This window comes from Spirosoma flavus (assembly GCF_054778555.1).
The window spans coordinates 57,672-115,342 of the sequence record NZ_BAAGZL010000005.1 but is presented as its reverse complement, the minus strand read 5'-3'; the positions used below and the strand labels follow the sequence as shown (position 1 = coordinate 115,342).

Below are 57,671 nucleotides of genomic sequence, written 5' to 3'. Positions count from 1 at the left end.
GCGCAGTTTGTAGACTGTCGACGAAGTACATACTCATGTTGGCTTTATTTTTCGTGGCTATCTCGCCCCGGTGCCGACACGAGAACTGAGTACGTACCCGTTCGTAGGTAGCTCCAGAAATATTGATCTGTCCTGGTTCGCTGGCCGATTCGAGCCGGGCGGCCGTGTTAACGGTATCGCCCCAGATATCATAGGCGAATTTGGTGGCTCCAACCACCCCGGCTATGACCGGTCCGGTATGAATACCAATCCTGATCTGAAAGGCAACCTTGCCTTCGCGGGCGCGTTGTTTTTCAAGTTCGCCAATAAAGTCCCGAATTTCGAGGGCAGCCGCCACAATCTCGTGGGCGTGGTTAGGATGCGCGGCTGGTAGTCCACCCGCACACAGATAGGCATCTCCAATGGTTTTGATTTTTTCGAGGCTTGGGTATTTCCCAATGATGTGATCGAAGTGCCGGAAACAGTAGTCTATTTCCTGAACCAGATCGACGGGGGAAAGCTGCTCACTGATTTTGGTGAAGTCGCGGAAGTCAGTGAACATGATTGTTACCTCGTCGTGGTGGCGCGTCCGGGTGATGCCTTTCACTTTCAGTTCGTCCACCAGTTCGCCCGGCAGTATGTTCAACAGCAGTTCGTCGGAGCGTTGGCGGGCCAGATCGAGTTGGGTGTTTTTCTGGGCCAGTTCCCGGTTGGTACGTTGCTTATTGGCAATAAGCCGCCAGAGTAGTCCGGCCAGTAGCAGAAGTAAAACTGCGCCCACCAGCAAGGCATTCCGAACCGTCCGTTCCTGTTCAACTTCAGCGGCTTTCAGTGCTTTATCCTGCTCAAGAATTTTGATCTGATCCACCTGAAATCGTAGTAAGAGTTCCCGTTTCGTTAGCATCGAATCTTTTTGCCCGATCAATTGATTCTTCTGCCCGATCACCTGATCTTTCTGCCCAATCAGCTGATTTTTTTCCCCAATCAATTGCCCCTGCGAACGGATCTGCTTGCCTTGCCGGGTCAGGATTTCCTGTTTTTGCTGCGCTTCGGTGCTGAGTTGGTTCACGGCTTGCTGCGATTCAGCAGCTGCGTTGGCGTTGGCCTGTGCCGTTTCTTCGGCCTGCGATTTTTGCGTTTCAAGCCGATTCAATTCAGCCATCATGTCTACCGAACGAAGCATTTCTTCGGACCGTTTTCGAAAACGCCGGGCTTTGGCTTTATTACCTAGTATGGTATGAATTTTCGAGAGTTGCAGGGCTGCCAGTCCGGTTACTTTAGATGCCTTGAGCCGCTCACCGAGATCGAATGCCTGTTGTGCATAGATGAGTGCCTCGGCTGGAGCGCCTGCCTCCATGTCTTTAGCCATAAACAGCAGTATTTCTGCTTTACGCGTGCTGTCGGTTTGGCGAGCCAGTTCATTGGCCCAGCGTGATGACGGACGAGGAGTCTCCTGCGCCCATAGCGAAGCGGGTAGGCCAATCAGTAACACAACCACTATAACGAATTGAATTAGCCGGATCCGAGCGCCGGGCGTTTGCTGACTTCGGCTGGGAAAGTAGCCTGCTCTCGCTACGTGATGACCGGGATAATCGATTATTTTTTTGCATGAATCAATGCAGTAAAGAAGAGCGTCTGGCATAACCGTTTTTGTTTACTCAAAGCTCCGTACGGTTTCATCGAGTTACTAACACTCACGTTGCATTCTTTACCACTGGTGTTACATCAGGGCCAAAAACCCTGAATTTTTACGGATTTAGGTGTTCTTTGACGGTTGATGATGTGTAATTATGATCGAGAAGAATGGCTGTTTAAACATCCAGCTTCATTGGGAAAACGTAGCGAAGCAGAGACAAGATTAATGTGGTCAATACTTCATCAACTCCGAAGATGCTACGTATATACGTCCGGATATCAGCGTTGTCGTCGATAATCAGCAATACGTTGGCCGATGTTACGTCCGCTGACGCTACGTTTGGTTGACGACGTACACTAAAGCTTATTGTCAACATACCACTATTGAAGTCGAATACGTAAAAAATAATAAAATCAGGAAACTTAGACGAAATCGCCGTGTCTTGCTGAAGACCGTCAGTGGCACACTAATTTTCCCCATTAAAGATGGAAGATTTACTATGCCTGATACCGTCAAAGGAAACAATAAATCCTTTTTCATAACAATCAATGGAAAGTCACTACCCATTGATAATGTATCTCTCACTTGGAAGTTAGAGTTGCCTAAATGGCTAATTATCTACGATACTTTCCAATCGCTGAAGAATGGCAGTATCCGCTGAGAAATCAAAGTGAAAGAAACGGAGTATAAGCACTATTATATTTTAAATCCAGATACTGGAGGTTTACATGTGCTACGTGTGTAGACCCGTCTCTGAAAAATTAATAGTCTTACTTGTAAGGTGATATAGAACTATCTCGCCGATGGTTTGCAGGTTAGGATCGACGATAGGTCAATTGAACGACGCCCGGAATTCCAATGGGGAAAGATCTGTCTTTTTTTTGAACAATGTACTGAACGACTGTGGATGCTCGAAGCCCAAAGCATAAGCGATCTCGCTAATAGAGAAACTGGTCGTAGAAAGCCTTTCTTTGGCCTTCACGATCAGTTTCTCGTGTATATGTTGCTGGGTATTCTGACCGGTGTGAACGCGGAGCAGGTCACTCAGGTAATTGGGTGACAGATTCATACGCTCGGCTACTTTCTGTACCGTTAGCAGTTCGCTGATGGTGGACTGCTTAAAGTGCTCATCCAGCAACTGCTCAAATCGGGTTAATAACTGGTGATTGTTGTTTTTACGGGTAATGAACTGCCTTTCATAAAAGCGCACCGAATAATTCAGGAAAAGCTCGATCTGGTTGAGGATGATCTCCTGCGTATGCTTATCAATATGTACACACTCTTTATTGATCTTTTGCAGGATCGAGATCAGGTCATTTTCTTCATCAGCAGAAAGATGCAGCGCTTCATTGACCGCATAATCAAAAAAGCCGTAGTTACCTATTGTACCGCTCAAACGATGGCCTAACAATAAATCAGGATGAAAGGTCAGTAGGTAACCTGAGCCGCATTCCATTTGCTCTAGGTCGAGATGCTGCACCTGGTTGGGTGCGGTGAAACTCAGTACGCCTTTATCGTAATCATAGTGTTGCTGCCCGTAGCGGATCTTGCCTTTGGCCTCCCGTTTCAAAGCCATGCAATAAAAACGGTTGACAAACCCCTTCCAGATATCATCTTCCAGGAACACGCTTTCCGAGAGGTTGATCACACTTACCAGTGGGTGCTTAGGTTCCGGTAAGGATAGCAGTCTATGAAATTCTGATAGTGATGGAATGGCATTCATGCTATAAAATTAATCAATTAAGCCCATACTGAATTCATCATAAGGCGCGCCGGTATCCGTACCCAAGGGCACGATGCTTTCCAGTTGGGCCATATCGGCATCACTCATCTCAATCTGTATAGCGGCCATATTTTGTTCCAGGTATTTACGGCGCTTAGTGCCGGGTATAGGCAAAATATCCTTCGCGATGATCCAGGCTAGCGCAAGCTGAGAAGGGGTGACGTGTTTGGCCTTGGCCATCGCTTCGATCGCTTCGACTAACCTGATGTTTTTCTGGAACTGTTCGCCCTGGAATCTTGGGATGGCCCTGCGGAAATCATTTTCAGGCAGGTCGTCGATGCTTTTGATCTTACCGGATAGAAAACCCCTCCCTAAAGGAGAATAGGCCACCAAGCCGATACCCAATTCCCGCAACGTTCTTAGCACGCCCCGTTCTTCGACCGTCCGTTCAAATAAAGAATACTCACTTTGGACGGCAGTAATTGGATGTACTGCATGCGCACGTTTTACTGTTTCTGAGGATACCTCCGACAGACCGATATAGCTGATCTTGCCTTCTTTGACCAATTCGCTCATCGCACTCACCGTCTCTTCGATCGGCGTATTTTTGTCCAGTCGGTGCATATAATACAGTTCGATATGGTCGGTATTGAGATTTTTTAGTGAGCGCTCTATCGATCTCTTGACATAGTCTTTCTGGCCGTTGATCTTCCAGGTCACCTCATCCTGATCATTAATCTCCCAGCCGAACTTAGAGGCAATAGTAAACTGATTCCGTTTGCCGGCGATAGCCTTAGCGATCAAGCGTTCATTCTCAAAAGGCCCGTAAAGATCGGCTGTATCCAAAAAATTACCGCCTAGTTCAAGGGAACGGTGTATCGTGGCGATTGCTTCCTGTTCATCGGCAGGGCCATACATATGGCCATCCTGAAAACCAGTCATGCCCATACAACCTAAACCGATATTGGGTACTAGTAAACCCTGGCTTCCCAATGCTATTTGTTTGTTTTCCATAGCACAAAGATCGGAAGCGATCACGACCGAGATGTTTGCAAATCCCCGAATAAGTTCAGCAAATCAAGAATCAGCGTATGCTACTGATTAAGTTGGACAAATATAAAAAAACCAGTGTCTTCCCAAATTGCTCCCAAGTGAGACGGAGAGCGATTTGAATATCTATAATTCGGGCGTGGCTGTTGCACAACCTCAAGCGCTTTCATAGCCCTAGATTAAATGACACAAAAAGGACGCCTGTGCGATCAAAGACCTCGTCAGGTAAGCGGTGGCGAGTGCGTAAGAGGGTGCAGTGCAAAGGTAGGGGCTGATCCAGTGCGTGATCCAGAAAAAACAGGATGTCTAGCCGCAGCTGGCAGTGGCGAATAAGGGCCCGATCCCTCAATCCGAGGACAGATTTTGCAGATGCTCGACCAGCATGAGCTTGAACCGGGTCGCCGGAGCGAAACAGCACGGAATCAATCGACTGGTGACTGCATTTGCCATAATAGGGAGCAATGAGCTCATAGAGCAATGACAGATCAAGGTCGTGCTTCAATCTGTGGTAAAAATTAGTGGATGGTACCACCTTACCGAGCAGGGAAAGCGTAGCTGATACAGGGGAGAGTTGCTGTTTGCCTGCTATAGTTAAACATAAACAACTGACTCAATGCTTACAAGTTGCGTTGTGCAATGGACACGCCCCATTTTTGGAGCATATACATGAGCAAACATTTATCGCACGTAGGAGGGTTTGCTGAGAATAAATAACGCTTGATTTGATTGGAGTCTCAGGGGAATCAGCAATTACCGTTGAAATACGGACAAAACCACTCATGTAGTATGTATTACATAATACCTTGTATTATAATATAATTATCCAAAAAAAGACAATATGATGTCCCAGATTAAGTCTCTCGAATCAACGACATTTTGGTTCCCTGGCCGTTGGATGGGAGGAGTTGCCATGATACTTGCACCACTCCTTCTAGTGCTTTCCCAACTGCTACTCCTCCAATTTGAGTTCTTCTTTCCCCAACAACTCAAAGCCTTTAACCGACTCCCAACTCAAGTCACCACGGCTTATAATCTTTTTCTGGCTGGCAATATCCTCTTGTGGCCAGCCATTGTCACCTTAGTCAAATTGGTTGGGCAGAGACAACCCGCTTGGGCACTCTGGGGAGGGACGTTGGTGATGTTGGGCTTATTCGCTCGTACCTTCCACTATGGCATCAATCATCTAGCCTTTCAATTAGTGAAGGTGCAAAACCTGCAACTGGCTACTAAGGCCGTCGCCGACTCGTATGGTGCTTTCCACATCATTTCCAGCTTGTCGGCTGCCATCATGTTTGGCTGGATAATCCTCGCGATTGGAACGTATCGATCAGGCGTGCTAAGTTTAGTTGGCTCAATTGGCTTAGGTCTGATGTCGGCTTTAATGCTAGGGGTACTTAAAGGGGCTTCATTCGTATCGGTCTTAGCCACAGCTAGTCTTTGCGTAGCCCTGTTACCCCTTGGCAAAAGCGTGTTGATGAGTGGCCCCATACCTCAGGTTCGGACGATTGCAAGTTGGGTATTATTGATTTTGGGCATTGGTACGCTAATGTACTTTTTCGGACAAGCAGGCTAATGTTAAATGGGGCGATATAAGAAATGAACAATCTCTTATATCGCCCCATTTATAGAGCATACACATGAACGCTGCTTCGTCTCACATAAGAGCGTTAATAGAAGACAGTTGTATAGACCACACTGCACACGGACAAAAAAGACTTAGAGTAAGTAAAGGTTGCCTTTATCTTTCTTTAGCACTCATTCACAGCCCCTTAACTAAAAGGCATTACAAAATCAACAAGGCTTGTCAACTTCATTGGGCCATTAAACGAAATACGGATGAAGTACGTACCCCTATATGCATTAGTCTTGTTGGTGGCTGGTTACTCGTCCAGTAAAGCACTCACCAAAACTGACCTGCCAAAAGACACAATCAGGGCCCAATCCAAACCCGTAAGTTCACCCTATGGACCTAGCCATATCACCCGTACCATCAAGCAAGATCGAAAGGGAAATATTTGGATCGCAACATTTGGTGGGGTGTATCGATACGATAGAAAATCGTTTACCAATGTGACCAGTCAAGTGAGTTCAGCCCATTTTTTTTCGGTGTTAGAAGATCGAAAAGGAAATTTTTGGTTTAGTACCGTTGGCGAAGGGGTCTATTATTATGATGGGAAATCCTTTCAGCATTTTACCACCAAACAAGGGCTTGCCAGTGATCAGGTTTTGGATATTTACGAAGATAAAGCCGGTACTATTTGGTTCGGTACGGGAGAAGGAGCCAGCCGGTACGATGGGAAATCCTTTCGAACTTATAAGCTGAATGAAGGGCTACATTTAACACCGGACGAAAGGTACTTCCTGAAGGCTGATAATGATGTTAATTCGATTATTGAAGATAAAACCGGCAAATTCTGGTTTGCCACCAGGGGCCATGCCTACCTGTATGATGGAAAAACCTTTACCGTTCTCACTCATGAGGGCATCCCGTTTATCAATGTTCGTATGATCCTCGAAGATAAAAAAGGGGCTATCTGGCTGGGTGGGGTGTATGGTCTTTGGCGCTATGACGGCAGTGGCTTTACCAATTTCAGTGAGCGTGGTGTTGCGTGTGTTTACGAAGATAAAAAAGGAGTCATCTGGACGAGTTCACAATCGAACTGGGGCTGGTCACTTTTTCGGTATGATGGCGAAACTTTATCCAATAGAAATCCCAGGGAAACCGAAGTAGAATTAGACTCTGAGGATACGAAAACCATGCTATTTGGGATTTTAGAGGCTACTGATGGTAGTATTTGGTTTGGTTCAGGTGGGGCGTATCGGTATGATGGAAAGAGCATTACCGACTTTAAGAAGAAAGAGATTAACTAAAGGATGTCTCGCTGTTTCCTAATACGCCCCAATTTATGAAGCAGATACATGAACGCTCGTTCGTCTCACGTAGGAGGGTTTTTGTGAAACAACAACACTTATCGCCTAACCTTCCCTCAGATTTGAAATTGATAACTTCAGTACATTTCATACTCAAATGTGGTGGTTGGACTCCCTACTATTTTGATTAAGTGCCCCTTTGAATCGTATTCATACCGCAGTCCAGGTTCAAGGAAATTGTTTTTATTGAAGGTGTTGCTTTGTGTGAAAGTATAGTATTTAAATGTGTAATAATCACTAAAGATACGAGGATCGGGTGCCCCAATGAATAAACCATAAAAGGGATTAGGCTTATCATCAAAGTTGTACGTATAAGTATTCGAGCTTGTAATCTTGCCCGAGTAGTCGAAAGTACTCCTTTTTATGTTGACTACGTTTCCATTTTCATAGGTGTATTCGCTTATGACTCCCTCATTAAACTTATCATCAATTTCCGTTATTTTAACGGGTAATTTAGCCTCGTTATATTCTAAGTTATAGGTTCTTCGGTATGACCGATTATAAGCCGTATCAGAAGTTGTAAAGGCAAATTCTATACGAGTCGCATTGCCAGTTACATCATACTCATAGTCATAGCGGGAAGGGTTATAAACCGCCGGTCTTCCTGGGGTGGATTTATAGTCAAGGCTCGTTAATTTCCCATTGGCACCATAATTAAAGACGGATGAAAAGTACACATCGTCGTTGCCCCCACGAGCCCGCATGCTATAAGCGGTGACAATCATGGCTAATTTACCTTGGTCATCATAGCTATAGATATGAGTTGAGGATTCCTGCGAACTCGGTTGGACACGCTGTTTAATGACCTTCTTGATGCGAAATTGTGGATTGGTTGGAATGCGATGATCCTGGCAGGCTGTCAGGGTGATCAACAGCGCTAAAATGCTAAGCCAGGCAGTGTAGTTGGTTTTCATATGAGAAGAGTAAAAATAGTTCAACTTATAAGCTTACAGCGGGTAAATCGGATGAGGAGCCAAAAAGTAAGTCACTATAAGCTAAAATGAGAAATTATTTTTAAGCAGATTTTGTCGAATAAGGAGCATTTTGTGAGAGAATTTTAATTTGCTCTTTTAGTCAAACAGATCGTGATTGAGACCAAAACAAGAGTTCACCAACTTATACACAGTTTTCCAGTTGAGTAGGCAGAGTTGATCAACTGTGTGCATGACTATGACTAGATATAAACAAAAAAGAATTCTTATTGCGGGCGCCAGCATCGCTGGCCCTACAATGGCTTACTGGTTGAATCAATATGGCTTTCACGTTACCGTTGTCGAACGGGCACCAGCCTTGCGCCTGGGTGGGCAGAACATCGACGTCAATGGCCCGGCCCGGAAGGTAGTCCGAAGAATGGGCATCGAGGCCGCTATTCTGGCCCAAAATACCACCGAAGCCGGTTTGCAGATTATCGGCCAGGATGGCCAGGTGGCGGGTGAGTTTCCTAAAGAGGCATCGCTCACCGGAACTCGTGAACTGGAAATTCTTCGGGGCGACCTGGTTAGAATTCTTTATGATTGCTCGAAGGAACACGTCGATTACCGCTTTGGCGATTCGATCACGGCCCTGGAGCAGCACCCCGACGAGGTATCCGTAACCTTCGCCAGCGGCAAAACCGAAACCTTCCATTTGGTCATTGCGGCCGATGGGGTTCGGTCTACGACCCGGCAGCTTATGTTTGGCGATGAGCCCCAGTTCAAATCGCTGGGTCTGTATATCGCCTACATGACCATCCCCCAGCAGGAGAATGACAATGACTGGTGGCGCTGGTACACCGCCGTCGACCGCCGGGTGCTCATGCTGCGCCCCGACAATAAGGGCACGATTCGGGCGTCGGTAGCCTTTCTGGAAGATGACAGGGCAACCCACGAGAGACGCCAGACCGACGAGCAGAAAAGTATATTAAAGACCAAACTGGCCGGTGCGGGCTGGGAAGCCGACCGCATCCGTCAAGCCATCGACGAAACGGATGAACTGTACCTCGACAAAGCCGGTCAGATTAAAGCTCCGCGCTGGTCAGCCAGGCGGGTCGCGATGATTGGTGACGCAGCGTATTGCCCCACGCCCATCAGTGGAAAAGGCACGACTCTAGCCATCGTGGGAGCTTACGTGCTGGCCGGTGAACTGTCTCGCCATGAGCGGTACGAGGACGCCTTTGCTGCTTACGAAAAGCGGAAGCGCCCTTACGTAGAGGAGGTGCAGAAACTGCCACCAGGCACCCCCAGGATGGTGTATCCGGAAACGAAATTCGGCGTTGCGGTGCTCAATACAGTGGCTGGGCTTGTGGCCAGCAAACCGGTTCAGAAGGTGGTTAGCTTATTTAGTTCAGACCATGGCGAAGAAGAAAACGAAGGCATCGACCTGCCTGACTATTAGTAACGATAGTTTGTTGTCGTCGGGCAGGTCGAATGTTGGTATTATGCTGTCCTTCATTGTTGGCCTATTTCTATTTAAGCAAGAGACCACGTTTCATCTCAGGTGGGAGGGTTAGCCGAGAGTCTCCAAAAGAGATTATATACGTCTATACAATCAAGGGTTTGAATAAGAACATATGCGCTTCTTCAAGACGGTAGGCATTATCTTAATCTGCTGTGTAGCCGATGGTATTGCTCGCAGCTTCTTACCTGGATTAGGTGGGTCTATGGCTTGGCTGTATTATACCGTTATGATTTTGGGCATAGGGGATATTGGCTATTACGTTTTGTTTGCCGTCATTTTTGAACTGATTGCTTTTCCCTTACAACGAACTAACCAAGCCGCTTGGGTCTACATTATCACCGGTGCTTTGATTGCTTCCATTCTGTTTTTTATAGCTGGCTCACAACGTTTCTACAGACCGGAACAGATTACCACTATGGGGGGTGTTTACCCACTTCTTGGAGGCTTGTACGGTTTTCTTTATACGCGCTGGATTCTAATGAAGAACCTGGAGAAGGAATCTTCTGAATCGTAGAAGTGGATATTTAAAAATTGCTTTGTCTCACATGGGAGGGAATAGTGAGACGAAGCTATAAAGGCCTACAACTTCAACCTTCACTTGTTTGGTGACAGCCCCCTGCAGACGAGCGGACTGTCACCAAACAAGCTACCCACTCTCCTTCCTACTGGGCTATCTATTGCCAATAGATATTTTGTTAGCTGCTGTTTTTATTTTTGTTTGCCTGACGTTTGCAATAAATTCCCTACGCCAAATGCAATTCCATAGGCATCTGCATTCTCAGAATTTGTTAAAATAATTATTGCTGTTTTATCGTGGATATAGCGAAAATATACAGACTTGAAGCCAGGCAGTGAACCTCCGTGATGTACTAATTGCTTCCCGTTTTCTTGATTCGTCATCCAGCCATAACCATAATACATTGCTTCACTATCCATTGTAAGAGGAGTTTTAATCGTATCACCCCACATCTGATTCCAATTTTTTTGTGTAAGCAATTTGTTATTCTGCATCACCATTTCCCATTTCAATAAATCATTTATGTTGGACAGGAAAGCTCCACTAGGGCGTAGTGCAATATAGTTTGGTGCATTTAATATAGAGTTGTTAGCGTTTTTTGTATAACCAGCCGCTCTGTTCGAAATTATTGCTTCCACCGATGTTGTTGTAGTACTGCTCAAGTCACATTCACCAAAAACATGTTTTTTCATGTATTCAGGAAAAGATAGATGGGAAGCGACTCTAATTATATCTGCCAATATAAAATAGCCAAAATTACTATACTCGTATTTCGAACCTGTGGGGAAAGTCAAACTATCATTAACGGCATTCTTGATATAAACAGAATCTGCTTGCTCTTTCATTCTGTCAAAGCCCGGAGGTTCTACCGGCAATCCGGATGTATGATTAAGTAAATGACGAATTGTAATAGAATTCCATTGTACAGGTGCATCCTTTATGAATTTTGTCACCGGGTCGGATGTTTTTAATCTACCTTCCTGAACTAATTTCATGATGCCGACTGCCACAAATTGTTTGCTGATTGAGGCTATCTTATAAACAGTTTTTTCTGATGTAGAAACGTTCAATTCAATATTGGCCTGTCCATACCCTTTAGCTTTAATCACTTTGCCATTTTTTACAATTCATATTGACAGCCCAGAAATTCCTTGCTGCTTCATTTGGTTAGCGACAAAGACATCAATACTGTCTTGTTGTGTAGTTGAGGCCAATGATGAAAAAGGAGTTATTAGTAATAAAGCGAGTAGAATCCGTATCATAATAAGCAGTTAAGGCTCAACGCCAGAATTGTAAATGTTTTGATATTTTTCCTTTATTCAAAGCCTTCTATAGAGTTTCTTAAAAGGCCCGTTTTCTGGGATTACTTGCGATTTCTTAACCAGACTGTTACTGAATATACCTTATAATCTCAAATTGCCGTCTCACATTCTCTGTGGCGTCCTAAAATAAGTTTACAGTTTCGGAGTGAATTTAGTAGTTCATGCTTATAGTCCTACTATCCGTTTACAGTATCTCAACTAAAAGTCAGCTGGCAACTTCTAGCTCTACTTCCCCTTTCTTATAGTAATTCTTCCAGCGTTTTCGCAAATCGCCCTTTTGCTGATGAGCTTGCTGTGGGGTCAGCATGTCACAACTGCTATGAGGCCGTAATGAATTATAGATTAGGACAGCCTGGGCAATCCCTTTTTTGGCTATAGCCAAGGTAGGATAGTGATCAGCTAACAGCTCCTCTTTTAAGATACCATTCACCCGTTCGGCGATCGCGTTTTCCAATGGATCTCCGCTCTGCGTCATGCTGATCTGGATGTTATTATTCTTTATAAGACTCACATACTCCAGGCAACAATATTGCACGCCCCGGTCACTATGGTGAATCAATCCATCCGTGTCTTGGCAGTCTTTCAAGGCCATCGACAAGGCTTTCAGACTACCCATCGCACTTAGCGTTTCTGATACACAGAAGCCGACGATTTTTCGGCTATAAGCATCGGTCACCAAACTTAAGTAAGCAAAGCCATCCCCTACCAATATATAAGTTATATCGCTCACCCATAACGAGTTGGGCACATTGGGTACATACTCCCGTATTAGATTCGGATACTTCCGCTTCGGCGGTCCGATTCTGCCAGTGATTCGAAAAGGTCGTCTGCATCCTACGGCGACGCTTTTTCACTAATAACTTATGGGCTCGTAGCAAATCAAACAGCGCATCCCGGCCCAGCTTCAACTGGTGTTCTTGGACAAAATCCTGCATCAGCACCAGTAATTTTCGAGTGCCTAGCCGGGGTTGCAGCGAGCGATGCAGCAATACTTGCGGAATAACCAGCTCGGCCTCAAAGCAATTCTGGTTATTATTCTTCTCAAATTGATAAAAGGCCTGCCTGCTGTAACCAATCGGACCGCAGCCGCGGACGGTCGCCGAAGCGGCAGTGCACACAACGCCGACAGGCTGTGTCGCTTTTCGCTGTGGCTCACTTTGTTGACCGCTTGGTTCGGACCGCCGATGCGGCCAAACTTTTTTCGGATCGGGACTTGCAGTTCATCCTCGGCTATATCGAGCATGGCGTTCAGTAACTTATTGCGTAGTTGTTCCTGATCCAAAAATTTCTGGAGTTGCTCAACGCTAGGCGGTTGATTAGGTTTGGGCTTCATGGGATCGGAAGATAAGCCCACGCCTTTTAGTTTAGCTTGTTGTTGTGCTTGATACTTGAGCACACATCGATTTATTGTGGCTTTACTGATGCCATACTTTTTCTCTAGTTGCAGGTAAGTACACCCACCCAGCAAGTATTCTCGTACTGCCTTTTGTCGTTTGTTCATGTTACAGCTCAATTGTGGGCTGTAAACCTATTCTAGGACATGACATGAAAAAAGAGATGAGTATGTGATACAAAACTTCAGGCAAAAGATCGTGCTGAAGTGCGGTTCACAATACGACAATAAATAAGTAACCCGATCACTTGATCGGAGTGCTTATTTATGTATTATAACATCATATTGATCTCTTCCAGCAGGCCGGGAGGACCAGCCGACGTAAAGGAGTAGTGCGAGGATCGGCCAACTCGTCGTTCCCCAGCTAATCAATATTTTGAAAAGGATTTTTAACTAGGTACTCCCGTTTGATGAAAAAGGTAGTGAAGCTCCCCAAGAAGCCCAGTATAATGTAGTAGCGAATCCCTACGCTAGCCAGATCAAAGAATTGCTACATCAGTTTAGGTGCGATTTTTTTGAACAGCCGCTGTTTTTATTCATCTTCTATAGACGTTTGATAAACTGACAAACGAATAAGCTGTAAATACAACGCCCTCCACAACTTTTGTACTTGATCCGTTGTGTAAACCAAATGAAAAAAGCCAGTCAGCGATTAAGCTAACTGGCTGATTTTCAGTGTCGGGGTGGCAGGATTCGAACCTACGACCTCCTGCTCCCAAAGCAGGCGCGATACCGGGCTACGCTACACCCCGATGAGGAATTTTAAAGTTAGAAGATGTAAAGTTACTCATACTTTAGCCCACTTTACAACTATATAACCCAATAACTTTATTCTTCCTGCGGAGAGAGAGGGATTCGAACCCTCGGTACCGTTACCAGTACGACAGTTTAGCAAACTGTTCCTTTCGGCCTCTCAGGCATCTCTCCGAAGCCAATCTGCTCTTCCCGAACGATTGGGACACAAAGATAGATGTATTCAACGTTTTCAGCAAGAGACTACCTGAAAAATCTTTTTAGAATCATTAATTTCGCCCTTTCTGGTGTACATCATAGTCAGTCTTTTCTGGCTCAGCATCAGTCCAATACCTGCTCAGTATGACCTGGCTGTATTCGTTTACACGTATCGAATTTATTTTTATTGGCTTGTTCGTTGGCCTTTATACGCTCTACGTTTGGCGTACTTTTCGTCTGGCCGCACAGCTGAATACGCCAGCTTGGGGGGTAATTCCTAAATTTTTTCTCCGAGGAAGTTATTTGGTTTTACTAATTATTGCTTTGCTGGGCCCCTCGTTTGGTGAGGCCGAAGGAGATCTCGTTACGACCGACCGTGATACGTTTCTGGTCGTTGATATTTCGCGATCAATGAATGCGGGCGACGTAGTGCCAACCCGTTTAGAACGTATCAAATACGATATCCAGCAACTCTGCGATACGTTACCTACCAATCGGTTTGGTTTGATTCTGGCTGCAAACTCCCCATTCGTTTTATCACCTCTTACGGCCGATCACGATGCGTTGAAACAATTTATCCGGGAGGTACGTACTAATGCATCGCCTTCGGGAGGAGCCGATTTATGTAGTGCGCTTGAATTAGCTCGACAGAAGCTTTTCATCGATCCGTCAGCCCGACTTAGTGTAAAATCAATTATCGTTTTCAGCGACGGTGAAAATTTTTCCCCCTGCGAACGAACTTTGCTGTCTCAGCTTCGCTCGCAGGGTTTATCTGTACTGGCAGTTGGCGTTGGTACAGAAGCCGGTGCTACCATACGTAATGGGCGCGATTTTGTACGCGACGACGATCAGCAGATTGTCCGTACGAGGCTTAACCGTTCATTTTTACAGGATATGGCTCGCGATACTCGGGGTCATTATCTGGAGGCTGACGCCAATGGTCAGTATGTCAATGAATTAGCTAACGTAGTACGAAATCTAAAAGGGCGTTCTATTGATCAGCGCCGAATAGCTGTGTCGACTAATAAGTATTATTATTTTCTAATGGTTGCCTTTGGTTTACTCGCCCTTGACCTGATTGTTACAATTCGAACGTTCCGACTGTGAGTTCATATCAAGCTTTCCAGTTATTTTTGGGTCAAATTAAAAAGAGTTAGTAGTATTTAACGGTCATGTATTGTCAGAAGTTAGCAGATACACTATTTGCCGGATTTATCATCCTTGTAATTGGATTTTACTCCATTGGAAAGTGCTCTCTGACCATATATAACTACCAGTCTTTATAAATAACAGGTTATTTTAGTGTATGCTTTACCTACTGATTGCTGCCTGGTTTTTATTGCCTGAACTGCTACCAGCAAACCAAATTTCACAAAATAACAAGGCTCGTCAGGAAGCGCAAAAGGCGTATCAGACCGGTAATTTCAAGCGAGCATTAGGTTTGTATACGAAACTTAACAGAACCTCTTCCCTCGCCGACCCGGCTGTCAGGCTGAATCTGGGGCATACCTATTTCCAGTTAAAGCAGTATCAGAAAGCCAGATCGGAATATGAATCCCTGCTCCGGTCAGCAAGTCCCGAATTAAGAACGTCTGCCGCCCATCAGTTAGGCGTATTAGCCTGTTTGGAAGGTGATAGTACCACAGCCCTCGTCCTATTTCAGGAAGCTCTGCTGGAGAATCCGGGAAACGAACCAGCCCGTTATAATTTTGAGTTGGTGAAAAAGTATTATTCGGGTCGAAAAGCGAAACCTAAGTCTAATAAAAAAAATCAGCAACAACAGACAACTACCCAACTCGTTCCATCGGGTGGGCAGCAGGTAGAACGTTCGGAGCGGCAGGATGAACTGTTACGTCGGTTCCGGCGTCTGAATCTAAACGAAGAACAGGCTATGCAGTTGCTCGACGCTATGCGGGGCGACGATCTACCGTATGCGCTAACCCGGTCGGCCCGACGCTCGGCAAATAAACCGTCGGCTGAAGGAAATCGCTGGTAAACGTAGTGAATGGTAATAATGTAAAATGAATAATGTTTTTCGTACGAATTATCCGTTATTCATTTTGATAAGTACGGATTGAATTATGAATGAAGTGGTAATAATTTCGGCGGTGCGAACGCCCATTGGTAGTTTTGGTGGAACTCTGTCCACTCTATCAGCCATTGAGTTAGGGGCAGCGGTCATTCGCGGAGCGCTCAATCGCGCTGGTGTTGCCTCTGAACTTGTGCAGGAAGTCTATATGGGGAACGTAGTGTCGGCCAACCTTGGGCAGGCGCCCGCTAAGCAGGCCGCCCTTAAAGCGGGGTTACCTGCTACTATTCCCTGCACAACCATCAATAAAGTATGTGCGTCGGGTACTAAGGCCATCATGTTGGCAGCGCAGGCTATTCAACTCGGACAGGCCGACGTAGTGGTAGCGGGGGGTATGGAAAGTATGTCAAATACCCCCTACTACGTTCCAAAAGCCCGTTTTGGCTATAAATATGGCAACGCCGAACTCGTAGATGGTCTCGCTCGCGACGGGTTGGTTGATGCCTATGATCAGTGCGCAATGGGTGTTTTTGCGGATACGACTGCCCAAACGTATGGCATTAGCCGCGAGCAACAGGATGCATATACAGTGCAGTCTTATAAGCGAGCCGAAGCTAGTACCGAAAGTGGACGGTTCGGCGCAGAGATTATCCCTGTTGAAGTTCCGGGACGTAAAGGTATAGTTACTGTAAGTGAGGATGAAGAATACAAAAACGTTATTTATGACAAAATTCCTTCACTGAAAGCGGCCTTCACACCTAAAGGAACCGTTACGGCTGCCAGTTCGTCCCCCATCAGCGATGGCGCTTCTGCATTAGTAATCATGAGCCAGCGTAAAGCTAGTGAGCTTGGGCTCAAACCATTGGCCCGAATTCTGGCTTATGCCGACGCTGAGCAGGAGCCAGAATGGTTTACAACCGCTCCCACAAAAGCAGTTCCACTGGCCCTCGAACGAGCCGGTTTAAAAGCATCTGATATTGATTTTTTTGAGGTAAATGAAGCTTTTGCAGTGGTGCCGCTGGCGTTCAGCAAAGTTCTTGACATACCCCAGGAAAAACTAAATGCATTTGGTGGAGCCGTTTCCATTGGTCACCCGCTGGGTGCATCGGGCGCACGTATCGTTACTACGTTAACCAACGTATTGCAGCAAAATGGAGGCCGCTACGGTGCTGTGGGCATCTGCAATGGTGGTGGTGGTGCATCGGCTCTTGTCATTGAAAAACTCTAGAATAAATTATTGTAAAGCGGACAGTCCGCCAGCGGTGGAACCGGCAGCGGCCGACCGTCCGCAATTACTAACTCAAAGTTGCGGATGGTCGGCCGCTGCCGGTTCCGCCCGCCTTACTGCATGAACGCCATTCAGGAAACTAATTTTCAATTTCCCGGCCAGACAGGCTTTTATCGGGGTAAAGTGCGCGATGTGTATTCGTTCGCGGAAAAGCTGATCATGGTTGCCACCGACCGAATTTCAGCTTTCGACGTAGTACTACCTCGGGCCATTCCCTTTAAAGGACAGGTACTGAACCAGACGGCCGCTCATTTTTTACAGGCAACCAGCGATATTGTTCCGAATTGGCTCTTGGGCGTACCCGATCCAAACGTGAGCGTGGGGCTACGTTGTGAGCCTTACGCCGTTGAAATGGTAGTACGTGGGTATCTGGCCGGCCACGCCTGGCGGACGTATCGCGATGGGCACCGAACCCTTTGTGGCGTATCGCTCCCGGAGGGACTGCGCGAAAACGACCGGCTTCCAACGCCAATTATTACGCCGTCGACGAAAGCGCACGAAGGACATGACGAAGACATTAGTCGTGAAGAAATACTACGTCAGGGTATTGTTTCTGAAAGTGAATATGTTCAGTTGGAGCAGTACGCCCTGGCTTTATTTGAGCGTGGTACGTCAATGGCCGCTGAACAGGGGCTGATTCTGGTCGATACCAAATACGAGTTCGGAAGCCTGAACGGAAAGGTGTATCTTATCGATGAAGTCCACACACCTGACTCTTCGCGGTATTTCTATGGCGACACCTACGATGCGAATCAACAGGCAGGGCAACCGCAAAAACAATTATCTAAAGAATTCGTTAGAGAATGGCTTATTGCCAATAACTTTCAGGGAAAAACCGGGCAAACCGTACCGGCCATGTCGGACGAGTGGATCGGGCAGATTAGCAAGCGCTATATCGAATTGTTTGAAACGGTAACGGGACAGTCGTTCCAGCCGGCCGATTCAACAAATCCGCTCGAACGCCTTGAAGCCAATATTTTGCGTATTCTCAATCAATAAACGTATCAGTACTGGAAAAGTAAGTAGGTAATCTATAGTCAGTAGTCGTAGTTAAAATTGATCAATAGTTTGTTGCCACTAACGTAACGACGAATGACAATCGGCCATTTCTAATCTCTCTTGTCAGATAACTATGGACTGTTTCCTCACTTTTTTCGATTCTGCAACGTAGCCTCTAACATGAACTATACCATTGAAAAAAACGAGCGATACGCGCTCATCCGGTTAGCGGAAAACCAATTTGACGAAACCTTAAACACCACCTTCGAGACGTTAAGTCGAAATCTGTTTCGGGAAGGGTACAGCAATATCATTGTTGATGTAGCTCCTGTTCAGGGCGTTGATCAGGCAGGCGTTATGAGTCTTCGTAAAATCAGTCGACAGTGCGCAAACGAACTCGGGTTGCTGGTACTGGTGACCAAAAATGACAGCTTGATCGATACGTTGGATCGGGCTAATATCGGCGATTTAACCATTTTACCAACGGTTGAAGAAGCGATCGATGCTGTTTTCATGAATGAATTAGAAAACGATTTTCGGAGCGAAGATGATGATGAGTACGACGCCGAAAGTAGCGTCGGTCGCGCCGATGTCTAACGTAATGACTGCTCAGGAAAGCCATCCCCATCGTTCAGGTCACCAACCGTTTGCACTCACGGTGCTGGGAGCAGGCTCTGCTACGCCTACCCTCCAGCTTCATCAGACGTCGCAACTGTTGACTGTTGGCAATGAATACGTGCTTATCGATTGTGGCGAAGGCACTCAGTTTCGGTTGATCGAGCAACGTATCAAAACCGGGCGGCTGCGGTATATTTTTATCAGTCATTTACACGGCGACCATTATTTCGGGCTGGCTCCTCTCCTATCCTCCTTTAATCTGGCCGGACGGACGGAAGACTTATACCTGTTCGGCCCTAAAGGACTCGACGAGATTCTCACCACTATTTTTCGCATTTCTGATTCAAGATTAGGATATACTATTCATTATCAACCTGTTGACCCGAACGTATCGTCTATACTAATTGACAATGCGCAGATGACTGTGCAGTCTATTCCACTGGAACATCGTATCGATTGTACAGGCTATCTTTTTCGCGAAAAACCCGCAAAAGCTCGGTTGTTACGGGATAAATTGCCCGTCGATATTCCGATCGAGTATCTAAAGCAGTTGAAGGATGGGCGGGACGTAGTAGATGCCAATGGACAGGTTTTGTACGCGACTGCTACGTATACCGAGCCAGGGCCAGAGCCTCGCTCTTATGCGTTTTGCTCCGATACACGCTACGTTGAAGCTTTGGTTCCGCTGCTTCAAGGGGTCGATCTGCTTTACCACGAAGCGACTTTCCTGGAAGACAATGCCGAACGAGCCGATGAAGTTTTCCATTCAACGGCCCGGCAAGCCGCTACTATTGCAGCTAAAGCGCACGTAGGCCGCCTGCTTATTGGTCATTTTTCGTCGCGCTACAAACAGTACGATCAGTTTCAGGAAGAAGCCCGTGCTGTGTTTCCTGAAACTTACCTTGCCATCGAAGGACAAACAATTCATTTGTAAGATTAACAAAAACAGCCCGCTGCCAAATCAGTGGGCTGTTTTTGTTCAAGGGTTGTTGGCACAAATAAGGCAACGTAGCACTACGTTGGCCCTTAAACATGCCGGGCGCTAAGAATCCTGTTCACTCACGTCAACTGAATTCTGTTCTGTTTATATTTAGCCCCTTAAACCTGACTCCTTTCGTAATGCTGGCTTTTCGCCTGGGATTCTTAGACATCAGTTGGCTCGATTTGCTTGATATTGGCCTGGTGGCTCTGCTCATTTATCAGATTTATAACCTTGTTCGGGGAAGCGTAGCCAGCCGGGTTTTTGTCGGGTATTTGCTCGTTTACCTGGCTTATCTGCTTGTCAAAGCCTTGGGTCTCAATTTGATGACTACTATTCTGGAGTATTTTATCAGCGTCGGTGCCCTGGCGTTGATTATCATTTTCCAGCATGAAATCAGGCGATTTCTACTTCTCATCGGCAAATCGACGAACATCACCAACAGCCGTTTTTTTCGACGATGGCTGCTACGTAATACCACCGAACGTACCGAAACGCACACCCCGCTAAAACCTATTCTGGATACCTGCAAAGCGTTGGGTGCTGAGTTTTCCGGAGGGTTACTGGTGCTACAGAAAAATGACGATCTCGAAAAATTTGCCCAATCGGGTGAGCTGATCGACGCCGACGTAACAAAATCGCTTCTACTCGCTATTTTTAGTCAATACAGTCCGTTGCACGACGGTGCCGTTATTATTGGTAATGGCCGTATTCGGGCCGCCCGCTGTATTCTGCCCGTTTCAGAAGACGATGAACTTCCGCCTTCGCTTGGTTTCCGTCACCGGGCTGCGCTGGGCATGAGTGAAGCAACCGACTCTGCCGTGATTGCAATTTCGGAAGAAAGTGGGCGGTTGGCGCTGGCCATCAACGGCGAATTGTTTACCAATTTAAGTTTGCCTGAGCTGGAGAGCCGTCTGGAGCGGTACTTACGTGAGCAGGGCTGATAATAAATGACGATTGGCAAAACGGGAAAGATGTCTCGTTCCTTTTAATTCGATTTTAATTTACTTTTGCCTCAAACGGTCTTGTAAATACTTCGTTTCTGGAATGCCGTTTTTAATTTCTATTGAGAATACTCTGTAGAAAATTAGTTGACAGTAATCATTTTTGACTTAAAACAATAATGTTTTATGAGTTTGTACGATAAGGTATTCAGCCATAACAAAGAGTGGGTACAACAGCAACTGAACCTCGACTCGAGCTATTTCTCGGAAATGGCTAAGAACCAGACCCCCGAATTTCTCTACATTGGGTGCTCCGATAGCCGCGTATCGCCAGACGCATTTATGGGTACCAAACCAGGAGACGTGTTTATCCATCGCAATATTGCCAATCTGGTTCCAAACAACGATATCAGTTCACTAGCCGTATTGCAGTATGCTGTCGAAAATTTAATGGTTAAGCACGTTATCGTCTGCGGACACTACGGCTGTGGTGGGATTAAAGCATCTACCACCCACGATGATTTTGGCTACATGAATACCTGGCTACGTAACATACAGGACGTTTATCGCCTGCACCGAGAAGAGCTGGATGCCATTGAAGACGGTGAAGCCAGACACCGACGCCTGGTCGAGTTGAACGTACGTGAGCAATGCCTGAACGTAATGAAACTCAACTTCGTACAAAAGCGTCTGTTCGGAAGTGAGGACATCAAAGTGCATGGTTGGGTATACGATCTGGCAAATGGTCAACTCAAGGACATGCAGGTTTCCATTGACGATCTCCAGCCAAACCTGGCCATTTACCGATTTAAAGATTCGGGTGCTCCAGTCGTTTAATACGTTCGTTACCATCGCATGAACCAACGACTGGCCCACATTGCCCTTGTCGTCGACGATTACGACGAAGCCATTACGTTTTATACGCAGAAATTAGGCTTTACGCTAGTCGAAGACACACCTTTAAGCAAAACGAAACGCTGGGTACTGGTCAAGCCAACAGGTCCAGGTGAGTGTTGTTTATTGCTGGCGAAAGCCGCTACGTCTGAACAACAAAGTCGCGTAGGGAATCAGACAGGTGGGCGGGTTTTCCTGTTTCTGCACACCGATGACTTTTGGCGTGATTATAATAGACTGGTAGCCAACGAGATTAATTTTGTTCGTCAACCGGCGAATGAAGCATACGGCACGGTAGCTGTTTTCGAAGATTTATACGGTAATCTGTGGGATTTGATCGGCCCTGGTTAGATCATAATTTTTTGTCCTGCTGACGAAGCCGGCGGCTCGGCTTCGTCAGCAGGACAAAAAATTATGGCTTACTCGTTGCCTTTGCAGGTGCTCCAGCCGCTCCCTGACGTAGCAGCCACTCAGCGAGTTCTTTAGCAGCCCGATAATTCTCGTACTGGGCTGGAATCTTCCGCCCGTCTACATATTCATTATAAAGCCAGGGATCTCCTACCGCAAAAACGGTTCCTTTACCTACTTTCGCTACGCCCATAATTATGTCGCCTGCGTCGGTTACAGCCGCTTTGGCAGGCGCTTTCACATCTAGTGGCGATAACTCCTTAATATATACAACTCTGGTGTCGGCAAAAATGCCGTTGCCCGCTGGTATGTTAATTTTCCCCTGCTCAAACTTGTCGCCTTGAACCATGTTCCGGTTTTTAGGCAGAAACTGCATCCCAAAACGAGCCGCCAGTTTGTTAAATTGCTTATGCTCGCAGTTCGACGTATCGTTGGCCATGAGCACCAACGTACCGCCCTCTTGCACCCAATTAGCAATGGCCGCTACGTCTTTCTCGCTAACGTAGTTGGGTGAAGGAGTTTCTTTTGGTGTATCGGGGTCGACAATAATATATACGTCCGTGCCTTTTAACGTAGCGGCTGTTGGTGGACCGGCAATCGTCGCAGTTTTGGCACCTAACTGCTTGAAAATATTTCCCCACCAGAAAAATCCGGAGTGCTGCCGGTCGTCCCAGGTGTAGTGGAAAGGTTCGGGTTGCCCGTTGTAATCTTTCCGTGATTCGTGATTAAAATAGGTATCAACGGCCACCATTTTCCCTTTTCCGACAGCATTTTCATCAGCGATTTCCATCTCAACGCTCGCCATGATAAACGGACCTACACCTTTCAGATCATCCTGCCGTAAGGGTTCGCTCAGGTAATATTCATAGCTACCATCGCGGTATGGCGTGCCACCCAGCCCGCCAACGAGCACGGTTTTCTCCAGATGAATCATACCTTTTTCGTCGGTAGAGATGAAATTCTTCAACATGCCATCGTAGCCTTTGCGGGCATTTGCCAGAAGTGACGCGGGCAGATAACCCAACCGTACACCTTTCGCCAGCGCGTACACAAACATGCTCGAACCCGATGCTTCCAGATAATTACCTTTGTCGCCAATTCGGTCCGTTATCTGATACCAGCAACCCGATTTAGGGTCCTGATACTTTACTATCGCCGGCATCAACCGATTCAGAATTGCCAGCAGTTCTTTCCGGCGAGGTTGATTTTCAGGTATTATTTCCAGTACATCAACAAGTCCCATCGCATACCAGCCCATTGCCCGGCTCCAGAAGTTCGGCGAATTTCCCGTTTTAGGGTTGGCCCATTTCTGCTCGCGGCTTTCGTCCCAACCGTGGTAAATCAGACCGGTTTTAGGGTCCCGAGCGTGGTTCTCCATCCAAACGAACTCATTGATAACCTCATCGAATTGTTTCGGATCGCCAAACAGTTTGGTATACTCTGCAAAAAACGGTTCGGCCATGTACAACCCGTCGAGCCACATCTGGTACGGATACCGTTTCTTATGCCAGAAACCACCTTCTTTAGTTTTGGGTTGCCCAGCCAGCTGTTTACGTAGCAAATCGGCCGCTTTCCGGTACTTCTCTTTCCCAGGCAACGACTGCTGAAATAATAACAATACCGATCGACCGGGTGTAATGAAATCAAGGTTATAATCGTCCAGCCGGTAGGTGCGAATATCACCATCCGGCTTTACAAACATGTCCGTATTTTTCTGGATATATTTAAAATACGTATCATCGGCCGTTCGGTACCAAACCTGTTTAATGCCTTCCAGCAACACACCTTTTTCATAATCCCAGTGCGAGGGCAGTTGCCGTCCATCTCTTCTGTATGAAATCGAGTCAGGATTACTGTCCATAATAGAAGCCGCCATTCGCTGCGACCACGGCATGGCACTGGGTTTAACCGTCGTCTGGGCTAGGGCAATTGGGCCGAATGCCAGCATAACCGGTAACAGTAGAATTCTCATTGTTAATTATCTTTGCTTGTCGCTATAAGATAGGTAAGAACGAGTAATTTCTACTGCTTATGACTGCCTTAAGCCACTTCGTTAGCGTCATTCATTGTCGCCATATTTTGGAGAACCCAAACTAATTTTTGCCTGTTATCCACGTAACGTAACCATACGTAGTACATTAATTCTGCCGAATAAATACCGGCCTATTTCCGTATGATTCATCAACTTTCGCTGGCTCTCTCCCCCGAAGAAGCACTCAACGAAGCGGTTTTCCGTCAGCAGGTGCTACGTCAACTTTCTCTGCCCGATACCGACGATATTGTTGTCCGGAAACGTCGGCAGTCCATCGATGCCCGAAACCGTCAGGTGCGGGTCCAGGTTGAAACAGACGTCTTCGCGGGTGAAACACCTCCCCCACTTCTCCGGTACCAGAAACCTCAGACTGACGTCAGCCGGGCTCCGCAAGCTATTGTCGTCGGTGCCGGACCAGCAGGTTTATTTGCTGCTTTGCGGCTTGTCGAATTGGGCATTAAGCCAATTGTACTGGAGCGTGGTAGTGATGTACGCATTCGCCGTCGCGACCTGGCAGCGATCAATAAAGACCACGTAGTAAATCCAGAATCGAATTATTGCTTTGGTGAAGGAGGAGCTGGTACGTATTCCGACGGAAAATTGTACACCCGCTCGACCAAACGGGGCGATGTCCGACGGATTTTGGAAATTTTCGTAGCCCACGGTGCTACCGAACAAATTCTGGTGGATGCTCATCCGCACATTGGCACTAACAAGCTACCAAACGTAGTGGCCGACCTTCGAAACAGTATCATACTGGCCGGTGGCGAGGTTCGTTTCGACACCAAAGTAGTTGATATTCTGCTAGATGGCGAACAAATAAAGGGTGTCATTTTGGCTAATGGCGATACGTTGACGGGCATTGGCGTCATCCTGGCAACGGGGCATTCGGCTCGCGATATTTTTCAGCTGCTGCACGAACGTAGCGTCCATATCGAGGCAAAACCATTTGCGATGGGCGTACGGATTGAACATCAGCAATCGTTAATTGATCAGTTTCAATACCATCGACCAAATCGGGGCGAGTACCTTCCGGCTGCTTCCTATAGTTTAGTAACGCAAACGAAATTTAAGGGGGTAGAACGTGGCGTTTTTTCGTTTTGTATGTGTCCGGGTGGGTTTATCGTGCCCGCTGCTACGTCGCCGGGCGAGCTGGTTGTCAATGGCATGTCGCCATCACGTCGTGATTCGCAATACGCCAATTCGGGACTGGTAGTGGCCATTACCGAAACCGACCTGGCTCCTTACGCCGATGCTGGCCCGCTGGCAGGCCTAATCCTGCAGCAGGACCTCGAACGGTGGGCTTGTCGCCAGGGGAACCGCGAAGGAGCTGAAGTCTCACAAACGGCTCCAGCACAACGTATCGCCGACTTTGTAGACGGACGTGTATCGAATGAACTGTTACCGACCTCGTATCAGCCGGGGCTGGCCTCGGTCGATATGATGGACGTATTACCTGACCACATTGCCCAGCCGTTACGTCAGGGCTTACGTGATTTTGGCCGAAAAATGCGTGGGTATCTGAGTAACGATGGACAAATTATCGGCGTAGAAAGCCGAACGTCATCGCCGGTACGTATCCCTCGTCACCGCGATACGTGTGAACATGTCGGCATTCGGCGACTGTTTCCTTGTGGCGAAGGGGCTGGTTATGCTGGTGGTATCGTGTCGGCTGCTATGGATGGCGAACGATGCGCAGAAGAATTGGTTAAACTTTATAAATAAATTGTTAGTAGTTAGCTGTGCAATAAGGTTTTACCACAGCAATTACAAACTAATAACGATAGACCGACGACTGTAAATTCAAACATGATTGATACCTCGTTTCATACCTTTACCGAAGATCTCCGCCAGCGGTTACAGCAGCCGTTGCCGGGTGAAGCGGCCCATCGGAAGATGGCGTCGTCGAATCGGTATCGGATGGGCATCAAGCCCAACGAGCGAACCCGTCGAAGTGCGGTGTTGATCTGTTTTTATCCTTATCAGCAATCGATCTATCTGCCCTTGATACTACGTCCGCAGTATGATGGCGTACATGCGGGACAAATGGCTTTTCCCGGTGGTCGGATGGAACGATTTGATGAAAATCTTGTCCGCACGGCCTTGCGAGAAGCGCAGGAGGAAGTCGGCATTCGGGTATCGGATGTAAAGGTGCTGGGATTACTGACCGAATTATATATTCCACCCAGCAATTTTTTTGTGCAGCCGGTAGTTGGTGTTCTCCCCTACCGACCCGATTTTTACCCCGATCCTCACGAAGTTGAGGCAGTTGTTGAAGTTGATTTAGAAACACTTCTGGATGAAACTATCGTCGGTGATAGCCAGATTGAAGTGCGAGGAATGATGATCGACGCCCCTTTTTATCAGATTCAAGGACATCGGGTTTGGGGAGCTACGGCTATGATGATCAGCGAATTACTGATGGTAATGGATTCGTAGTTACTACGTCTATTAATAAAACCATTTACGTATTTATAAAAATCACTCCTGCTGAGCACTGTTAAACAAAGTCGCCAGATTAAATATCATCCCTTCAGTGATGGTTACGTCATGGTCCCAACCATCACGAATCAGAATGGAATCAGCCGATTCAGATTCCCAGATAACGGGGGTGTGTTCGGTAAAAATCCAGATTACTTTCTTAACGCCAAACTCGTGCAGTTCACGGCTTTTTTTTATAAAGTAATCGTGTTGGAACCGGTATTTGGTCAGGTCAGCTTTAGTATCAATTTCAATCACGTAATCGGGTGCTATTTCCATGTATTTATTTGTGAAAACATACCCTTTTAGTCGTTCTTTTTCATAAATAGCAATATCGCACGAACGCCATTTTTTCTTGCGAATCTGAACGCCTACCTCACTGGACATTATCCGCAAGCGTTTGTTATACGGGTGAGCGAATAGAAAACGTTGAACTATTTCAACTAAAAAACTCTGCAATCCACTAGACCCCATAATCTCTTCTGGCTCTTTTAGCCCTTTCAATACGTCCCGATAGCCTGCGTAATAAATCGGCTTTTCGTCCATTTCGTAGACGAGCTGACTTAGCAGAAGTTGCTGCTGCCGACGTTGTTCGGGCGTCAGGGCTGTTTTTCGGGGCTTACGTTTCTCCTCAACCGGTATCATGGCGTTGCTTGTTTACTGCAATATACGGAGAAATTGTCCGCTGTGCCCGTCGCGAAATAGAGTTCGGCCACGGCTTTCTGGTTCTTGGTTTTCGAATCCTCTCCTTAGACGGAAATCGATACGTTTGGTTTCGCGAGGAGTAATCAAAAAAGAGAACATTCGCCGAAATCATTAAAAAATCAACAATATGTAGTTTGATGCAAAGTCATAAATCATCTACATTTCGACTGTTTAACTGCCACAGTCAGGAAAATCTACTTTTATGCCTACTCGCTACCTGCTCATTTGCCTGATTTTGCTCAGTATTTCACTACGTAGTACAGCCGCACAAGTTGATACGTTAGACATACCGAGCGCCAGTATGGGTCGTACGCTACGTGCCGCTGTTGTATTACCAGCCTCTTACGCCGACAAAAAAATGCGCAAAGCAGGGCAACCATTTCCGGTGCTTTATCTGCTCCACGGTGGCACGGGCAGCTACCGCGACTGGCTGACAAAAACGCCCGACAAATCGCTCCTGCACCGACTCTCTGACCAATACAATCTGATCATCGTTACACCCGATGGAGACCCCACCAGTTATTATTTCGATAGTCCGCTGGTAAAAACAAGTCAGTTTGAAACGTTTATCTCGAAGGAATTGATCGATAAAATCGATAATACGTACCGAACTATTCGTGAGCGCAAAGGACGTATCATTGCCGGACTAAGCATGGGTGGGCACGGAGCGATGTTCATTTCCTGTCGTCACCCGGAGTTGTACGCGGCCGCTGGCAGTATGAGTGGCGTGATGAACATCAATACAGCGAGATGGAAAGTACCGGCCGAATTTGCGCAATCCCGCAGCGAAAACTTCAAAAAATTGCTGGGTCCGCCAAAGGAGGGCGATGCTCCTTATCCGGGCTACACGATGGTCACGCTGGCGGACCAACTGAAGGCCAATAATTTGCCACTTATATTTGATATTGGCGTGGATGATTTTTTGATCGATACCAACCGGGATCTGCACCGTCGATTGCTCGATAATAAGACCCCGCACGATTACATCGAACGACCCGGCGCGCATACTTGGGAATACTGGGAAAACGCCTTACCCTATCAATTGATCTTTTTCAGCAAAATTCTGAAAGCTAACGGTGCCGCTGTACTTTAACTCAATACGTAGTAAACTTCAGGTTGTAGAAATATTTTCAGGCATTAACCTCTTTTTTACAACGTATCATTTCTAGGCGTAGCTAAGTAGTTCCTGAAAACAATCCATCTCTCGGGTTTAGTATCGACGAACGTATCATTTTGATAAACAATCAGCTATATACGTCGAACATTGATCTACTAATCGCGTTATTGCTACGTATACCTAGAATTTCTTAGGCGTTTTTACGCATAAAGCGTTGCCTTTCAGTAGGATATTCCCAAAAAGTGTTTATAAAAAACTCATTTCGGAGAAGTAAAGGTCGATTGATATAGTCTTAAACATCAATAGCTTTGTAGTCTGTAACAAATACGTAATTTGTACGGTTAATTTCTTCGTTCTCTCTTGCTAATTTTTTCTCTGTGAAAAGGTGGATTGCTATCGGCCTCGTCGCTCTGGTTGTCGGCGGGATTATTGTGTATAATAAAATATTACATCCAGCTCCCGGAGCTTCGGGCGGTGGTCCTGGCGGTGGGGGCCGGGGAGGTGGTCAGGGTGGAGGTCCCGGTGGTAAGGGAGGCAAGGATGCTCCCCCAACCAACGTCAACGGTTTTGTCGTGATTGCGAAACGGCTTCAGGAAGATATTGTCTCGAGTGGCTCTCTGTTAGCGGCCGAGCAGGTCGACATTTATCCTGAATTATCGGCACGTATTACACAACTTAACATTCAGGAAGGGCAGCCTGTGGCCAAAGGCGCGCTACTGGTCAAGCTCTTCGACGCTGATTTGCGGGCACAGCTTCAGAAACTTCAGGCCCAGGCCGATAACGCCCGGCGAACTGAAGAACGTAACAAACAGCTATTGGCCCGTGGTGGTATCAGCCAGCAGGAATATGACATTGTGACAACGAATCTGCAATCGTCGCTGGCCGATATCGACCTGGTAAAAGCAAATCTGCAACGTACTGAAATTCGGGCACCGTTCTCAGGTGTTATTGGTCTGCGGAATGTTAGCCCTGGCGCTGTGGTGTCACCGAACACACTGATTGCTAGGTTACAGCAGGTATCATCTTTAAAACTTGATTTTTCAATTCCTGAAAAATACGGTCCTTATGTGCGAAGCGGCAGCACAGTTTCGTTTTTAGTTGATGGGACCGCGCAGCCAAGTCAGGGTGTAGTGTATGCCGTGGAGCCAGGCGTAGAAGAGCAAACCCGTAACCTGCGGATTCGGGCGCGGGTCAACAACGCATCCTCGCGGTTCCGCCCCGGTACGTTTGCCCGTGTTACACTGACCGTTCAGAATGAACAAAGTCTTGTTGTACCGACGCAGGCGGTTATTCCGCAAACCCGAACGAATCAGGTCATTTTAGTTAAAAATGGCAAAGCGGTATTTAAAGATGTAAAAACTGGCCTGCGAACGGCTGGCACTATTCAGGTATTATCAGGCTTAAGTGCCGGAGATACAGTTGCAACAACGGGGCTGCTGTTCCTCAAACCCGACTCACCCGTTAAAGTTGGAAAAGTAATCGCGCTGCCCGGCAATGGCCCCAAAGTTGCCCAAAATTGAAAGAGTTATAAGGTTATAGAGTTGTAAAGGTTGCTGATGCAAAACACCTTACAACCGCACCGGCGAACCGGTCTATAACATTACAACTCTATAACGGTACAACCTTACAACTCTATAACGCTGTAAAGCAATGTCTCTTCCCGAACTTAGTCTAAACCGGCCTGTTTTCGCAATGGTGATGTCCATTGTGATTGTTCTGTTTGGCATTATCGGCTTCACGTTTCTGGGGGTACGAGAGTACCCGGCCATTGACCCGCCTGTGATTTCGGTGCGAACGAACTACGCGGGCGCTAACCCCGAAATCATCGAATCGCAGATTACAGAGCCCATCGAAAAATCGCTGAACAGTATTGAAGGCATTCGGACGATTTCGTCGAATAGTTCGCTGGGTGCCAGCACCATTACGGTTGAGTTTAACCTCGATGCCAATCTGGAGCAGGCTGCCAATGATGTCCGCGACAAAGTGGCACAGGCTCAGCGGCAACTTCCGCAGGACATCGACGCTCCCCCGGTTGTCACGAAGGCCGATGCCAACTCCGAGCCGATTATTTTCATGAACGTGCAAAGCACAAACCGTAACCCGACCCAGTTGTCGGATTATGCCGAGAATGTGCTTCAGGAACGTATTCAAACCATTCCAGGCGTGAGCCAGGTCCAGATTTACGGGCTGAAACGTCAGGCAATGCGGCTCTGGATCGACCCTATCAAACTGACTGCATATCGCCTGACGACGCAGGACATTCAGGCCGCGCTGAACGCTCAGAATGTGGAGCTACCGAGCGGGAAGGTGTATGGAAACAACACCGAACTGACCGTAAAGGCCGTAGGTCGTCTTACATCTGAAGACGATTTTAATAACCTGATTCTCCGTCAAACAGCCAACCAGATTATCCGGCTTAAAGACGTCGGATACGCCGTAATCGGCGCTGAAAACGAAGAAACCATCTCGAAGCAAAACGGGGTAGTAGGCGTATCGATGGCGTTGATTCCGCAACCGGGCGCAAACTACGTGAACATTGCTGATGAGTTTTATAAGCGATTCGATCAGATTAAGAAAGAGTTACCGAGCGACATCATTTGTTACATTGGGGTTGACCGTTCTACGTTTATACGGCGGGCCATCGAAGAAGTGGGCGAAACGCTGATTATTTCGTTTGTGCTGGTTGTCATTGTCATCTACCTGTTCTTCCGCGACTGGCTGATTGCATTCCGTCCGCTCATTGACATTCCAGTTTCGCTTATCGGCGCATTCTTTATTATGTATGTAGCCGACTTCAGTGTAAACGTATTGACCCTGCTGGGAATCGTACTGGCAACGGGTCTGGTGGTGGACGACGGGATTGTAGTGACGGAGAATATTTTCAAGAAGATTGAGCAGGGAATGGACACCGATAGAGCGGCCCGCGAAGGCTCCAACGAGATTTTCTTCGCTGTTGTTTCTACCTCCATTACGTTGGCAATTGTGTTCCTGCCGATCATCTTCCTTCAGGGATTCGTCGGTCGATTATTCCGGGAATTCGGGATTGTGGTGGCTGGAGCCGTATTGATTTCGGCCTTCGTATCGCTGACGCTGACGCCCGTACTGAGCGTAAAGCTGACCAGTAAAAACCACGGTCGGTCCTGGTTTTACCGCAAAACGGAACCCTTCTTCGAATGGCTTGATGATACGTATCGGGCTTCGCTGAATGGGTTCATGCGGAAACGCGGCTGGGCACTGGCCATGATTGCAGCCTGTATAGCGATCATTTTTGGCATCGGCTCACTGCTGAAATCAGAGTTGGCTCCCCTCGAAGACCGGGGCCGAAGCCGCATTTCGATCACCTCGCCCGAGGGTACCAGCTATGAATCACAGGCCAACATTACTGATCGCGTAATGCAGTTTGTGATGGATTCTATTCCTGAAAACAAACTGGCTTTCAGCGTGGTAGCACCTGGCTTTTCGGGATCGGGATCGGTTAACTCATCATTCGTTATGGTTAACATGGTCGATGCCGTCGACCGGAAACGTTCGCAACAGGAAATCGTCGATTACCTGACTAAAAACCTTCGGAAGTTTACCGAAGCCCGCATGTTCCCGAGCCAGGATCAGACCATTCAGGTCGGCCGTGGCGGTGGTCAGCCCGTACAATTCGTAATTCAGAACCTGAATTTTGAAAAGCTTCGGGAAAAACTTCCTGTTTTCATGGATGAGGTTCAGAAAGATCCTACATTCGTGAACCCCGATACCGACCTGAAGTTCAATAAACCCGAACTGAACATTACCATCGACCGGGAAAAGGCGACGAACCTCGGCATTTCGGTGCAGGACGTAGCGCAGACGCTCCAGTTGGCACTCAGTAACCGACGCCTTGCCTACTTCCTGATGAACGGAAAACAGTATCAGGTAATCGGGCAGGTGGACCGGGGCGACCGCGATGAACCGTTTGATCTGGCCTCGTTCTACGTTCGCTCGAACTCTGGCCAACTCATTCAGTTAGATAATCTGGTGAAGTTTCAGGAAGTCAGCAGTCCTCCGCAAGTATATCACTACAACCGATTCAAGTCGGCGACGATTCAGGCCAGCTTAGCTCCGGGCAAAACCATTGGCGACGGCGTGGAAGCCATGCGTGCCATTGCCGCACGCACGCTGGATGATACGTTCCAGACCGCCCTCTCCGGACCCTCGCGTGACTATGCCGAGAGTTCAGGTAATACGTTGTTTGCATTCCTGCTGGCGCTGGTTCTGATTTATCTGGTCCTGGCCGCTCAGTTCGACTCATTCATCGACCCACTTATTATCATGATGACAGTGCCGCTGGCGTTAGCGGGAGCCGTATTCTCACTGTGGATGTTTAACCAGACGCTGAATATCTTTAGTCAGATAGGTATCATCATGCTTGTAGGACTGGTTACGAAAAACGGTATTCTAATTGTAGAATTTGCCAACGAGCAGCGACTAACGGGCAAGAATAAATTTGAAGCCGCTGCCGAATCGGCCGCACTACGTCTGCGTCCTATTTTGATGACCACTCTAGTGGCTGCGTTTGGTGCTCTACCGCTGGCACTGGCGCTGGGCTCTGCTGCGAAAAGCCGGGTACCCCTGGGTATCGTAATTGTGGGCGGACTATTGTTTTCGCTCGTACTGACGCTCTATGTAGTACCGGTCATTTATACATATATGACCCGTCGGAAAGATGTACAGCCCGGTGAGGAACATCACTCCAAGGATGATAACGAAGGCGGTAAGCCGAAACCACAACCAGTGGCCGCTCAGGCATAATCAAGTTAACGTAGCAAACGAAAAAGGTGAATCTGGACGTACCAGATTCACCTTTTTCGTTTGCTACGTTTGTAGGCTCCGACAGCCCGAGCCTGTCGGAATCGTGTTAGCAATTGATCGGATAACACTAACCATTCGGCTATAACCGACAGCCGGAGCCTGTCGGAGCCCATAAAAAACTCCCCACCGAAGCAGGGAGTTCGTGTTATTTCTGACAGAAATTAATTACAGTTTAAATATCGATACGTTGTATTCGTATGGGTACGTATAATTCAACGTATATCCAGCTGTTTTACGAATCTCTCCTTTCGATAGTGGGAAGCCATCGTTATTGAGAACATAGCTGTATGTTACATCTTCAATAACAGTGTTCGAAGGCAGATCGATGAGTTTGAACGAGGTTAATAACTTACTCGAAAACTTACCATAAATCGGCAGGAACTGATGAATCTGATCGTGCATGGTCATCCAGATTGGATTCATATAAACTTTATCCGTTGCGCCCTGAAACTGGAACTCCATTCTTTGTTTTTTACCGCTGATCGAGATATCAATTTTCTCCAGGTTACCGTTGCCATCGTAGCTGAAAATATACTGCTCATTGTTGCCTACAATCGATTGCAGTTTTCCGGCTCCATTGTACTGATAATCATACTGAACCTGCGAAGTATGCACACCGTTATCGTATTTATTGACGATCGACGTTTTTGCACGCTTCTGAGCATCGAAGAGCACCAGCGTTTTATTCCATAATTTAAAATTGTGGAACTGTTGAATCGTCATGCCCGACCCGTTGGATGCCCGTGTATATTCCCAGTAAGAGTTCGGTTCGAATGTTGACCCAAGCTTGCTGACGTTGCCATCTCCATCATACGATAGCGTTGAACTACCATATTTCACCAGCGTATATTTTTTGAAAGGCATCGCAACAATATCGCCAGAATTAATCGGTGTGTTGCTGGGATTCTCAGGGCGGGTATCGGTTGGCGAACTACCGTTATCCGGCCGAACTGAATCCATCATACTCTCTTTACTACAAGATACTAAGCTCATTGACAGAGCAACTGCAAACAGGGCAAGCGTACTTTTGAACGTGTTCATTGTTGTTGTTTTGTGAATGATTATAAATTTTAGCTCGTTCATTTGTTTGAACGACACAAAGGTAGCGGGGTGCCGCGCGCCGGTACCAGTATGAATCAACAACAGGAGATTCCGGGTAAATAACTGTCGGATTTAACAGGCTGATGTGCAGAAAATGACCTGTCCGGAACAAATAGCATTACGTATACTCGATTTTTGTAAGTTCCTATTTGCTTTTCGTTGGTTTAGGTCGGTCTGCTCTCGTACGTTTGCATCCAACTAAAAACACATCATTATGAGCACAACAATGCAAAAACGCCATTTGGGCAACAGTAATCTTGACGTGTCAGCCATTGGCCTTGGCTGTATGGGCATGAGCTACGGCTACGGACCACCCAAAGACAATAAAGAAATGATTACCCTACTACGTAACGCTGTGGATCAAGGTATTACGTTCTTCGATACGGCTGAAGTGTACGGGCCTTACATCAACGAAGAACTGGTCGGCGAAGCGCTGGAACCGTTCAAAGGCGACGTAGTGATTGCCACCAAATTCGGTTTTAATATTCAGGATGGAAAAATGGCTGGCGTCAATAGCCGCCCCGATAATATACGTAGTGTGGCCGAAGCTTCCCTGAAACGACTGCGGGTAGATGTTATCGATTTGTTTTATCAGCACCGCGTTGATCCGAACGTACCAATTGAAGACGTAGCAGGAACCGTAAAAGATTTGATTCAGGAGGGGAAAGTAAAACACTTTGGCTTGTCGGAAGCGGGGGCACAAACGATACGTCGGGCTCATGCCGTACAGCCGGTAACTGCCCTGCAAAGCGAGTATTCTCTCTGGACCCGCCAGCATGAAAAAGAAATTATTCCGACTATCGAAGAATTGGGCATTGGTTTCGTGGCGTTTAGCCCGCTTGGCAGGGGTTTTCTAACCGGCAAAATCGATGAAAACACCCAGTTTGCGGAAGGTGACCTACGTAATACGCTGCCGCGATACACTGAAGAAGCTCGTGTTGCCAATAAAGCCCTGCTGGATTTGCTTCAACAATTTGCCGAACGACGTAACGCTACGTCCGCACAGATTGCGTTAGCCTGGGTGCTGGCGCAAAAGCCCTGGATTGTGCCCATTCCGGGCACCACGAAGTTGCATCGTCTGACCGAAAATAACGGAGCCGCTGCAATTCAGCTAACGGCCGAAGAACTCCAGGAAATTGAGCATGCCTCTGCCCAGATCGACGTAGTGGGTGATCGGTACACCGAACAAATGGAGAAATCGACGGGGCTGTAGCCATTCTTAATTTAAACCCTTCTCACTCATTAGTCCGTTAAAACTGTATGAGATACGGTTGTTTTGTCTAAGTTTATCGTGCGTAACGATAAACATGATGAGACAACTGAAATTTAGAGCCTGGACCCGGTTCAATACAATTTACCGAATGGACTATCTGTCGGGTTTTTTCTTTTATGGCGAAGAATCTGATCAGGTGCACCTGTTCCTGCCCAACGATGGGGGCGATTTTCTGGTCCCAAGCGCAAATGTCATTTTAATGCAATTCACCGGCCTTGTCGATAGTAATGGCAGTGATATTTATGAAGGCGATATCATTGCCATTGACGACAAAACGACGTACAAAGTTTATTGGGATACGGAGAATTGCTACTGGGCCATTCTTTCCAGACAAGGCGACGAGCATGGTCCGTATGGCGGGGCACTCATTCAGAATACGGGTTACAGCCGCTCCCGGAAACGGGTTGTTCTGGGCAATATTTATCAGAATCCTGATCTTCTGACCGAACAATAAGGCCGCCCAATTCAAGTTCTGGTAAAATATACGTACCGACGCAACCCTTCGGAATTTTCTTACGTATTGTTGAAAGGTTACCAACCTATTTACAACTCGGTTAGAACGGGAGGTAAACACCAGCTTCTTTGAGGCTGGTGTTTATGTTTTATGTAAGTTGTAAAGTTATAGGGTTGTAGAGTTATAGGGTTATAGGGTTGTAAAGTTGGCTGACGCATGAATACTGTGCTAGCGTCAGCCAACTTTACAACCCTATAACCCTATAACTCTACAACCCTATAACTTTACAACCCTACAACTTTACAACTAAAAAAAAGTCCCCGCCATCGAAACAACAGCGGGGAGCTTCCAATCTAACTAACCCAAAACTATATGAAACATTTACTATCAATATCTCAATGTTTTACGCATCGACGGTAGATTTTTCTCCGACGAATTGTTGATGTGAGTGTTTAAAAAGCAGATTGAATGAGGTCAGGCTGCCGTAGATTCTGGTAATGTACTGTTGTATATTTATTTTTTCTTCGTCATCAAGTGTGCTAGCATTCACGCGCTGTTCGAGCACGCGGAGCCGATCACGAACCATCACAATCTTATGAAAGAACGCATCAATCGGCATTTCTTTATGGGATAGGTCTGCGCGACCCGGTTTTAGTATCAACTTCCCTCCTTTCCATTTATCACCCAGGGGCACTAGCTCGGATTGATCGACCCAGCGTTGCAGAATACGGGTAAGCGATTGCTCCACATCGAACAGGCTGACCAGATCGCTGTCGGGTTCCAGGGCTTCAATGACGGTCAGCGACGTATCGAATTTGATTATCTTCACGCCATGCTGCACGAACGTAACGGTATAGCCGCCAGCTTTCAGGTTGATAATCACGCCATCGCCAAATTCATCGTGTCGAATCCGCGAACCGATGCCCAATAGGGTAGTCATAAAAAGTATGGGTTTTTGTGTTACATCCTATCACAAACAAACCTTGTGCCAGAATTACATTCGAATTAAAATCTGCTGATTTTTCTGTTTATGTCTCATTCATCCAACGTATCACTTTCTTCTCAAAAGCACTTATTTCGCCTGCCCGAGGGTATGCACTATCTCAATTGCGCTACCCGCGCGCCATGTAGCATTGCCGTCGAAAAGGCTGGTAATGAAGCCATTACTCAACAAACCAATCCATTTGGGTTACGTCCCGATGATTTTTTTAGCGGAGCCGTTATTGTACGAAAACTTTTTTCTGAACTCATCCAAAATCCTGATCCCGAACGTATTGCAGTAATTCCATCGGTATCATATGGCATGGCGGTAGTCGCCCGGAACCTGGTGCGAAAACCGGGAATTCAGAATGGCCAGAAAATTGTATTAGTCGACGGCGAATTTCCGAGTGATGTTTACGCCTGGGACCGAGTCTGTACAGAACTGGGACTGAAAATCGAAACGGTCGATAAACCTGATCAATTTCCGATTGGACCAACCTGGAACGAGCGCTTACTCGACGCCATTGATGCCAACACAGCGCTGGTTGTTGTTCCTCCTGTCCACTGGATGTACGGAACCCGTTTCGATCTGGAAGCGATTAGTCAGAAGGCCCGCCAAGTGGGTGCCTGGCTCGTCATCGACGGCACACAAGCCATCGGCGCCCTCCCCTTCGATCTATCAGCAGTGCAGCCCGATGCCCTGATCTGTGCAGGGTATAAATGGTTGATGGGCCCCTATTCACTCGGCCTGGCCTATTACGGACCGGCATTTGACGACGGTATTCCACTGGAAGAAAGCTGGATGAACCGACTCGACAGTAATCAGTTTCATCGACTGATAGACTACCAGCCAACATATCGGCCGAAAGCGTACCGTTATAACGTAGGCGAGCACACGCATTTCTTACAGATGCCGATGCTTCAGACCGCCCTTGAGCAACTTCTCGACTGGCAACCGATACGTATTCAGCACTACGTTCAGCAGCTCATGGCCGAAGCTTGGCCCGCCCTCGAAGAGTTCGGCTATCGGGTTGAGCCTGAAAACGGGTCAACAGGTCGTTGTCATCATCTGATTGGAATATGGCTCCCTCAAAACGTCGATCCCATGACCGTTCAGCAAGCCTTGCTACGTGAGAACGTATCAGTATCAGCCCGCGCCAACGTACTACGTATCGCTCCTCACGTCTATAATACGTCCGAAGATGTCAACGCGCTGGTACGGGTACTACGTAACATTGGGCAGGAAGGTAAGGATAGAGGGTAAAAATATTGCTAATCCCCTACCCCTCCGCTCTTTCATACAGTTCTAGCGGCAGACCGTCGGGGTCAGCGAAGAACGTAAAGCGCCGACGCGTAAGTTCGTCGATACGTATCGGTTCGGTCACTACATTCTGACTGTTCAGCGACGTAACGGCTTCATCGAGGTTTGACACGGCAAACGCCAGATGCCGCAGCCCCAGCGCTTCGGGGCGAGATGGGCGTTTGGGCGGATTGGGAAACGAAAACAACTCGATCAGATACTGGCCGTTCAGAGCCAAATCTAATTTATAAGATTGCCGCTCGGCTCTGTAGTGTTCATTCAGAATGGAAAAACCCAGAATTTCGGTGTAGAACCGCTTCGATACATGGTAATCCGAACAAATAATGGCAATGTGGTGAACTGCATCAAGGTGTAACATAAAATTCAGGGAGTCAGCAGCGTATCGGTCGCCACGGTGTCAACAGAGGTGCCATCTTTTGGCATAGGCAATGCCCGTTCTACCTCCCGGCGTTTGTTCCAGGGGGCCGTCGTTCGGCTCGCCATATCAATCGCCAGCAATGCGACGATGGTCGTGAAGACGATAAAAACAATAATGAAAATCCGACGATTGCGATTCATGGTACATAAGGCCCTGACAGGCTCCGGCTGTCGGAGTCGCGCTAGCGACTAACCAAATAGTTACAAACCAACAGCCGGAGCCTGTTGGAGCCTATAAATCATTCTTGGGGCAATTGTTTAGGCGACATCTCAAACGTCAACGTACCACTACGTCCTGAAACCTCGCCCCAGTTTAAATCGCCAAACTCGATAGCCAGCACGGCTCCTTTACTCATTGATCCAATATCCTGATGCGTCAGATACTCGGCCAGATATGATACGTCAGGATTGTGCCCTACAATCATCCCTGATTTTACCGTTGCGGGTATGGCGTTAATGGCAGCTAAATAGGCTTTCGGTCCACCGTCAAACAACTTTTCATCCAATTGAATAGTGGCGGTATCAAACCCTAGCTGCTCAGCAATCACCTTCGCGGTATCCTTCGCACGAGGGGCGGTACTGCTGATAATACTCTCAGGGCGAATGTCTTTGCTACGTAGGTAACGCCCCATGCGGGCGGCTGCAATGATACCGTCGGACGTCAGTTGACGGTCGTGGTCAGACATGAACATAGCTCGGTCTTCGGCTTTGGCGTGGCGAACGATATAAAGGGTATTAGGCATTTTTGATTTCAGATTTCAAGTTCCGGATTATTCCGGCTCACGGGAGCAAAAATAAGTCTACAATTAACTTTTACCCATACGTAGTGTTTTATAGATTCAAATTCGCTGTGGGCGATTCGAACGACAATCCGTACTTTTGCGGCAGTAACCAACATCCGGTCACCGTTTTAGTATGAGTTATCAATCCATTCAGCAATTATTAAAAACCGCTCCTGTCGGCACCAACGTAACAGTAAAAGGCTGGGTACGTACCAAACGCGAAAGCAAAAACGCCGTTTTTATCGCTTTAAATGATGGGTCGACCATTAATACGATTCAGGCGGTTGCTCAACCCGACCAGCTTCCTGAAGAAACGCTGAAACTCATCACCACGGGTTCGTGTCTTGCCGTAACGGGGCAATTGGTCGAGTCGCAGGGGGCCGGGCAGGCGGTTGAAGTTAAGATTGAGGACGTAACGGTTTACGGAACCGCCGACCCCGAAAAATATCCGCTCCAGCCCAAGCGGCACTCACTCGAATTTCTGCGCGAGATTGCCCACCTGCGTCCACGTACCAATACGTTCAGTGCGGTGCTACGTATCCGGCATGCGCTGGCGTTTGCAATTCATAAGTACTTCAACGACAACGGGTTTTATTACCTTAATACGCCCATCATTACCGCTTCCGACGCCGAAGGAGCCGGTGAAATGTTCCGTGTCACTACGTTAGATGCCATTAAACCACCACTCAACGAAGAAGGCAAAGTTGATTATAGCCAGGACTTTTTCGGGCGCGAAACGAACCTGACTGTATCAGGCCAATTAGAGGGCGAATTGGGTGCAATGGCATTAGGCAAAATATATACGTTCGGCCCAACTTTCCGTGCCGAAAACTCCAACACGACCCGGCACCTGGCCGAGTTTTGGATGATTGAGCCGGAAATGGCGTTTCACGAATTGGAAGACAACATGAATCTCGCCGAGGATTTTGTCAAAAACGTGATACGTTACGCCATCCAGCACTGCGCCGACGATCTGGCTTTTCTGGACAATCGACTAAAAGAGGAAGAGAAAACCAAAAAGAAGGAAGAACAAAGCGAGCTCGGGTTGCTCGAAAAACTTCAGTTTGTCATCAGCAACGAATTTGTGCGGCTGACTTACACCGAAGCCATCGATATTCTGGTGAATTCGAAACCGGCGAAGAAAGGGCAGTTTCAGTACGAGGTGAAATGGGGTGTCGATTTACAGTCGGAGCATGAGCGGTATCTGGTTGAAAAACACTTTAAGAAACCGGTTATTCTGACCAACTATCCGCGCGAAATCAAAGCGTTCTACATGAAGCAGGACCCTGACGGAAAAACCGTTCGGGCAATGGACGTACTATTTCCCGGCATCGGCGAAATCATTGGCGGCTCGCAACGTGAAGATGATCTCGACAAACTGACCGCCCGAATGCACGAAGTCGGCATTGAACCCGAAGCCCTCTGGTGGTATCTGGACACCCGTCGGTTTGGTTCGGCTCCGCACGCTGGTTTCGGCCTCGGCTTCGAACGGTTGGTGCTGTTTGTAACGGGCATGGGCAACATCCGCGACGTAATCCCATTCCCACGCGCCCCCAAATCAGCAGAATTCTAAACTTAAAGAGCGAAAGAGTGAATGAGTGAAAGAGTGCTGGCACTGGAAATTCACTCGTTCATTCTTTCGCTCTTTCGCTCTTTAACTATGATCCTCGCTCTCCCCATTTTTCTGGCCATGGCTTCCGGCTTCGTCATCGTCGGTGTATATACCGAGCGCAAGGTGTCGGCGTTTATGCAGGACCGGCTCGGCCCGATGGAAACCGGGAAATGGGGCTTGCTTCAGCTTTTTGCTGATCTACTGAAACTACTTCAGAAGGAGGATATTGTTCCCGCTGCCGCCGACCGACGTCTGTTTTTGCTGGCTCCGGCAGTCATTTTTGCGTCCGTTTTTGCTGGTTTTGCCGTATTACCGCTTACACCTGATTTGCAAGGTTCTGGCGCCAATGTTGGCGTATTTTACCTGATGGCAATCGTTTCGTTCGACGTAGTAGGTATTCTGATGGCGGGCTGGGGCTCCAACAATAAATACTCGCTGTTCGGAGCCATGCGGTCGGTGGCACAGATCATCTCCTACGAAATTCCGCTTGGGCTGACCATACTTTGCGTCGTAATGATTTGCCAGACGCTCGATTTACAGACCATTAGCTTTCAGCAAGGCATCTTTTCGACCGGAACCAACTACCTTTTCGGACTGAAAGCGACGGGCATCGACGTAACAAACTGGGGCGGAATTTTCGCCTGGAACGTAGTACGTAATCCGTTTTTATTGATAGCCTACGTCATCTTTTTCATCTGCACACTGGCCGAAAGCAACCGTGCTCCATTCGACCTTCCTGAAGGCGAGTCGGAAATTGTCGCCGGATTTCATACTGAATATTCGGGAATGCGTTTCGCCCTGCTTTACTTGTCGGAGTACGCTATGATGCTGCTGGTGTCGTTTCTGGGCGTTGTATTATTCCTGGGTAGCTGGAACACGCCACTTCCCAACATCGGCCCCGTTCGTTTGGCCGACTGGACCAGTGGCGCCCCCGGAACCGTCTGGGGTAACGTAACGGGCGCTTTCTGGCTACTATCGAAAGCGTTTCTGGCCGTGTTGGTGCAGATGTGGGTACGCTGGACGTTCCCGCGCGTCCGCGTCGATCAGATGATGTTTCTGTGCTGGAAAGTATTGACCCCCGCCGGTTTGCTGTTAATGCTTATCTCAGGCATCTGGCGTCTGCTTATGGTGTAAGCTAGCTATTCAAAAGCTTTTCTCATGAACTCCCTCTGGCAACGTTTTCGACACCGACTTCACGAAATTGTTTTTGAGGCCGATACGTGGGCGGGCCGTGCGTTTGACGTTACGTTACTTTTCCTGATTTTCCTCAGCGTACTGGCCGTGATTCTGGAGAGCGTTCCGTCGATAGCGCGCTTCCACATTCAGCTCTTCGACCGGATCGAGTGGGTCTTCACGATTCTGTTTACCATCGAATACGTAGCACGGATCATCAGCATTCGCCAGCCGTTACGTTACGTCACCAGCTTTTTTGGCCTCGTCGATTTGCTGGCCATTTTACCGAGTTATCTAGGGCTATTCATGTTCGGTGCGCACGAACTGGCTGCCGTGCGGATTCTTCGTCTGCTACGTATCTTCCGGATTTTAAAACTCGGAGAATACACGTCAGCAGCTGCTCTATTGGCTTATTCGCTACGTGAGAGCCGGGCGAAAATCACCGTTTTTTTTGTGGCTATTTTTACGCTCGTCATTACGTTAGGCGCCATGATGTACGTAGTGGAAGGGCGTCACAATGGCTTCGAAAGCATTCCGCTGAGCATCTATTGGGCCGTAATCACCATCACGACGGTGGGCTATGGCGACATTGTTCCCAGCACGCCTATCGGCAAGTTCATTGCTACAATCATCATGCTGCTGGGCTACGTTATTATTGCTGTCCCGACGGGTATTGTCGCTGTCAGCCTGACTGCCGCCAGCAAAAAACAGGAAATCTCTACGCAGGCTTGCCCAAACTGTAGTCGGCAGGGGCACGACCCGGATGCGGCCTATTGTAAGTACTGTGGTTCAGCTCTTTAAAAAGAGAGAAAGTGCGAAAGAGTGAAAGTACGATTAGTCTGCCTGATAGGATTCACTCATCCACTCTTTCGCTCTTTCACTCATTATATTACCTTTGCGGCCTTTTACGTTGCCGTTATGTCTCTTTTCACGCCCAATCCTGTTGACGATCTGGTTTGGCAAACCGCTTGGAAATCGCCGGTGTTTCGCCGAAAATTTATCACCGGTTCCATTAGTTTGCTTGCCTTACTTGGCGCTTTCCCTACGTTTTTTCAGATTATTGAACAGCATAGCGGCCCCGTTCTGAACGACTGGGTTTTAAATCGGATTCCGCCCGTTGACGTATCGCTGATTATTTTTCTGGTAATATGGGCGGCTGCCTTGCTTCTCCTCGTCCGGGTCCGACGTAGTCCGGCTATATTCATGATGTTTGTCTACAGCTACGTTATCGTTAGTCTGTCACGAATGATTAGCATTAATCTGTTACCACTCAATCCGCCGGTTGGGCTGATTCCGATGGTCGACCCGATTACCAATGCGTTTTACGGAAAAGTGTACATCACCAAAGACCTGTTTTATTCCGGCCATACGTCTACCATCTTTTTGATTTTTCTGAGTCTGCGCCGTTGGTGGGATCGCGTGCTGGTTTTTATCGGTTCGCTGATTGTGGGCGCCTTATTACTTGTGCAACACGTCCATTACACCATCGACGTAATGGGCGCGTTTGTGTTCACGTATCCGCTTTACCGACTAGGGAAATGGTTTGCCTTAAGCGGCTGGAACAACGTAGCGAAACCCACTGATCAGAAGGCTTCTCCTAACTGAAAATACAATCCGTTCGATACGCTCTGACCCAGGCCCCAGCCGTAATCGATACGTAGATTCAGGCGTTCTTTTCGATTTAAAGCCACACGAAGTCCACCACCGACCGAGTATTTTAGATTCTGAAAATTAACGTCGTGCAGCCAGTTTCCCACGTTACCTACACCCGCAAAGCCAACTGCACCCAATCGCCAGAATAGTGGCACACGGTATTCGACCTGAGCAACCAGCTGATTTTTACTGCGAAAACGCCCGTCGTAAAAGCCTCGCATGCTATTGGAACCACCAAAACTGGCCAGACTACGTAGTGGTACGTCGCCCGAATTAAAAAATCCATACGCCTGAATAGCCAGTACTTGTTGCCGATACAGGCGTATAAATCGTCGGAAATCCACTACGTAATTGGTGTAATTAAAATCAGAGCCGAACAGTGGCAGAAACTGATTAAAATATATCTGCAGAAAACCACCCTGATCGGGAGCGAAAGCGTTGTTTCGAGAGTCATACGTAATACTCAATCCCGCCCCCGAAATATGATACGGCATCCGGCCCGCTACGTGTTGCTGGTCGAATAAATCGCCCATTGGATGGTCGACACGTAGTAACCGCTGGTACTCATAAATTAATCCGCCAAAAACACGATCCCAAAGTTTCCGTTGCCCGTGCAGGTATACGTAGTACTGTTTGAACGCATACCCTTCTTCGTTCTCATCGGGCGCGTCTTTCCCCAAACCCCAGAATTTATCCGGGAAAGAGCTGTACGACAGCTGGTGATTCAGAATGATACGTTCGCCCGGGAAATACGTAGTACCGTTGATGGCCGCGATAAACTGTTTCCGCAGTGAGTACAGAACCAACGCCTGTGTATTGGAAGTACGTGTCAACGTATCATGCCGACTGAATCGGAATGTAAAGGAACCAGCCCCGCCAAACGACCAGTCCGTTTCAATTGAGCGAGCCACCAAGGGTAAAATTAGTGTATTTCGGGTTCGGAGGAGTTGATTGGGTACCGACTGATGCGGCACCGGTATACTATCGGACTGAGCCCGAATATTCGTAAAAATACCCACCAAAATGCTGATTAACAGCAAAATCGACCGTTTATCAACTATCACAGGCCCAACTACTTAGATACTTTCTAATTAAAGTCGCATTAATTAAATTGCGGCAAAGTAATCCTAAAATTGTAAATTTCGTAGATTTGGGCTTTCAAATAAACCGTCATGTCTGCGCCCATTGGACAGAGCGTGGTCGGCGGTTGGCATCAAATACGGAACTCCCGAATTGTAAACCACCGATATGAGCAAATTAACCTTGCCGCCCTTTAAACTGGGCGAAACCATTACCCCGGAACAACGCCAATTTTTCAATAAGTACGGCGTAATTGTTTTCCGTAATTTTATTGAGCCGGAAACGGTGAAATTATTCATCAGCGAAACAGAACGTATTGAAAAAGAATGGCTGGCAGAAGGCCGTGACAAAGTCAACGGTGTTCCGCTGAAATTTGGTCAGGACGAAGCTGGTAACCCCATGATCCAGCGGATGTGCTTCCTGTCGCAGCACAGTAAAGCACTCCACGAGTTTTTGCAGGACCCACGCCTACAAGCTGTTGTTGACCTGCTACAACCCTACGAAGGACGAATTGCTGAAATCGAAAAAGACGGGCTTATTCTCAACCACTACGTTCGCACAGAAAACAGTAAGTTCTCGCAGATGGGCTGGCACACGGATAGCCCCCGCGATATTTTTCTCGGTCAGCGCATCATGCCGATGCTCAACGTGGGTATCCACCTGAATCCTACTCCTTACGAGAACGGTGGACTGCGTGTGATTCCGGGGACGCACAAGCAAGGCATCTTCAAAATGCTGTTCCGCAAAAAGTATTTCGTTGATAATGACCCCGATAAACATGAAATTGGTTTCGACATCAACGCGGGTGATTTATCGGTACACGACGGTCGTTTGTGGCACCGAGCGCAGCAGTCGCCGTTTTTTGGCGAAGCCAGCCGTCGGCGGGTCATGTATGTACCAGTTGTAACGGGTAAATACATGCCTAAAAACGAGAATAGCAAAACGCCGTTCTATCACCGGTTTATCTCGAAGGTTAATATTTAAGAAGTTATAAAGTCATAGGGTTGTAAAGTTGTAGAGTTGGCGTAGGCACTCCATAACTTTACAACCCTATGACTTTATAACCATACAACTCATTCTATGCCTTACGCCCTCATTACGGGAGCCAGCAAGGGAATTGGTCTGGCGATTGCAAAGGAGCTGGCCCGTCGGAAATTCGATTTGCTGCTGGTAGCTCGCTCCGAATCACTGCTTAAAGAAATTGCGCTTCAACTGGCCAGTGAGCACGCGGTAAAAACTGATTTTCTGGCAATCGACTTAGCCCAGGCAGGCGCGGCACAGGACGTATTTGGCTGGTGTAACGCAAAAAAATACACCGTTCAGATGCTTGTCAACAATGCTGGATATGGGTTGAGCGGCCCATTTGAAAAGCACGCTCTCACCGAACACCTGGATATGATGCAGGTCAATATGACGGCTCTTATTCAATTAACATATCTTTTCCTGCCGCAACTTCACCAGCAACCCAAAGCTTACATTCTGAATATTGGCAGTTCGGCGGCTTATCAGGCAGTTCCCGGCCTTAGTTTGTATTCTGCCTCGAAAGTGTTTGTTCTTCAGTTCAGCCGCGGTTTACGGCAGGAATTAAGAAAAACGTCGGTGTCCGTTACGTGTGTCTGCCCCGGTTCGACCGATACTAATTTTGCCGACCGCGCCCAGATTGGCGAAAAAGGACGTAAAGCCGCTGAGAAAGTCAATATGACTCCCGAAGACGTAGCGAAACAATCTGTTGATGCTACGTTATCTGGTAAAACGGAAGTAGTAACTGGTTTGCTTAATAAAGCTGGGAAGCTGATGGCCTGGCTATTGCCAAAAGGGTTGGTCGAGAAAACAGCCGGCAGTATTTATGACTAAATAGAAGGTTATCCCAGTCAAAACTAAACACCTCTTTTAAGTTTTGACTGGGTTTTCACTTAAATGATCCACTACGTAGGATGCGAACAACCGGCACTACGTTATTCCTCACCAAGTGTTGACGTTTCAAATAGCGTAAATTGCATCCCAGACGGGTCTTGCATACGCTGCACTTTACTCCAGGGAGCCTGCTTCACCTCGGCTAATTTAATTGCACCTGCTTCCGCCAGCTCAGCACCAGCCGTCATAATTGACTCACCAACCTTGAACGCCAATCGAATTGGGCCAGCCACTCGTTGACCCACTTCGATTTCATCTATTTTTTGGGCATGACTGCTATCAATCAATTCGAGTGAAGCCCGGCCTGCATCGAGAATAATGCCGTTTCCGGTTGGCTCATGCCATTCTTTTGACGTTTCTAAACCCAGCGCATCGCGATAAAATTTGATTAGCTCATCAAGATTGTCGACGGTCAGAATAATTCGTAGTTCTGTTGATTTCATCTGGTTTTGTTCTGTGAATGTGTTACCAAATTGACTTTTGCTCGTCAGACGTAACTCCGTTAACGACCATAAAGTTGCTTTACTATCAGGTAAGCCTTACCCTTCGATCGCTGATAAATCGAGCCTCTAATTTGCACTTCGCCAATAAATGGCACTTTATTTGCCCCAGTGTAGTTGTACACGTATAACTTTAGAAAGACGTTGGATGCCGGACTTAACTTTTTGTTCTTTTCCTTTGCCTGCCGACGTCCACCCAACACATGCAATTTTCAGATTTAGATTTAATTGAACCCATCCGGAAAGCACTTGCCGAGGAAGGATATACAAGCCCTACCCCCATTCAGCAACAAGCCATACCCATTCTGTTAAACCGTCGCGACCTGCTGGGTTGCGCTCAGACCGGTACCGGCAAAACTGCCGCCTTTGCTATCCCCATTTTGCAACTCCTGAACGAGGAACGTAGCAAAAACCCTAAAGCGCCCCGACGTATTAAAACGCTGGTATTGACACCAACTCGCGAACTGGCTATTCAGATTGACGAAAGTTTCGCGGCTTATGGCCGACATTTGAACCTGCGCCATGCCGTCATTTTTGGGGGCGTTTCGCAGCATAGTCAGGTGAATGCGATAAAGGCTGGCCTTGACGTATTGATTGCTACGCCCGGTCGGCTGCTCGATTTGATGAATCAGGGGTTTGTTTCGCTACGTGATATTCAATTTTTCGTTCTCGACGAAGCGGATCGGATGCTGGATATGGGCTTTATTCACGATGTACGTAAGGTCATCGCGCGTTTGCCCGAACGACGGCAATCGTTGTTTTTCTCGGCCACCATGCCACCCGACGTAGCAAAACTGGCTGATACAATTCTGCACAATCCGGCGAAAGTTGAAGTGACGCCCGTTTCGTCAACCGCCGATACGATTCAACAGGCCATGTATTTTGTAGGTCGTGAAGATAAGCGGAAACTGCTCGTTCATATTTTGAATGACCGTTCGATACGTTCTGCGCTGGTTTTTGCCCGAACTAAACACGGCGCCGATAAAGTGGCTAAAGATTTGGTGAAAGCCGGTATTCAGGCCGAAGCTATTCATGGTAATAAATCGCAAAACGCCCGGCAACGTGCCCTTTCGAACTTTAAAACCCGCCAGATGCGTGTGCTAGTTGCAACCGATATTGCCGCACGGGGAATTGATGTTGATGAGCTTTCGCACGTTATTAACTACGAGTTACCGAACATTCCCGAAACCTACGTTCACCGAATCGGACGTACTGGCCGGGCAGGTAACGATGGAATTGCTCTATCTTTCTGTGATGCCGAAGAGATTGCCTATCTGAAAGATATTCACAAGCTCATCGGTAAGCAGGTGCCGGTTATTGCCGAACATCCTTACGTATTGGATGTAAAAACGGCAGTTGTCACACCAACGCCCGCGCAACGCCAGGGACGTAGTGCCAACACGAATCGCTCGAATGGACAACGCTCGAATAGCGGAAACCAACGGTCGACTAATGCGAAACCGAATGGTGGCTCGAACCGATCGAATGAACGACGCCCAAATGCAACTGGTAGCCCAGTTCAGCGCGAGGATAATCGCAATCAGCAACGTAGCAACAATGTAAATCGGCCCGATAGCGGTCGGTCAGATCAACGGCGTGCAAACACAGGAAATGCTCAGCCACGACGTACTAGTCATGAACAGAAACCGGCACGAGGAACCGGCAACAGCCGCTATCTGGATTTCAGCTCCGACAAAAATTATTAATGATCAGCCCCGGCCAGAAACCGGGGCTTTTTTACGTAGTGCGGGTGGAAAGGGTAGTTGCTACTTCGTTTATCCTTTTATTAATAGCAACTGCTTACCTTTTCCTGCATGAAACGCATACGCCTACTTGTGCCATTTTTTGCTCTGCTGGCCTTTGGCTGGTCTCAGTATCGTCAGAACTCGTCCGATACCAGTCCAAACGACGGCACCAACTGGAGCGAATATCTGGGCGGCCCCGACCGGAATCATTACTCCGCCCTAACCCAGATTACCCCTCAAAATGTTAGTCAGTTACAGGTAGCCTGGACGTACTCAACACCCGATAGTGGTCAGATTCAAACGAATCCAATCATTGTAGACGGCGTACTGTATGGCGTTACCCCGACCGTTAAAATATTTGCACTCGATGCTGCTACTGGTAAGGAAATCTGGCGCGCGGGTGATCCACTAAAAGCCTGGTACAGTACATGCCGGGGCGTAACATATTGGGAATCTGGCGATGATAAACGCATCCTATATACCGTTGGGTCTATGTTATATGCCCTTGATGCAAAAACCGGTAAGTCAATTCCAAGTTTCGGTGAGAATGGACATACGGACTTACATCAGGGTCTTGGCGAGTCAGCAAAAGACAAATTTGTTATTTCCAATACGCCCGGTGCGCTATTCGAGGATTTGATCATTATGCCATCGCGGGTATCCGAAGATGTAGGCGGGGCACCCGGTTATATCCGTGCGTTCAACGTCAGGACAGGAAAGTTGGCGTGGGTCTTCAGAACTATCCCCTATCCCGGCGAAGCTGGTTATGATACGTGGCCGAAAAATGCCTACAAAAACCCTGATATCGGGGCAGCTAACAACTGGGCAGGCATGGCTGTCGACCGGAAACGGGGCATTTTATACGTTCCTACAGGCTCAGCATCGTACGATTTTTACGGTGGGAACCGCACCGGCCAAAACCTGTTTGCAAACTGTCTGCTGGCCCTCGACGCCCGAACCGGTAAACGACTTTGGCACTTCCAGGCGGTTCACCACGATATATGGGACCGCGATTTTCCGGCACCTCCCAACCTAGTAACAGTAACCCAAAACGGCAAAAAAATCGACGCTGTTGCGCAGGTTTCTAAAATGGGTCTGGTGTTTGTATTTGACCGTGTGACGGGGAAACCGCTTTTTCCAATAAAAGAAGTGCCCGTACCAAAATCCGACATTCCTGGTGAGGTCAGCTGGCCTACGCAGCCCATTCCTCAGAAGCCTGCTCCGTTTGCCCGTCAGGTCATGACCGACGCTGATATTAATCCATACTCAACCGATAAAGACTCATTGTTGGCGCTCTTCCAGAAAGTAGGTAAACGTTCGTACGAACCGATCAGCAAACGGGGGTCAATTTTGTTTCCGGGCTGCGATGGTGGTGCCGAGTGGGGTGGTGCAGCAGCCGATCCAGAGGGCATTTTATACGTCAATGCCAACGATATTCCGTGGCTGTTTACCATGATCGACGCCCCCAAAGCCGACGCCTTAGCCCATCTGAGCCCCGGTCAGCGTATTTACACGCAAAACTGCCTTTCCTGCCACGGCCCCGAACGTAAAGGAAACGCACGTAGCGGCTACCCATCATTGGTTGATATTGGTCAGCGACGTGAACGCACCTACGTATCGCAGATTATCAGCAACGGCAAAGGCATGATGCCCGGTTTTACAGCGTTGTCGGCCGAAGACAAACAGTCGCTGATCTCGTTTCTATTTAATGATGAAAAGCAGGAAGTCGCCAGTAGTTCGCCTTACCCATCGAAAGCCAAGGAAGCATATTTGCCGTATAAAGTAAAGGGTTACATTAAGTTTCAGGACAGTAAAGGCTATCCGGCCATCAAGCCCCCTTGGGGAACGCTCAGCGCCATCGATTTGAATACAGGGGAGTACAAGTGGAAAATTCCGCTCGGCGAAGAATCTGAATTAAAAGCGAAAGGCATCGACAATACAGGTACCGAAAACTACGGCGGGCCGGTTGTTACGGCCAGTGGCGTCCTGTTCATTGCCGCTACCAAAGACGAAAAATTCCGGGCCTTCGATAAAAAAACGGGTAAACTGCTCTGGGAAGCCAATCTACCAGCCGCTGGATTCGCAACGCCATCAACGTATCAGATTGGTGGTAAACAATACGTAGTAATTGCCTGTGGCGGAGCGAAGTTGGGAGCAAAACGGGGAAATCAGTACGTAGCGTTTGCTTTGCCTTAACGGCTACCAAATCTGTTTTGCTGTCATACTGACATCGCCAACCTAAGATCGAATTCACGTTAATTTAACGTAGCATACTAACAAATTCGGTTACGAACGGTGTTTACATGTCAGTCATTTTTCGCTTCTTGTTTCATTTGCGTGCTAATGGTTAGTCGTTCTCCAAAATCTGTTACGTATTTCATTCATGTCATTTGGTTTGTAGCCTTGTTCAGCACGTCAACCTGGGCGCAGGTCAGCAAGAATAAGGTCTTATTTGTCATTGTCGATGGCATTCCAGCCGATGTTATTGAAAAAGTAGAAACGCCCAATCTGGATGCTATCGCCAAAGAAGGAGGTTATGCGCGTGCCTACGTAGGTGGCCAGAAAGGGACGTATTCACAAACCCCAACCATCTCAGCCGTTGGCTACAACAGTTTGTTAACTGGTACGTGGGTTAATAAACACAACGTCTGGGACAACAGTATCAAAGCCCCGAATTATCATTACTGGACCATCTTTCGTTTTCTGGAAGATCAATTTCCCCAGAAAAAATCGGCGGTTTTTTCGACCTGGCTGGATAACCGCACGAAGCTAATTGGCGAGGGGCTTCACGAAACTCAGCCGCTACGTATCGATCACTCGTTCGATGGGCTGGAAAAAGATACCGTGCAGTTTCCGCACGATAACGATTCACAATACATTCATAAAATCGACGAAAAGGTAACCGACGCAGCCGCTACGTACCTGACCGAACAAGGTCCCGATCTGACTTGGGTTTACCTGGAATATACCGACGATATGGGACACCGCTACGGTGATAGCGACCGGCTCTACGACGCCGTTAAAATCATGGATAATCAGATGGGGCGGCTTTGGAAAGCGGTACAGCATCGGCAGAAAACGTTCGGCGAAGACTGGCAACTATTCATCACCACCGATCACGGACGGACGGCGAATACGGGTAAAGATCACGGCGGCCAATCGGACCGGGAACGTAGCACCTGGATCGTCACCAACGCCAAAGGACTCAATACGTACTTCCAAAAATCGACGCCCGCCATTGTCGACATCATGCCTACAATGGTGCAACATCTGCAAGTAAAGGTTCCCAGAAATCAGGCGTTCGAAATAGATGGAATTCCGCTGACGGGTAAGCTATCGCTCACACATCCCGTAGCCCGGAAAGAAGGCAACCGCATTACATTAAGTTGGACGCCGGTTGACACAGATGGGACGATAAAAGTGTGGTTATCAACGACCAATACGTTCGAAGATGGCAAAAACGATACGTATCAGCAGATGGGCGAAGTACCTGTCAAAGCGGGCAAAACCGTTATCGACGTAGCAAAACTGCCCAAAGGTTTTTACAAGATTGTACTGGAAGGCCGGTATAATACGGTAAACCGCTGGATTGTAGAATAGAAACCATTTTGTACTGACGAAACTGAACAGCTCCGCCAGTACAAAATGGTAGTTACTACGTTAAAAAATAAAGTTTGTGCTCAGAAACTCCGACTTGTGTTCGCCCACGATGTCATTAAGAATTGCCTTGTTGGTATCGGTATCTTTGGTGGCAACAACGGTACGTATCGAAAAAGCACGTAACGCGTCCTCTACCGACAGCGTACCTTCTGCCGAATCTTTCCGCCCCGTGAACGGGAACGTATCGGGTCCGCGCTGGCATTGGGCATTGATATTCACCCGGCTAACCTGATTCACCAACGGGTCGATTAATTCAGCAATCTGGTTGGTATCAGTTCCGAAAATACTTACCTGCTGACCATGATCGGACGTAATAATGTAGTCAATCGGCTCTTCGATGGAATCGAAAGGTACCACCGGAACAACCGGCCCAAACTGCTCCTCTCGGTATAATTTCATGCCTTCCGCAACCGGATACACTAATGCGGGCGAGAAATACGAGCCCACAACCGTACCGCCACCTTCGTTTAGAACAGCCGCTCCTTGCCCTACCGCATCGTTGACGCATTCGGTAAGATAGGCCGGTTTCTGCTGCTCGGGCAGGGGCGTTACCTGCGTACCACTTTCCCAGGGCATACCGGGTTTTAGTTTGTTCAGTTCTTCACTGAACTTAGCCAGAAACGAATCGGCGACGGAGCGGTGAACCCAGATAATCTTGATAGCCGTACACCGCTGTCCGTTGAACGACATCGACCCCAGCAGACACTCCTTAACGGCCAAATCGATATCGGCGTTTTCGAGAATAATGCCCGCATTTTTGGCGTCGAGCCCAAGAACGGCCCGAAGTCGGTTACTTTTAGGGTGCATTTTTTTGAGGCTATCGGCCACCCGGCTCGACCCGATCAACGTCAATACGTTAATCTTACCCGACTGCATGAGGGCCGGTACTACATTAGCTCCCCGGCCATAAATGGTATTCACAACACCTTTCGGAAAACACTCACGGAAAGCGTCGAGCATGGGGTAGTGCAGTAACGTACCATGTTTCGGAGTTTTGAACAGAATCGTGTTGCCCATCAAAATAGCCGGAATGAGCGTCGTATAGGTTTCATTCAGGGGGTAGTTAAATGGGCCCATACACAGCACGACGCCCAGTGGCGAACGACGAATCTGCCCAATAATTCCCTGTTCAACTTTGAACCGTGACCCAACCCGGTCAATGTCTTTCAGCGCGTCGATGGTATCGTAAATGTATTCAACGGTCCGGTCGAATTCTTTAGTAGAGTCGCCCAGCGTTTTGCCGATTTCCCACATGAGAAGGTTGACAATCTGCGCTTTGCGCTCCAGCATTTTTCCGACGAAATGCTGCATGCACGTAATACGGTCGGCAATCGACATCGTTGGCCATTCACCGCGTCCATTATCGTATGCCTGCACGGCAGCTTCTAGTGCTTCCTGAGCCTCCTTTTCGGTCGTGACCGGATAACTGCCCACTATGTTACGTTCCAGACCCGTTTCCGTCTGAAAACAAACTGGCGATAAAACATCAACTGTTGGGCCATCCCAGGTACGCAACTCACCATTAATCAGATACTCGCGCTGGTGGAGCGGTTCAATACGATACGCTTCAGGTATTTTACTGTCATCAACCGGAAAAAGATTGGCTAGCTGTGGTTTGTTCATGGTAATCAAGCAAGTAATAGACGAAACGGCGGCAAACGTCGGGATTCATTAGGCAAAATCCAACCGAGGAGAAATGATTTTCCGATTTTGACCGCCAGTCTGCAAGTCTACAACGGCATTTACACCGTTGCTTCCTGTACTCTCATGACTAGCCAACAAAGTGTTTATTAGCGACCGAATTTCTTTTCTACGTAACTGAAACCAGTAAATTAGGCCATTTATATACTTTATTAGACAATACAAACACATTTCATCAATGAGATCGCGATTAGTCTCGTTTCTACTTCTTTTCAGCTTGTCTGCGCTTGCTCAAACACCTGCTTTTCAACAATTTGAAGTAGATAGTGTCGCCGAGCCAAAATGCGGTCCCGCTTTTTTTAATACATTTATTCAGACTAACCTGCGAAAACCTTTATCACTGGAAGCAAAAGGAAGCGGTGGAACGGTAATTGTCAATGGTGTCGTAGAACCAGATGGGCGGGTGTCAAACGTAGCTGTCAGTCGAAGTCTCCGGCCAGATTGTGATCGGGAAGCGTTACGTGTCTTCAGTCTCTTTAACGCCTGGAAACCAGCTCAGAAAGCGGGCAAAGCGGTACGTCAGCAGATAACCATGCCGATTGTGTTTAAGCCAAATGTCCCATTCCAGTACGTTAACGGTACCCGTTTCGATTATTTTACCAAAGATGGGAAAGTGGCCAACCAAGACACTACGTTGGCGCAGTTTAAGCAAGTTTCACGGGTCGATACAACCGGACTTCCCAATGGGGACGTAGTTGTTTATGAAGCTAAAAATAAAAAATGGAAGGAGTATTACCGATTAACCTTCACTTCTGAAAAATATTCCAGTCCTTCCTGTAAATCCTGTCAGATGGTGGGGAATCAAAACCGCAAAAAGCAGTGGCAGGGCGATGTTTTTGTTCTGGATGATGCAGGGAGACGCATCAGACAAACCTATTACGATGAAGGCAGACCTACTAATACCGATATAACGTATCATCCCAACAGCCTGATTTTCGAAAAAGAGGTGGATACCGGCGAAAAAGTAAATTCCCTAAAATGGTATTCCAATGGTCAGATCGCACGGATAAAAACGCTTACTAAACCCAAGTCATTTGCCAATGGCACACTCGAACAGATTGTTGCCATCTGGGACAGCACAGGCCAGCAAACGGTTATAGATGGTAATGGAAATGTTACGTTGCAGGAGCAGGTAGTTTCTAATATTGACACAACGAAGTACACAATCTTTGTAGAAAAGGGCTCCTACGCAGCCGGAGTTAAACAAGGAATCTGGAAAGGCTACTATGCAGATGGGTCTTTTTTTTACGAGGAGACGTATGACAAGGGAGCTTTTCAGAATGGTAAGTCAAAATCGAATCAGGGCGATACGTTGCGTTATACCCAACTGGAACAAGCGCCTGAATTTCAGGGTGGAATGAATGAGCTGGGTCGATTTCTTGCCACCAACCTCAAGTACCCGCCTGATGCACAAAGAGCTGGGGTTCAGGGCAGGGTATTCGTTAGTTTTATTGTCTGCGCGGATGGTACGTTATGTAATTACGAAGTCCTGAAAGGCGTCCGGCCTGATGTCGATCAAGAAGCGTTACGTGTCGTTCAGGAAATGAACGGCAGATGGAAACCTGGATTTCAGCGCGGAAAAGCCGTCCGGGCGAAGTTCAATCTGCCGATTAACTTCAACATCAACTAAAGCGTTTCAAAAGTAAGACGGATTGGAAGCTAGGCATCTGTTTGTAACTTTGCCGCCTAACTTCCGCGTTCATGTCGCTAAAGCAGGTTCCTCTCCATCACATTCATCAGCAGTTAGGCGCGAAAATTGTGCCGTTCGCGGGCTTCGAAATGCCCGTTCGTTACACTTCCGATCTCGACGAACATAACACCGTCCGTAATGCAGTCGGCATTTTCGACGTATCGCACATGGGCGAATTTATTCTCAAAGGCGAAGGCGCATTGGGACTGATTCAGCGCGTATCGGCCAACGATGCCAGCGTTTTGTTCGATGGCAAAGTGCAATACAGCTACCTACCCAACGGTCGCGGTGGTATTGTGGACGATCTGGTCATTTACCGCATCAGCGACATCGAATATATGCTCGTAGTCAACGCGTCGAACATCGAAAAAGACTGGAACTGGATCAGTCAGTATGCATCCGATTATGACGTAACGATGACTAACATCTCCGACGGTACGTGTCTGTTTGCGGTACAGGGCCCGTTAGCGGCTAAAGCTCTACAATCGCTCACCAACGCCGATCTGGATTCGATGGGTTATTATACGTTCGAAAAAACTGATTTTGCTGGTTGCGCCAACGTAATCATTTCGGCAACTGGCTATACGGGTGCTGGCGGCTTTGAAATATACGTATCGAACCATCAGGCAGAGACCGTCTGGAACGCGATTATGAAAGCGGGCGAACCGTATGGTATCAAACCGATTGGCCTGGGCGCCCGTGATACGTTACGTCTCGAAATGGGCTTTAATCTGTACGGAAACGACATCACCGACGAAACCTCTCCTATTGAAGCGGGACTAGGATGGGTGACAAAATTCACCCACGACTTCATTGACGCCGACGTATTAAAAGCCCAAAAAGAACAGGGCGTTCCACGCAAAGTAGTTGGTTTTGAGATGATTGACCGGGGTGTTCCGCGCGGCCATTACGAACTAACTAACGCCGATGGAACCCTAATCGGCGAAGTAACGTCGGGAACACAATCGCCCACATTAGGCAAAGGGGTCGGTCTGGGATACGTTCAAACGGCTTTCAGCAAACCCGGCACAGAAATCTTCGTTAAAGTACGCGATCGGCTGTTGAAAGCGCAGGTCGTTAAATTACCATTCGTTAAAAAATAACCAATTTCTGAACCAGGATTTTAACAGGATTGAAAATCTTTTCAATCCTGTTAAAATCCTGGTTCAGAAATTGGTTCAGACAATATGAAACAAATTGACGTTTGCTTAACTCCTGATTTACTTCATCTCCACACTGTTGAAAATACAATTGTCGTCGTTGCCGATGTGTTTCGTGCAACGTCGTGTATGGTAACGGCTTTTGCTTATGGAGTTAACAGTATTATTCCCGTCGCGACGGTT

General features: G+C 47.6%; 51 protein-coding genes and 2 tRNA genes (2 of these 53 cut by a window edge). 33 read left to right on the top strand and 20 right to left on the bottom strand.

Translation table 11 applies throughout. From position 1 onward, the window contains the following. The 4 genes from ACYVF1_RS24245 to ACYVF1_RS24230 all read right to left on the bottom strand — a co-directional run. On the bottom strand, positions 1 to 1,621 hold the 5' portion of the coding sequence (locus ACYVF1_RS24245) for an adenylate/guanylate cyclase domain-containing protein (protein WP_461083772.1). The gene continues 53 nt to the left of window position 1, outside the view; 1,621 of the gene's 1,674 nt are visible here — the first part of the coding sequence; it begins with the start codon at positions 1,619 to 1,621; its stop codon lies off the left edge, out of view. A gap of 169 nt (positions 1,622 to 1,790) precedes the next feature. Next, the gene (locus ACYVF1_RS24240; protein ID WP_461083770.1) at positions 1,791 to 1,991 is read right to left on the bottom strand and encodes a hypothetical protein; all 201 of its coding nucleotides are present in this window, start codon (positions 1,989 to 1,991) and stop codon (positions 1,791 to 1,793) included. Positions 1,992 to 2,447: 456 nt separating this feature from the next. After that, entirely contained in the window at positions 2,448 to 3,338 is an 891-nt protein-coding gene (locus ACYVF1_RS24235; RefSeq protein ID WP_461083768.1) for a helix-turn-helix domain-containing protein, read from the bottom strand. Between the two features lie 9 nt (positions 3,339 to 3,347). Then, the gene (locus ACYVF1_RS24230) at positions 3,348 to 4,352 is read right to left on the bottom strand and encodes an aldo/keto reductase (protein ID WP_461083766.1); all 1,005 of its coding nucleotides are present in this window, start codon (positions 4,350 to 4,352) and stop codon (positions 3,348 to 3,350) included. Positions 4,353 to 5,298: 946 nt separating this feature from the next. Between ACYVF1_RS24230 and ACYVF1_RS24225 the strand changes: the two genes are divergently transcribed. Beyond that, entirely contained in the window at positions 5,299 to 5,961 is a 663-nt protein-coding gene (locus ACYVF1_RS24225; RefSeq protein ID WP_461083764.1) for a hypothetical protein, read from the top strand. A gap of 263 nt (positions 5,962 to 6,224) precedes the next feature. Next, entirely contained in the window at positions 6,225 to 7,259 is a 1,035-nt protein-coding gene (locus ACYVF1_RS24220; RefSeq protein ID WP_461083762.1) for a ligand-binding sensor domain-containing protein, read from the top strand. A 137-nt stretch (positions 7,260 to 7,396) separates the two neighbouring features. On the opposite strand, the gene ACYVF1_RS24215 is transcribed toward ACYVF1_RS24220, so the two are convergent. After that, positions 7,397 to 8,233 carry a hypothetical protein gene (locus ACYVF1_RS24215; protein WP_461083760.1) on the bottom strand — a complete coding sequence of 279 codons (837 nt, stop codon included), beginning with the start codon at positions 8,231 to 8,233 and terminating at the stop codon, positions 7,397 to 7,399. A gap of 256 nt (positions 8,234 to 8,489) precedes the next feature. Between ACYVF1_RS24215 and ACYVF1_RS24210 the strand changes: the two genes are divergently transcribed. Beyond that, positions 8,490 to 9,692 (top strand): FAD-dependent monooxygenase, encoded by a 1,203-nt coding sequence (locus tag ACYVF1_RS24210; protein ID WP_461083758.1) that lies wholly within the window; start codon positions 8,490 to 8,492, stop codon positions 9,690 to 9,692. Positions 9,693 to 9,867: 175 nt separating this feature from the next. Further along, a complete protein-coding gene (locus ACYVF1_RS24205; protein WP_461083756.1) occupies positions 9,868 to 10,269 on the top strand; it encodes a hypothetical protein in 402 nt (133 codons plus the stop codon). Between the two features lie 194 nt (positions 10,270 to 10,463). On the opposite strand, the gene ACYVF1_RS24200 is transcribed toward ACYVF1_RS24205, so the two are convergent. From ACYVF1_RS24200 to ACYVF1_RS24180, 5 genes are all read right to left on the bottom strand, one after another. Next, positions 10,464 to 11,399 (bottom strand): serine hydrolase domain-containing protein, encoded by a 936-nt coding sequence (locus ACYVF1_RS24200; protein WP_461084269.1) that lies wholly within the window; start codon positions 11,397 to 11,399, stop codon positions 10,464 to 10,466. A gap of 400 nt (positions 11,400 to 11,799) precedes the next feature. Continuing rightward, positions 11,800 to 12,408, bottom strand: a complete 609-nt coding sequence (locus ACYVF1_RS24195) for an IS3 family transposase (protein WP_461084267.1) — start codon at positions 12,406 to 12,408, stop codon at positions 11,800 to 11,802. Positions 12,409 to 12,552: 144 nt separating this feature from the next. Then, positions 12,553 to 13,095, bottom strand: a complete 543-nt coding sequence (locus tag ACYVF1_RS24190) for a hypothetical protein (RefSeq protein WP_461083754.1) — start codon at positions 13,093 to 13,095, stop codon at positions 12,553 to 12,555. Positions 13,096 to 13,665: 570 nt separating this feature from the next. Next, a tRNA-Pro gene (locus tag ACYVF1_RS24185) sits at positions 13,666 to 13,739 on the bottom strand. A gap of 88 nt (positions 13,740 to 13,827) precedes the next feature. Further along, positions 13,828 to 13,914 (bottom strand) — tRNA-Ser (locus tag ACYVF1_RS24180). A 168-nt stretch (positions 13,915 to 14,082) separates the two neighbouring features. Here ACYVF1_RS24180 and ACYVF1_RS24175 point away from each other — a divergent pair. The 9 genes from ACYVF1_RS24175 (at position 14,083) to ACYVF1_RS24135 (ending at position 22,040) form a co-directional block, all read left to right on the top strand. After that, positions 14,083 to 15,045, top strand: coding sequence for a vWA domain-containing protein (locus ACYVF1_RS24175; RefSeq protein WP_461083752.1), 963 nt, complete (start codon positions 14,083 to 14,085; stop codon positions 15,043 to 15,045). Positions 15,046 to 15,244: 199 nt separating this feature from the next. After that, on the top strand, positions 15,245 to 15,934 hold the full coding sequence (locus tag ACYVF1_RS24170) for a tetratricopeptide repeat protein (RefSeq protein WP_461083750.1): 690 nt from the start codon (positions 15,245 to 15,247) through the stop codon (positions 15,932 to 15,934). 85 nt (positions 15,935 to 16,019) lie between these two features. Continuing rightward, complete coding sequence (locus tag ACYVF1_RS24165; protein ID WP_461083748.1) at positions 16,020 to 17,195, top strand: acetyl-CoA C-acyltransferase; 1,176 nt, start codon at positions 16,020 to 16,022, stop codon at positions 17,193 to 17,195. 120 nt (positions 17,196 to 17,315) lie between these two features. Beyond that, complete coding sequence (locus ACYVF1_RS24160; protein WP_461083746.1) at positions 17,316 to 18,254, top strand: phosphoribosylaminoimidazolesuccinocarboxamide synthase; 939 nt, start codon at positions 17,316 to 17,318, stop codon at positions 18,252 to 18,254. 180 nt (positions 18,255 to 18,434) lie between these two features. Then, the gene (locus ACYVF1_RS24155; RefSeq protein WP_461083744.1) at positions 18,435 to 18,851 is read left to right on the top strand and encodes an STAS domain-containing protein; all 417 of its coding nucleotides are present in this window, start codon (positions 18,435 to 18,437) and stop codon (positions 18,849 to 18,851) included. 4 nt (positions 18,852 to 18,855) lie between these two features. Continuing rightward, a complete protein-coding gene (locus ACYVF1_RS24150; RefSeq protein ID WP_461083742.1) occupies positions 18,856 to 19,806 on the top strand; it encodes a ribonuclease Z in 951 nt (316 codons plus the stop codon). Positions 19,807 to 19,991: 185 nt separating this feature from the next. Beyond that, positions 19,992 to 20,795 carry a diadenylate cyclase CdaA gene (gene cdaA / locus ACYVF1_RS24145; protein WP_461083740.1) on the top strand — a complete coding sequence of 268 codons (804 nt, stop codon included), beginning with the start codon at positions 19,992 to 19,994 and terminating at the stop codon, positions 20,793 to 20,795. Between the two features lie 186 nt (positions 20,796 to 20,981). Then, positions 20,982 to 21,632 (top strand): carbonic anhydrase, encoded by a 651-nt coding sequence (locus ACYVF1_RS24140; RefSeq protein WP_461083738.1) that lies wholly within the window; start codon positions 20,982 to 20,984, stop codon positions 21,630 to 21,632. Positions 21,633 to 21,650: 18 nt separating this feature from the next. Then, positions 21,651 to 22,040 (top strand): VOC family protein, encoded by a 390-nt coding sequence (locus ACYVF1_RS24135; RefSeq protein WP_461083736.1) that lies wholly within the window; start codon positions 21,651 to 21,653, stop codon positions 22,038 to 22,040. A 61-nt stretch (positions 22,041 to 22,101) separates the two neighbouring features. Here the strand turns inward: ACYVF1_RS24135 and ACYVF1_RS24130 are convergent, their stop codons facing one another. Then, the gene (locus ACYVF1_RS24130; protein ID WP_461083734.1) at positions 22,102 to 24,069 is read right to left on the bottom strand and encodes a glycoside hydrolase family 88 protein; all 1,968 of its coding nucleotides are present in this window, start codon (positions 24,067 to 24,069) and stop codon (positions 22,102 to 22,104) included. A 201-nt stretch (positions 24,070 to 24,270) separates the two neighbouring features. Between ACYVF1_RS24130 and ACYVF1_RS24125 the strand changes: the two genes are divergently transcribed. Next, a complete protein-coding gene (locus ACYVF1_RS24125; protein WP_461083732.1) occupies positions 24,271 to 25,854 on the top strand; it encodes an NAD(P)/FAD-dependent oxidoreductase in 1,584 nt (527 codons plus the stop codon). An 84-nt stretch (positions 25,855 to 25,938) separates the two neighbouring features. Next, on the top strand, positions 25,939 to 26,568 hold the full coding sequence (locus ACYVF1_RS24120) for an NUDIX hydrolase (protein WP_461083730.1): 630 nt from the start codon (positions 25,939 to 25,941) through the stop codon (positions 26,566 to 26,568). A gap of 42 nt (positions 26,569 to 26,610) precedes the next feature. On the opposite strand, the gene ACYVF1_RS24115 is transcribed toward ACYVF1_RS24120, so the two are convergent. Further along, positions 26,611 to 27,255 (bottom strand): hypothetical protein, encoded by a 645-nt coding sequence (locus tag ACYVF1_RS24115; RefSeq protein ID WP_461083728.1) that lies wholly within the window; start codon positions 27,253 to 27,255, stop codon positions 26,611 to 26,613. A 262-nt stretch (positions 27,256 to 27,517) separates the two neighbouring features. Here ACYVF1_RS24115 and ACYVF1_RS24110 point away from each other — a divergent pair, with 262 nt between their 5' ends. The 3 genes from ACYVF1_RS24110 (at position 27,518) to ACYVF1_RS24100 (ending at position 33,211) form a co-directional block, all read left to right on the top strand. Then, the gene (locus ACYVF1_RS24110; RefSeq protein WP_461083726.1) at positions 27,518 to 28,408 is read left to right on the top strand and encodes an alpha/beta hydrolase; all 891 of its coding nucleotides are present in this window, start codon (positions 27,518 to 27,520) and stop codon (positions 28,406 to 28,408) included. A gap of 401 nt (positions 28,409 to 28,809) precedes the next feature. Further along, complete coding sequence (locus ACYVF1_RS24105; RefSeq protein WP_461083724.1) at positions 28,810 to 29,952, top strand: efflux RND transporter periplasmic adaptor subunit; 1,143 nt, start codon at positions 28,810 to 28,812, stop codon at positions 29,950 to 29,952. 130 nt (positions 29,953 to 30,082) lie between these two features. Then, a complete protein-coding gene (locus ACYVF1_RS24100; RefSeq protein WP_461083722.1) occupies positions 30,083 to 33,211 on the top strand; it encodes an efflux RND transporter permease subunit in 3,129 nt (1,042 codons plus the stop codon). Between the two features lie 225 nt (positions 33,212 to 33,436). On the opposite strand, the gene ACYVF1_RS24095 is transcribed toward ACYVF1_RS24100, so the two are convergent. Next, positions 33,437 to 34,312, bottom strand: coding sequence for a hypothetical protein (locus ACYVF1_RS24095; RefSeq protein ID WP_461083720.1), 876 nt, complete (start codon positions 34,310 to 34,312; stop codon positions 33,437 to 33,439). Positions 34,313 to 34,598: 286 nt separating this feature from the next. On the opposite strand from ACYVF1_RS24095, the gene ACYVF1_RS24090 reads away from it, so the two are divergent. After that, entirely contained in the window at positions 34,599 to 35,585 is a 987-nt protein-coding gene (locus ACYVF1_RS24090) for an aldo/keto reductase (RefSeq protein WP_461083718.1), read from the top strand. Positions 35,586 to 35,679: 94 nt separating this feature from the next. Further along, positions 35,680 to 36,099, top strand: a complete 420-nt coding sequence (locus ACYVF1_RS24085) for a YopX family protein (protein ID WP_461083716.1) — start codon at positions 35,680 to 35,682, stop codon at positions 36,097 to 36,099. Positions 36,100 to 36,502: 403 nt separating this feature from the next. Here the strand turns inward: ACYVF1_RS24085 and ACYVF1_RS24080 are convergent, their stop codons facing one another. Continuing rightward, the gene (locus ACYVF1_RS24080; RefSeq protein WP_461083714.1) at positions 36,503 to 37,039 is read right to left on the bottom strand and encodes a hypothetical protein; all 537 of its coding nucleotides are present in this window, start codon (positions 37,037 to 37,039) and stop codon (positions 36,503 to 36,505) included. Between the two features lie 90 nt (positions 37,040 to 37,129). On the opposite strand from ACYVF1_RS24080, the gene ACYVF1_RS24075 reads away from it, so the two are divergent. Then, on the top strand, positions 37,130 to 38,344 hold the full coding sequence (locus ACYVF1_RS24075; protein WP_461083712.1) for an aminotransferase class V-fold PLP-dependent enzyme: 1,215 nt from the start codon (positions 37,130 to 37,132) through the stop codon (positions 38,342 to 38,344). Positions 38,345 to 38,360: 16 nt separating this feature from the next. Here ACYVF1_RS24075 and gloA2 read toward each other — a convergent pair whose 3' ends face one another. From gloA2 to ACYVF1_RS24060, 3 genes are all read right to left on the bottom strand, one after another. Beyond that, complete coding sequence (gene gloA2, locus ACYVF1_RS24070) at positions 38,361 to 38,759, bottom strand: SMU1112c/YaeR family gloxylase I-like metalloprotein (RefSeq protein ID WP_461083710.1); 399 nt, start codon at positions 38,757 to 38,759, stop codon at positions 38,361 to 38,363. A gap of 5 nt (positions 38,760 to 38,764) precedes the next feature. Continuing rightward, positions 38,765 to 38,959: a hypothetical protein gene (locus tag ACYVF1_RS24065; protein WP_461083708.1), complete on the bottom strand. Its 195-nt coding sequence runs from the start codon at positions 38,957 to 38,959 to the stop codon at positions 38,765 to 38,767. Positions 38,960 to 39,057: 98 nt separating this feature from the next. After that, a complete protein-coding gene (locus ACYVF1_RS24060) occupies positions 39,058 to 39,561 on the bottom strand; it encodes a SixA phosphatase family protein (protein WP_461083706.1) in 504 nt (167 codons plus the stop codon). Positions 39,562 to 39,733: 172 nt separating this feature from the next. Here ACYVF1_RS24060 and asnS point away from each other — a divergent pair, with 172 nt between their 5' ends. The 4 genes from asnS (at position 39,734) to ACYVF1_RS24040 (ending at position 43,990) form a co-directional block, all read left to right on the top strand. Then, positions 39,734 to 41,173: an asparagine--tRNA ligase gene (gene asnS, locus ACYVF1_RS24055; protein ID WP_461083704.1), complete on the top strand. Its 1,440-nt coding sequence runs from the start codon at positions 39,734 to 39,736 to the stop codon at positions 41,171 to 41,173. 90 nt (positions 41,174 to 41,263) lie between these two features. Continuing rightward, positions 41,264 to 42,346: a complex I subunit 1/NuoH family protein gene (locus ACYVF1_RS24050; RefSeq protein WP_461084265.1), complete on the top strand. Its 1,083-nt coding sequence runs from the start codon at positions 41,264 to 41,266 to the stop codon at positions 42,344 to 42,346. Positions 42,347 to 42,370: 24 nt separating this feature from the next. Next, on the top strand, positions 42,371 to 43,186 hold the full coding sequence (locus tag ACYVF1_RS24045; RefSeq protein ID WP_461083702.1) for an ion transporter: 816 nt from the start codon (positions 42,371 to 42,373) through the stop codon (positions 43,184 to 43,186). A gap of 117 nt (positions 43,187 to 43,303) precedes the next feature. After that, positions 43,304 to 43,990, top strand: coding sequence for a phosphatase PAP2-related protein (locus ACYVF1_RS24040; protein WP_461083700.1), 687 nt, complete (start codon positions 43,304 to 43,306; stop codon positions 43,988 to 43,990). Here the strand turns inward: ACYVF1_RS24040 and ACYVF1_RS24035 are convergent. Continuing rightward, positions 43,969 to 45,102, bottom strand: a complete 1,134-nt coding sequence (locus ACYVF1_RS24035; RefSeq protein WP_461083698.1) for a BamA/TamA family outer membrane protein — start codon at positions 45,100 to 45,102, stop codon at positions 43,969 to 43,971. The two genes, ACYVF1_RS24040 and ACYVF1_RS24035, sit on opposite strands and share 22 nt — an antisense overlap. A gap of 184 nt (positions 45,103 to 45,286) precedes the next feature. Here ACYVF1_RS24035 and ACYVF1_RS24030 point away from each other — a divergent pair, with 184 nt between their 5' ends. After that, a complete protein-coding gene (locus ACYVF1_RS24030) occupies positions 45,287 to 46,102 on the top strand; it encodes a phytanoyl-CoA dioxygenase family protein (RefSeq protein ID WP_461083696.1) in 816 nt (271 codons plus the stop codon). Positions 46,103 to 46,198: 96 nt separating this feature from the next. Next, complete coding sequence (locus tag ACYVF1_RS24025; RefSeq protein ID WP_461083694.1) at positions 46,199 to 46,972, top strand: SDR family NAD(P)-dependent oxidoreductase; 774 nt, start codon at positions 46,199 to 46,201, stop codon at positions 46,970 to 46,972. A gap of 101 nt (positions 46,973 to 47,073) precedes the next feature. On the opposite strand, the gene ACYVF1_RS24020 is transcribed toward ACYVF1_RS24025, so the two are convergent. Next, on the bottom strand, positions 47,074 to 47,475 hold the full coding sequence (locus ACYVF1_RS24020; RefSeq protein ID WP_461083692.1) for a VOC family protein: 402 nt from the start codon (positions 47,473 to 47,475) through the stop codon (positions 47,074 to 47,076). A gap of 260 nt (positions 47,476 to 47,735) precedes the next feature. Here ACYVF1_RS24020 and ACYVF1_RS24015 point away from each other — a divergent pair, with 260 nt between their 5' ends. The 3 genes from ACYVF1_RS24015 (at position 47,736) to ACYVF1_RS24005 (ending at position 52,877) form a co-directional block, all read left to right on the top strand. Continuing rightward, positions 47,736 to 49,238: a DEAD/DEAH box helicase gene (locus ACYVF1_RS24015; protein ID WP_461083690.1), complete on the top strand. Its 1,503-nt coding sequence runs from the start codon at positions 47,736 to 47,738 to the stop codon at positions 49,236 to 49,238. Between the two features lie 108 nt (positions 49,239 to 49,346). Continuing rightward, positions 49,347 to 51,473, top strand: coding sequence for an outer membrane protein assembly factor BamB family protein (locus ACYVF1_RS24010; protein WP_461083688.1), 2,127 nt, complete (start codon positions 49,347 to 49,349; stop codon positions 51,471 to 51,473). A gap of 147 nt (positions 51,474 to 51,620) precedes the next feature. Beyond that, positions 51,621 to 52,877, top strand: a complete 1,257-nt coding sequence (locus ACYVF1_RS24005) for an alkaline phosphatase family protein (protein ID WP_461083686.1) — start codon at positions 51,621 to 51,623, stop codon at positions 52,875 to 52,877. Positions 52,878 to 52,937: 60 nt separating this feature from the next. Here ACYVF1_RS24005 and ACYVF1_RS24000 read toward each other — a convergent pair whose 3' ends face one another. Next, complete coding sequence (locus tag ACYVF1_RS24000) at positions 52,938 to 54,560, bottom strand: NADP-dependent glyceraldehyde-3-phosphate dehydrogenase (protein WP_461083684.1); 1,623 nt, start codon at positions 54,558 to 54,560, stop codon at positions 52,938 to 52,940. Positions 54,561 to 54,816: 256 nt separating this feature from the next. Here ACYVF1_RS24000 and ACYVF1_RS23995 point away from each other — a divergent pair, with 256 nt between their 5' ends. The 3 genes from ACYVF1_RS23995 to ACYVF1_RS23985 all read left to right on the top strand — a co-directional run. After that, the gene (locus ACYVF1_RS23995) at positions 54,817 to 56,268 is read left to right on the top strand and encodes a TonB family protein (RefSeq protein WP_461083682.1); all 1,452 of its coding nucleotides are present in this window, start codon (positions 54,817 to 54,819) and stop codon (positions 56,266 to 56,268) included. Positions 56,269 to 56,339: 71 nt separating this feature from the next. Beyond that, positions 56,340 to 57,431, top strand: a complete 1,092-nt coding sequence (gcvT, locus tag ACYVF1_RS23990) for a glycine cleavage system aminomethyltransferase GcvT (RefSeq protein WP_461083680.1) — start codon at positions 56,340 to 56,342, stop codon at positions 57,429 to 57,431. A gap of 84 nt (positions 57,432 to 57,515) precedes the next feature. Then, on the top strand, positions 57,516 to 57,671 hold the 5' end (the start) of the coding sequence (locus ACYVF1_RS23985) for a 2-phosphosulfolactate phosphatase (protein ID WP_461083678.1). Its footprint extends 555 nt past the window's final position; the window shows 156 of its 711 coding nt (coding positions 1-156); its start codon is at positions 57,516 to 57,518; the stop codon falls past the right edge of the window.

Bases quoted from the DNA above. Each gene is read 5' to 3' on its own strand.
- ACYVF1_RS24240 (WP_461083770.1), bottom strand. From the start codon at position 1,991: ATGTTGACAATAAGCTTTAGTGTACGTCGTCAACCAAACGTAGCGTCA.
- ACYVF1_RS24235 (WP_461083768.1), bottom strand. From the start codon at position 3,338: ATGAATGCCATTCCATCACTATCAGAATTTCATAGACTGCTATCCTTA.
- ACYVF1_RS24230 (WP_461083766.1), bottom strand. From the start codon at position 4,352: ATGGAAAACAAACAAATAGCATTGGGAAGCCAGGGTTTACTAGTACCC.
- ACYVF1_RS24225 (WP_461083764.1), top strand. From the start codon at position 5,299: ATGATACTTGCACCACTCCTTCTAGTGCTTTCCCAACTGCTACTCCTC.
- ACYVF1_RS24220 (WP_461083762.1), top strand. From the start codon at position 6,225: ATGAAGTACGTACCCCTATATGCATTAGTCTTGTTGGTGGCTGGTTAC.
- ACYVF1_RS24215 (WP_461083760.1), bottom strand. From the start codon at position 8,233: ATGAAAACCAACTACACTGCCTGGCTTAGCATTTTAGCGCTGTTGATC.
- ACYVF1_RS24210 (WP_461083758.1), top strand. From the start codon at position 8,490: ATGACTAGATATAAACAAAAAAGAATTCTTATTGCGGGCGCCAGCATC.
- ACYVF1_RS24205 (WP_461083756.1), top strand. From the start codon at position 9,868: ATGCGCTTCTTCAAGACGGTAGGCATTATCTTAATCTGCTGTGTAGCC.
- ACYVF1_RS24190 (WP_461083754.1), bottom strand. From the start codon at position 13,095: ATGAACAAACGACAAAAGGCAGTACGAGAATACTTGCTGGGTGGGTGT.
- ACYVF1_RS24175 (WP_461083752.1), top strand. From the start codon at position 14,083: ATGACCTGGCTGTATTCGTTTACACGTATCGAATTTATTTTTATTGGC.
- ACYVF1_RS24170 (WP_461083750.1), top strand. From the start codon at position 15,245: ATGCTTTACCTACTGATTGCTGCCTGGTTTTTATTGCCTGAACTGCTA.
- ACYVF1_RS24165 (WP_461083748.1), top strand. From the start codon at position 16,020: ATGAATGAAGTGGTAATAATTTCGGCGGTGCGAACGCCCATTGGTAGT.
- ACYVF1_RS24160 (WP_461083746.1), top strand. From the start codon at position 17,316: ATGAACGCCATTCAGGAAACTAATTTTCAATTTCCCGGCCAGACAGGC.
- ACYVF1_RS24155 (WP_461083744.1), top strand. From the start codon at position 18,435: ATGAACTATACCATTGAAAAAAACGAGCGATACGCGCTCATCCGGTTA.
- ACYVF1_RS24150 (WP_461083742.1), top strand. From the start codon at position 18,856: ATGACTGCTCAGGAAAGCCATCCCCATCGTTCAGGTCACCAACCGTTT.
- cdaA (WP_461083740.1), top strand. From the start codon at position 19,992: ATGCTGGCTTTTCGCCTGGGATTCTTAGACATCAGTTGGCTCGATTTG.
- ACYVF1_RS24140 (WP_461083738.1), top strand. From the start codon at position 20,982: ATGAGTTTGTACGATAAGGTATTCAGCCATAACAAAGAGTGGGTACAA.
- ACYVF1_RS24135 (WP_461083736.1), top strand. From the start codon at position 21,651: ATGAACCAACGACTGGCCCACATTGCCCTTGTCGTCGACGATTACGAC.
- ACYVF1_RS24130 (WP_461083734.1), bottom strand. From the start codon at position 24,069: ATGAGAATTCTACTGTTACCGGTTATGCTGGCATTCGGCCCAATTGCC.
- ACYVF1_RS24125 (WP_461083732.1), top strand. From the start codon at position 24,271: ATGATTCATCAACTTTCGCTGGCTCTCTCCCCCGAAGAAGCACTCAAC.
- ACYVF1_RS24120 (WP_461083730.1), top strand. From the start codon at position 25,939: ATGATTGATACCTCGTTTCATACCTTTACCGAAGATCTCCGCCAGCGG.
- ACYVF1_RS24115 (WP_461083728.1), bottom strand. From the start codon at position 27,255: ATGATACCGGTTGAGGAGAAACGTAAGCCCCGAAAAACAGCCCTGACG.
- ACYVF1_RS24110 (WP_461083726.1), top strand. From the start codon at position 27,518: ATGCCTACTCGCTACCTGCTCATTTGCCTGATTTTGCTCAGTATTTCA.
- ACYVF1_RS24100 (WP_461083722.1), top strand. From the start codon at position 30,083: ATGTCTCTTCCCGAACTTAGTCTAAACCGGCCTGTTTTCGCAATGGTG.
- ACYVF1_RS24095 (WP_461083720.1), bottom strand. From the start codon at position 34,312: ATGAACACGTTCAAAAGTACGCTTGCCCTGTTTGCAGTTGCTCTGTCA.
- ACYVF1_RS24090 (WP_461083718.1), top strand. From the start codon at position 34,599: ATGCAAAAACGCCATTTGGGCAACAGTAATCTTGACGTGTCAGCCATT.
- ACYVF1_RS24085 (WP_461083716.1), top strand. From the start codon at position 35,680: ATGATGAGACAACTGAAATTTAGAGCCTGGACCCGGTTCAATACAATT.
- ACYVF1_RS24080 (WP_461083714.1), bottom strand. From the start codon at position 37,039: ATGACTACCCTATTGGGCATCGGTTCGCGGATTCGACACGATGAATTT.
- ACYVF1_RS24075 (WP_461083712.1), top strand. From the start codon at position 37,130: ATGTCTCATTCATCCAACGTATCACTTTCTTCTCAAAAGCACTTATTT.
- gloA2 (WP_461083710.1), bottom strand. From the start codon at position 38,759: ATGTTACACCTTGATGCAGTTCACCACATTGCCATTATTTGTTCGGAT.
- ACYVF1_RS24065 (WP_461083708.1), bottom strand. From the start codon at position 38,959: ATGAATCGCAATCGTCGGATTTTCATTATTGTTTTTATCGTCTTCACG.
- ACYVF1_RS24060 (WP_461083706.1), bottom strand. From the start codon at position 39,561: ATGCCTAATACCCTTTATATCGTTCGCCACGCCAAAGCCGAAGACCGA.
- asnS (WP_461083704.1), top strand. From the start codon at position 39,734: ATGAGTTATCAATCCATTCAGCAATTATTAAAAACCGCTCCTGTCGGC.
- ACYVF1_RS24045 (WP_461083702.1), top strand. From the start codon at position 42,371: ATGAACTCCCTCTGGCAACGTTTTCGACACCGACTTCACGAAATTGTT.
- ACYVF1_RS24040 (WP_461083700.1), top strand. From the start codon at position 43,304: ATGTCTCTTTTCACGCCCAATCCTGTTGACGATCTGGTTTGGCAAACC.
- ACYVF1_RS24030 (WP_461083696.1), top strand. From the start codon at position 45,287: ATGAGCAAATTAACCTTGCCGCCCTTTAAACTGGGCGAAACCATTACC.
- ACYVF1_RS24025 (WP_461083694.1), top strand. From the start codon at position 46,199: ATGCCTTACGCCCTCATTACGGGAGCCAGCAAGGGAATTGGTCTGGCG.
- ACYVF1_RS24020 (WP_461083692.1), bottom strand. From the start codon at position 47,475: ATGAAATCAACAGAACTACGAATTATTCTGACCGTCGACAATCTTGAT.
- ACYVF1_RS24015 (WP_461083690.1), top strand. From the start codon at position 47,736: ATGCAATTTTCAGATTTAGATTTAATTGAACCCATCCGGAAAGCACTT.
- ACYVF1_RS24010 (WP_461083688.1), top strand. From the start codon at position 49,347: ATGAAACGCATACGCCTACTTGTGCCATTTTTTGCTCTGCTGGCCTTT.
- ACYVF1_RS24005 (WP_461083686.1), top strand. From the start codon at position 51,621: ATGGTTAGTCGTTCTCCAAAATCTGTTACGTATTTCATTCATGTCATT.
- ACYVF1_RS24000 (WP_461083684.1), bottom strand. From the start codon at position 54,560: ATGAACAAACCACAGCTAGCCAATCTTTTTCCGGTTGATGACAGTAAA.
- ACYVF1_RS23995 (WP_461083682.1), top strand. From the start codon at position 54,817: ATGAGATCGCGATTAGTCTCGTTTCTACTTCTTTTCAGCTTGTCTGCG.
- gcvT (WP_461083680.1), top strand. From the start codon at position 56,340: ATGTCGCTAAAGCAGGTTCCTCTCCATCACATTCATCAGCAGTTAGGC.